This is a genomic window from Rhodanobacteraceae bacterium (assembly GCA_024234055.1).
Classification (GTDB): Bacteria; Pseudomonadota; Gammaproteobacteria; order Xanthomonadales; family SZUA-5; genus JADKFD01.
In genome coordinates this window covers 1-57671 of sequence record JACKOW010000005.1, presented here as the reverse complement: position 1 = coordinate 57671, position 57671 = coordinate 1, and the positions used below count along the sequence as shown (strand labels likewise).

Sequence of the window (57671 nt, the reverse complement as noted above, 5' to 3'; positions counted from 1 at the left end):
ACAGAAACATGAGGAACACATCGTTGACGATGGCAAATCGACGGGTCAGCGGGTTGTCGACAAATCCGGGCTGGCGACGCAAGCGCCAGCGAATGGCGATCACATAGGACAGCAGTGATGCCGCCTTGGCCAGGCCGAACAGACTCGATTCGAGGGGAATCGAATGGGTGCCGAGGACAAAGGCAATCTTGTCTGCACCTGATTGCAGCAAGAACGGCAGGAAATAGGCGAATGCCATCGCCGCCGGCAGATAGTGCAGCGCGTCGGTGGTGCGCCCGCGCGGTCGGCTCAGACTGACGACAAACAGCCATAACCCCGGGCCGAACAGAAACGGCATCCAGACCGTGGCCCGCAGCACATGGGGATACGCGCGCCAGGCGTCGGCGTAGATCACCCATTGTTCCAGCATGACCGCCATGAACGCGGCGAGGGCCAGCAGCAGATGGCTGTAGCCGAAACGATTGCGGTCGCGCAAACGCCACAGCTGAAGCGCCAGAAACAGCCCCTGAGCCAGACCCAGGGCAAACAGGGCATGGATGGCGATGCTGAGGGCGGGCATTTTGCGCGATCTTTGGATAGTGTGAGGATGCTAGCCGCAAATGCGGCCCCGGCAGCCGGGATATCAGAGCCCGATTCAGCGAGCAGTTTCGGGCCATGCTGTCCACGGTGGACGCGCTGCTCAGCCCGGCGGCGGGCGCGCCATTCACGGTGGCGCCGGGTTTGCAGTACGGCTCCATGACCGAGTGGAACCAGGCCAGCAGAGCCAGAAGCCAGGCGCAGGGCCTGACCAAGCCCTACACCGCATTCACCTTTCCCGCTGACCTCGCCGGCATCCCCGCGCTCGCTCTGCCTTGCGGCATTTCCGAGCAGGGCTTGCTCTACACGATGCAACTGGCCGGTAGTCCGTTAACTGAAGCCCTGCTGTGTCGCATCGGCTACGCCTACGAGCAGAGCACGCCCTGGCATGGACACCACCCACCCGTCTGACGATCGAATCTGAGCCGGATTCCGGCCTGCGCGGTGAGCCTGCGCCTGGTTAGCCCGCATTTCTCACACCTGCGCGAGCAGATGCCCCCAATCTTCTAGTGAAAAAAGGGGATTCCGAGGCACGCAGCAGTCACAGAGTGTTTGGCTGCATCTGCCCGCTTTGCGGCCCTCGCTGGTTCTTTGCGACTATCGCTGCGTTGCTCCTCCTCGCCATGGAATCACCATTCCTCGTCGTCGCGCCTTGCGCTAGTCGCAAAGCCCTGCGCGATCTTCCGCAACAGGTGTGAGACATGCGGGCTAGCCTCGATCTCGAGGAGCGGCGGAGTCCGGTCGCTCTTGCCGGCACGCCCTTCCAGCCAGTAGCCCGGGCAAGCGCAGCGCACCCGGGATGACCCGCACCATAAGCCCCGGGTGCGCTGCGCTTGCCCGGGCTACGCTGGCTGTCAATGCTCCTGAGGGCTGCCAGTGGGCGCGGATCAGGACCGCGGCTTGCGCTCCTCGGGCAACATCAGGCGCTCGGAATCGGCTGGCTGCCAATCGGCCGGCGGCTCGGTGGGTGCGCCGAGGAACTTCAGTCGTTCCATCCACGCTTCATATTCGCCCGACTGCTCGATCACCCGCAGAAACTCCGACAGCGGATAGCTGTACTTTAGGGCCAGAGTCTGCCCGCGAAGACTCGCAACGCGGCTCACAGAACTTGTTCAGAGGATCCCTCGAGGCTCCCCCTCAGTCATTTTGACTTGCAATCGTGGTCCGGTCCACCTTCAGGTGATTCGCCAAAGCCTTTCCCACGACCTCGTGCCCTGCTGCCGACCAATGGATGTCTATTGAGAAATAGTGCTCCGGCTTCAACACGGATGACGGGTCAAAATAGTCGATACCACTATTTTCCAAAGCCGCTCGGGTCATTTTCAGTAAGTTATTTCCATTCCTCAATGCCGCTACGGATGGCAGTAGCTCCGGATTCAGGTGAGCAGTGGCTTTGTTGTCACAGAAATAAAAATCCTGCGGAACGATCAAAACCGTCAATTGCCCTCCGCGAGCTTCCACTATCTTTTTTATTTCCCTCAACGCGACCAGGGCCCGATTATTGGTCAGGTCTTCCTCGCCTTTCTCCAGGCTGATCCGATTGAGTCGATTGGTCTCGAGGGCCTTTTCTGCAAACAAGTTGGCGCGCCAGGAGCTATTGTTCAGGCGCAATGCCAACAGCTTCACAAAGTAGCTGTATTCAATGAGCGGGTGTATCGGGAAACGGTAGCTGTCCGGCCGATTTCTCAAATACCCTTCCTCAGACACGACCCGATAAGGTGTTTCCAGTGTCAAGGCCTCCCGATCGTATATGGTTTCGGCCAGGTCGCTGTCCAGGTCATTCCCCAGGTAGAGCCCGACAATGACTTTTTCTGGTTTTAATGTGGGGCTTTTCCGCAGGAAGTACTCATAATGCTCTGGCTGCCAGCCATTTGGGTAAGAAAAATTCACTGCTTTCTTGTTCAAAAAAGCAGCCTCCCGGGAAAATACGTGGCTATAGCGCTGATCGTTTTCGACACCATGTCCGAAGGTAAAGGAATCGCCCAAAAAAGCGATATCCACTGCGGCGTCGACCACTTCGAAAGACTCCCGCAGTCCGCGCCCATTGGTCTTTAGTTTGACTGAAAAATCATTGTAATGCCAATCTACTTCCGAATTTTCCTTGACCGGCATGACCCAGGCTGCCCCCGCATTCCTGATCACGCCATCCCTGGTCATCCTCTTGAAAATCCGTAGATTGGCTACATTGTAAATCTGCTCCTGATAGTAATGCTGGAAAAGAAAAAAGGAACAGATCTCCAGCAGGAGAACAGTGGTCAGGCCGATGATGATGTAGGACTTCAGTTTTGCCCAGGCCCAGTTTTTCATTGTTGTTCTGCTTCTGATGCGATGGTGCTGAATGCCCCGGCCGACCGGGGGCTGTTATGGGTTGCGCGCCAATTCGTGAGGCAATTTCCGGGCACGCTCGGTCGCGCCTGGCCATGCTATCAAGGGATCGGGGGAACAAATTCCGCATCGGCATGGTGAAACAAGATCGTCTGTCGTTCCGTTTCGCGTGTCCGGTGCCTGCTTCACCAGGGCTTTGGGCGGCGCGGAACCAGCAGCGTATCCTGCCGCTTCCGTTCTCATCGCAAGGCGCCGCCAGTGAACCCTCTGACTGTCTTGCTGCTGCTTGCCGGAATGCTCAGTTGCGCGCCAGCGCTGGCGGCAACGCCAGACACGGATGTCGAGACCAGGCCCCTCCCCGCGGTGCTGGTCATCGCCACCGGGGGCACGATCGCGGGGGTTCAGAACGTGGACGATGATCCAGACCACTATCGGGCCGGGAGTCTGACCGCCGAACAGATTGTCGAATCGGTGCCGGAACTCAACCGCTACGCACGGATTGAGTCGATGCAGTTTTCCAATGTGCCGAGTGCGCAGATCACGCCAAAAATGTGGATCGAACTCTCGCGTCTGATCGAGACAGCACTGAACGAGCGGAAAGACCTCGCCGGTATGGTGGTAACGCACGGCACCGACCGCCTCGAAGAGACCGCTTTCTTCCTCTACCTCACCGTACGTTCGGACAAACCCGTGGTGCTGGTCGGCGCGCAGCGACCCGCCACTGGGACCAGTCCGGACGGGCCGCGCAATCTCATCGACGCGGTACGCACCGCGGCATCTCCTCAGGCCATCGGCAAAGGGGTCACGGTTGCGATGGACGGTCGCATTCTGTCCGCCCGGGAAGTCCGCAAGATTTACCAGCGGGTCGGTGGCTTCACCACGGGCGACATGGGCATGCTCGGCGTGGTGAGCCATGCCGGCGCCGAGTTCTTTTTCTCGCCGACACGACTGCACGGGAGCAGCAGCGAATTCGACCTGGCCCATGTAGAGGCTCTGCCCGCGGTTGACTTGCTATTCAGCTACACCGGCGGAACCGGCCCGCATTACGACAGAGCGCCTGCTGGAGTCGTTGTCGCCAACACCAACTTCAACTGCGAGGAACAGGTGGCCTTTCTGGAATTGGCGCGCGCTGGGACAATCGTCGTCTCTGCATTCCCCAGCGGTGACAACGTAGGGCGTCGATGGCTGCCTGAGGAGACGGTGCCCGATGAGGAGACTGAGCATTGTGAGAGCGTCGACAAAGCGGTCTGGAAAGGCCCTTGGATTCCGCCCATCTATGCCCCGCATCTGACGCCGCAGAAAGCGCGCATTCTGCTGATGCTGGCCCTCAGTCGCACTCACGACGACCTCGAGATCCGGCAGATCTTCGAGCGCTATTGAGTCTGTCTGGCGGACCGCTGAAAGGCCGGCCCATGTCCTCAATCTGATCCGTGGGCCGCGTCTGGATAAGTCTTCATTGGCGGCGCAGCCAGGAAATCCACCACCAGACCGGCCATGGCGCGCATGCCCACAGGGATCGCTCCGTCGTCGGCGCGGAAGGTGGGCGTGTGCAGATTGCCGTTGACGGTGCCGGGCTTGGTGGGACCGAGTCGGAAGTAGAAACCGGGCACGCGCTCGGAGAAGAAGGCGAAGTCCTCGGCGCCCATCACCGGCCGCATGGGTTGCACCTTGTCTTCGCCGAGGCGCGCTTTCAGGCGCTCGCCGGCCCAGGCGCTGAGGGTAGCGTCATTGACCAGCGGCGGATTCTCGCGCTGGTATTCGAACTCGACCGTGGCGCCGCCGGCCTGGGCGACGCCGCTGAGGATCTCGCCCATGCGCTTCTCGACCAGGTCCTGCACGGCGCGCTCGTAGGTACGCACGGTACCACGCAGTTCCACCTCGGAGGGAATGATGTTCTCGCGCTGACCGCCGCGGATGATCCCGACGGTAAGCACGGCGGCCTCGGTGGGATCGACGTTGCGTGAGCGGATGGTCTGCAGCGAGAGCACCGCCTCGGCGGCGATCACCACCGGGTCAATCGCCAGTTGCGGCCAGGCGCCGTGCGCCTGCTTGCCGTGAATCACGGCGCGCCAGGTGTCGCTGGCCGCCTGTACCGGCCCGCTTGCGTAGGCCACCGTGCCCACTTCGAATTCCGGGAACACGTGCAAGCCAAAAATGGCAGCCGGCTTGAACTCGTCGAACACGCCTTCCTTCAACATCAGCGCGGCGCCGCCTTCCTCGCCGGCCGGCGGGCCTTCTTCGGCCGGCTGGAACAGCAGCAATACGGTGCCAGCCAGTTCCTCGCGCATGCCGGCGAGCACGCTGGCCAGACCCAGCTGCACGGCCGTGTGGACATCATGGCCACAGGCATGGGCGACGCCGACCTCCTGGCCGTCGTAAGTCGTGCGTTGGGTGCTGGCGAAGGGCAGGTCGGTGTCCTCGACCACCGGCAGCGCGTCCATGTCCGCGCGCACGGCGATGGTCGGCCCCGGTTTGCCGCCGCGCAATACGCCGATCACGCCGGTATGGGCGACGCCGGTACGCACCTCAAAGCCCAGCGATTGCAGGTGCGCGACCACCAGCTTTGCGGTCTCGAACTCGCGATTGCCGAGTTCCGGATACTGGTGGATCTGGTGGCGCAACTCGATGGCGCGCGGCGCCAGTTGCGTCACCAGGCTATCCAGATCCGCGGCCGATGCGAGGACAGGTAACAGCAGGCTGGCGGTGAATCCGGCGATCAGGCAGCGGCGCATGTGAGGTCCATCCAGTGGCGGTCGCACAGCGTAGACCGCGGCACTCAGCGCTGCAATCGGATCCACGGAGCAGCCCGAGGCCTCCGCCGGAAAGGACATGCGCAGATACCGTTGTACGGTCTCCGCCCATATCTACGACCCGGCTGAAGGCGATCCGGCGTCTGGTGTAGCCGCAGGCACGGCGTTTGCTGACCTTCCTGCGGACTGGGTTTGCCCCGATTGCGGAGCATCCAGGTCTGATTCTGAACCGATGGACTGAAGCGAGCTCAGCTCGGGAAGCAGCACTGGTGCGTGTCTTGGTGCATCCAGGGGACCTTTGGCGCGATCCTTCCTTGGTGCCGTAGCGGGCCAAACCCGGTAGATTTCGCCTACCTTCAAAGATGCTCGCCGATGACTCCGCCCACTCCCCGCCCGCTGCGCATTCTTGGAACCGGCCTCTCGGCGCCGACGCATTGGGTCGATAGCCGCGAACTCGATCTTCGACTCGGTCTGGCATCGGGCACGGTGCATGCGCGCACGGGCGTGGCGCGTCGTGGCGTGGAACCCGATCGCAACGCGGCCGAGGTTTCCGCCGAGGCGGCGCACGCGGCGCTCACGCGCGCGGACATCGGTCTGGATACGATCGACGCCGTGGTTTGCGCCAACGCCAGTCACGATCAAGCGATGCCCTGCAACGCCGCCTTGCTGCATCGTGCGCTCGGACTGCGCGGGGTGCCGGCCTTCGATGTCAACGCGAGTTGCATCGGTTTTCTGGTGGCACTGGATCTGATCGCATCGCTGCTGGCCAGCGGGCGATATCGCCGCGTCCTGGTGAGCTCGTGCGACCTCGCCTCGCGCGCACTCGACGCGAAGGATCTGGACACTTACGGTTTGTTCGGCGACGGCGCCGCCGCCGCCGTGTTGGAAGCCGCCAACGACTGCGAATCCGGAACGGCCGGGCCGGCGCTATTGGCGGCGCGCTTCGAGACCTGGTCCGAAGCGGTGCACGCCTGCGAAATACCGGGCGGCGGTTCGCGACTCACGCCCGATCGCTATTCCGGAGATTATCGAGAAGTCTGCACCTTCCGTATGGATGGCAAGCGCCTGTATCGCGCGGTGGCCGATCGCTTCGACCCCTTCGTCACGGCCCTGCTCGCCGATGCCGGCCTCGGACTGGATGCGATCAAACGCGTGATTCCGCATCAGGCCTCCGCGCTCGGCATGGCGCACGTGTTTCGCCGCCTCGCGGTGCCGCGCGATCGCATCGAGGACATTTTCGCCGAACACGGCAATCAGGTCTCTGCGTCGTTGCCGACCGCGCTGCACTGCGCGCTCGACAGCGGCCGGTTGCGCGCAGGCGACACCGCGCTGCTGATCGGCACGGGGGCGGGTGTCACCCTCGGCGGCGCGGTGCTGCGGCTGTGAGCGAAGCGTCGGCAGCAGGCGCCAATGCAAACGCGCACTCCTTTCCGCGCGTGCGCCTGGACGTGCTGCGCGTCGGCTACTGCCGCCATCCCGAATGCATGGCGGTTCGCGGCGGCGCCTGGCGAATCGCGGAATTTCCGAATCTGGTCGGATTGATTCGCCATCCCAGCGCCGGCGTGATCTTGTTCGACACCGGCTACGCCGAGCATTTCCTCCGCGCCACCGACGGCTTTCCCGAACGGCTGTATCGCTGGCTGACGCCAGTTTCGCTGCCGGAGCAAGAATGTCTGCACACCCAGCTCGCGCTGCGCGGCATCGCGATGCATGAAGTGCGCGCGGTATTCGCCTCGCATTTGCACGGCGACCATGTCGCCGGGTTGCGCGACTTGCCGAACGCAGCGGTCTGGTGCGGCGCTGAGGCCTTGCGTCTGCTGCGCGGCGGCGGGCGTGTGCGCCTGTTGCGTCACGCCTACTTGCCGGCACTGCTACCGGAGGATTTCGAACGCCGACATCGCCGTATCGAAGATGCGCCGCGGCGCGCACTGCCAGCCCGTTGGTCAGCGCTGGGCGCGGGTCACGATCTGCTCGGCGACGGCAGCCTCTGGGCGGTGCCCTTGCCGGGGCATGCGCGCGGGCACTACGGCCTGTTGCTGCGTCACGACGACGACCGCGAATGGCTGTTGGTCGGCGACGCCGTCTGGCGACAGGCCGAGATCCGCGAGAATCGCCTGCCGGCGCTTCCGACGCGACTACTGATCGACGATATCGCGGCGCATCTCGACACCCGCGTGCGCCTGCATCGCGTGTTTGTCGATGCGCAGCGCGCTAACGATGATGGCATCGCGCTGCTGCCTTCGCATTGCCCGGACAGCTATCACGCACTGCCCGCGTCAATGCGCGAGACCCACGTCGATGCGCGCGCGGAGCGCCCCGCATGAAAATCCTGATCACCGGCGCATCGGGCTTCATCGGCGGACGATTCCTGCAGCGTTTCCGCGAACGCCAGGGCGTTGAACTGCTCGGCATCGGGCGACGGACGCTCGATCTGCCCGATTATCGGTCGATCGATCTGTCGCAGTCGGGCGCGCTCGACACGACCTTGCGTGCGTTCGCGCCCGATGTCGTGATCCACGCTGCGGCATTGGCGTCGCCCTTCGCGCCGCGACGCGAGTACCTGCGGCATAACGTCGAGGCAACTCGCCACACGCTCGACAGTTGCCGCGCGCAGGGCGCGCCGAAATTCGTCTACATATCGTCGAGTTCGGTGCATTACCGGCCCTGCGATCAACTCGGCATTCGCGAAGACGACCCGATCGGACCCGCGTTCGCGAACACCTACGCCGAAACCAAAGCCGCTGGCGAAACCCTGGTGCGCGCCTACGAGGGCGCCTTTGCGATCCTGCGTCCGCGCGCTGTGTTCGGCCCCGGCGATACCGTGCTGTTCCCGCGCCTGCTCGCCGCGGCAAAGCGCGGCAAACTGCCGCGCATCGTGCGCGACGGCCCGCCGGCGATCGGCGATCTGATTGGTGTGGACGCATTGACCGACTACATGCTGCGCGCCGCGCTGATGCCGGAGGCGATCGGTGCCTTCAATCTCAGTCATGGCGAGCCCGTCGCGATGCAGGATTTTCTCGCCGATGTGTTTCATCGACTGGATTTGCCGCCGCCAGGGCGGCGCATCGGCTATCGCACCGCGCGTACCGCCGCCTTCGTCGCGGAAGCGTTGTGGTCGCTGCTGCCGCTGCGCGGCGAGCCGCCGGTCACGCGCTTCGGCGTGGACGTGCTGTGCTTCAGCAAGACCTTCGACATCGCAAAGGCGCGGTCGGTGTTGGGCGAACCTTCGCAAACGCTGGGGCAGGCGACCGACTCGTTCGTCGCCTGGCAGCGCGCGCAACCGTGAGCACGAGGCACGCGCCGGAATGAGTACGACAGTGATTCAGATGCAATCGCTGTTGCACGACAGCGCGTGGTGGTCGGCGTGTCTGATTGCGCTATGGCCTGCGATGGAACTGTGGCGACAGAGCCTCGCCTGGCGTGCGCTACATGCGATGCCGCCGCCGACCGCGCGCACGCCGCCGGCCACACGCACGGAAAGCGGCGGCGACGCCTCAGCCGAAGCCTCGTGGTTTGCCGGCATCGACGTGCTGCAACCCATCCGCAGCAGCGATGCAGGTTTGGACGATGCGCTGGCGGCATCCTTGCGCGAGCTCGGCGCGCACGGCGCGCGTCTGCACTGGTTGATAGACGAGGACGACATCGTCGCCGGCAATGTCGTGCGCTCGTTGTTCAAGGCGCATCCATCGCTTGCGCCGCAGGTGGCCGTCAGCGTGCACCCTTCATGCCCATCCGGAATCAACCCGAAGCTGTTCAAACTCGATCGTGCGCTCGCGCGTTGCGCGGGTGAATCGGTGCTGGTGCTCGACGACGACGCGAACCTGCCGGCGGCCACGCTCGATGCCCTGCTCGGCGCGCTCGATGGGGACTGCGCCGAATCGCCCGTCGTCGCCACCGCCTTGCCCGCGTACCTGCCTGCGCAGGGTCTCGGTGCGCGTCTGCTCGCGCGCTTCGTCAACGACAATGCCGCGCTGACCTATTTGCCGCCGCGGCTTGGGGGCGGCGCGCCGACGCTCAACGGCATGTGCTGGGCGATGCAGCGCGAGAGTCTGCTTCGCATCGGCGGCTTCGCGCCGAGCTTGCCGCACCTGACCGACGATCTGGCGATGGCGCAGGCTGTGCTGCGCGCGGGTGGCCGCATCGAACAGCGCAGCGAGCCGGTGTGGATGCGCACCGTGTTGCCGGACTTTTCCGCGTATCGACGGCAGATGCATCGCTGGATGCTGTTCGCGCAGTTGCTGCTGAGCAGTCAACCTTGGCGCATGCGCATGCGTATCCTGATCGGACACGCGCTGCCGATGGTGCTGCCGCTGATGGTCCTGGTGGTGTTCGCGTGCGCGCCATCGTGGCCCGGATTCGCAGCGCTCGCGCTCGGCGCAGCGCTGCATGTAGGTGGCCGAAGGCGTCTGCAGCGCGCCTGCGCGGGCGCGGCCATCGCGAAAGCCGAGCCGCTGCTGTCGCTGCTGTCCGCCCTGCTGCTGCCCCTGCATGCGCTGCACGCGCTGATCGATCGCCGCATCCGTTGGCGCACGCGGCGGTATCGGGTCTACGCGAACGACTTCTTTGTGGATTGCGAATGAGTGCAGCCACGGCTATGCCGTTCGCGCATGCCCCGCGGATCGCGTTCCTGACCGGTCGCAGTGATCCCGGCCGTTGCGCGCTTTCGCCTGAACAGCGTGCCGCGCTGGATGGATTGGCGGCGGATGCGGTGGAGATCGGGCTCGATCCGCTGAATTTCCCCTGGTGCGATATCGGTCGCGAGAGCGTCCGGGATGACGATGGTGCATGGCGGGAAACGCCGTTGTTGCGTGCGAGCCTCGCCAACGGCCGCCAATATCTTGCGGCGCGGCGCGGCGGTTTCGCAGACCTGCCACAGGAAGCTGTCGCGCAGGCGCGCGAACGCCTGCGTACGCCGTCTCGCACATTGCTGTTGGTCGGTAGTTGCGGCCTGAGTCTGCTCGATGCACTCATTGCCCCGTTCGGCGACGCGCAGCGCGCACGCCTGCGCATCGTCGCCTACGGCGGCGTCGCGCCGCGGTGGCCGCGCAGTGTTGAGGGCGCGCAACTGCGCGGGCGACGCGACCGCATTGCGGCGTGGTTCGGTCCCGACGACGGTCCTGCGCCGCGCACGATCGACTGCGGCCACATGGACTACCTCGCCCGCTCAACCGCGCTCGATGCAGTGCTCGACGCCGCACGCGCGCAATTTGCGTGGTTGCGAGGCTACCCGTGAACGCGACCGATGCCGCACCTGCGCACAGCGTCAAGCCGCGCATTGATCTGCTGGCTCCGCCGTTGGCCGGGCACTTGCATCCGATCCTGGCCATCGGTCGCGCCCTGCAGGACATCGCCGATGTCGAAGTCGTCAGCACCGAGGCCGCGCAGTCGCGGATCCGCGCCGCAGGCTTGCGCGGCCTTGCGCTTGTGCCCGGCGCCGATGCCGCACTGCGCGCGCTCACCGATCCACCTTACGCCATTGGCGCGCATCCGCTGCGTCTGCACGCGCAATTCCAGCAAGCCTTGCGCCTGCAGGCCGCTTTCGCTGCCGCGCTCGATGCGCGTTACCGCGTAGCGCGCGCGGACTTGCTGATCGCCGATTTCACGCTGTTCGTCGCCGGCCCCGTCAGCGCGCGCCACGGCATGCCGTGGTGGACCAGCCATCCCTCGCCCTGCGTGATCGAAGCGCCCGGTGGGCCGCCGGCGTATATGGGCGGCTGGATGCCGGGCCGCAACGCGTTTGGTCGCGCGCGGGATGCTTGCGCGGCGCAGGCGGTGCAGCTGTTCAAACGCGGCGTGCATCGGCTGCATCGAGGCGCGTTGTCCGAACTCGGGCTGGATCGCGTGTATCGTGACGACGGCAGCGAAGCGGCCTACTCGCCCGACTGCGTGCTGGCGTTGGGGCTGCGCGAACTGGAATTCGAACGGCGCTGGCCGGAATCGGTACGCTTCGTCGGGCCGATGCTCTGGAGCCCGCCAGATCGCGGCGAAGCGCCACCGCCCGTGACCGATCAGCCGCATGTGCTTGCGACCCTCGGCACCCATCTCGGTTGGGCGAAGGACGGCTTGGCGCAGCGTCTGCGCGATATCGCGCAACGCAACCGGCAGTGGCGAATGCATTTCAGCGATGGTCGGCACGAGAGCGAAGCGGCAACCATGCGCGATGCGCTGCATCGTCATGCCTGGGTCGACTATCCGTCATGGATTCCGGCGATGTCGGCCGTGCTGCATCACGGTGGCGCGGGTGTGATGTGGGAATGCCTGCGCGCGGGCGTGCCGGCGCTGGTCTTGCCGCAGGACTACGATCAGTTCGACCATGCCGCGCGCCTGGAAGCGGCCGGCGTGGCGTTGCGCCTGCGCCATCCGCGCGAAATCGAATCGGCATTGCGGCGGGTGCTGCAGGGCGATGCGGGGCTGCAACCGGCGCGCTTCGTCGAAGCCTTGCGCCCCGGCGCGGCCGAAGCGCGCGTGCGGACCTTGGTTCGCGAACGCCTTGGCGTTTGAGATCAAGAACTGTGCGGTTGGGTGCCAGGCGCTTGAACAGTGTTGGCTCCCAGCATGACTGGCGCGCGCTGCGCTGTCGCCGCCGCTTTCATGGTTGTCCGGAATTTCGCGACGCCGTCAGCGTCCGTTGATCGCTCGGCAAGGCCGCGCCTTTCAGGCAGCATTGCTGCCATGCAAATCGACGACATTCGCCTGCGCTTGCGCGCGCTCGGGGCCAGGCCGCTGCACGAACAGACGGTGCTCCGGAACTGGACGCGCGCCTGGCCGCTCGGCACCTGCCGCGGTGACCCGGCACGGTATTTCCCGCAGGCCTTGCGTGTGGCACTGCCGGGGCTGGCCGAGGAACTTGCTGGTCTGGTGCGTCTGCAATCGGAGCACCCCAGCGCGGACGGTTCGAAGCGGCTGCTGGTGCAACTTCGCAGCGGACAGACGGTGGAGAGTGTGCTGCTGCCGCGCGAGGGCGTTTGCGTGTCTTCACAAGTGGGCTGCGCGGTCGGCTGCGTGTTCTGCATGACCGGTCGCGAGGGCCTCAAGCAGCAGGTGGGCAGTGCGGAGATCGTCGCCCAGGTCGCGCTGGCGCGCCAGCAGCGCAGCGTTCGCCGGGTGGTGTTCATGGGCATGGGCGAGCCGGCCCACAATCTCGACAACGTCATGGAGGCCATCGAGTTGCTCGGCACCGTGGGTGATATCGGTCATCGGAATCTGGTGTTTTCCACGGTCGGCGATTCGCGCGTGTTCGAGCGCCTGCCACAGGGCCCGGTCAAGCCGGCGCTGGCGCTGTCGCTGCACACCACACGCGCCGAGCTGCGTGCCAGGCTGCTGCCACGGGCGCCGCGCATCGCCCCCCGCGATCTGGTCGAGGCCGGTGAGCGCTATGCGCGGGCGATCGCCTATCCGATCCAGTACCAGTGGACCTTGCTGGAAGGGATCAACGACAGCGACGAGGAGCTTGACGGCATCGTCGCCCTGCTCTCGGGCAAATACGCGGTGATGAACCTCATCCCCTTCAACGCCGGCGAAGGTATGCCCTTCCGGCGACCGAGCAGCGAACGCGCCAGAGAGATGGCGCGACGTCTGCATCGGCGCGGCATTCTGACCAAGCTGCGGCAATCGGCTGGGCAGGACGTGGATGGCGGCTGCGGGCAGTTGCGCGCGCGGGCGACTGGGGGGCGCGGGTTCTTGTAGCCCGGTGTGGCGCGCAGCGGCTCACCGGGGCTCTTTCGCGTCACCGCCCGGAGAGCGCTGCGCGCACTTCGGGCTACATCGAGCCGCTCAGGCGATGGGTTCATGGGAATATCGATACGCAGGCCGAGCGCTCGCCGGGACGACGTCATCAAGCCCACGTCAGCCCGGTACCAGCATCAGACCGCCGGCCCCGACCCCCGAATGCCATAGCGCCACAGGCCGAGCGTGATCAGCAGGGTGGCGACGACCGAACCCCATGCGACAAACTGGATCAGGCTGCCCCAGTTGTTCCAGGCACCCGAGAATCCGTAACAGGCGAGATAGCCGAAGGCTCCACCGTTGCTGACGATACCCACCCAGATCTGCGCCATGGCCCGTCGTCCCTGCAAGGCATCGCGCAGCGCAAATCCGTAGCCCACGCACAAGGTCAGGTAGGCCCAGCCGAGCATGCGCACGAACATGTAGCTGTCCTGGTGCGGAAATCCAGCGGCCTCGATCAGGTCGGCCGGCAGCAGTATCAGCGGCAGCGACCAGAACAACAGCGTGGCGCTGATCTTGAAGACCAGCACACGGGACAGGGCGTTCATGCCGATGTCTGCAGCCAGAACAGAAAGCCCATGGCGGCGCACATCAGCAGCAGGGCGATGGCGAAGAAGCTGAAGCGCGGAGCCGTGCGAGCGCCTCCGGACTCGCGCAGCCGCAGCTTTCGGGCCAGCAGTCCGAGGGCGAGGAAAATGCCGGAGCCGACGAACCAGCCGATCTTGCCCTCGGCAAAGCCGATGACCAGGCAGGCACCGGCCATCAGGAAAAGGGTGGCGATGAAAGCGATGGGGCGCACGGTTTGCTCCGGGACTGAAAGATGGGCGTCAGCTTTCCCCTGACTCACGAATTGCCCCAGGAGCTGCGGTCTGGTCTGGCGGCCCACTTGCAGAACGCGAGTGGTACTTGAACGTCGCTTCCACTGACCTCGCAGCGACAAAAGAGAGGACGCCGAACAGGAACAGCAGGTAATAGCTGGGCCGTCCAGTGTCGCTCGCCTGCAGGTACCAGCCGAGCCAGTTCAGGCCATTCCCAAGGAGAAGGATGATCGCCGCGATTCGCGATCTGTAGATCCACAAGACTGCCGACAACAAGAACAGGCCGACGGCGGTCCAGACAAAGGGCTGTGGTCGCGTCAGTTCGGACAATCCAACCATCAAGGCAACGCTGGCGAAGAGCGCAGCCGTCTGATTGATGGCGCGCGCCGCATCCCGCCCGTCGTTGATGAGATCGAACACGCCTGAAGAGCGCCGCTTTTCAATGGGAATCCTCGGCATGCACGAAAACTCGTTAGTCCTGCGGAAGTGAGAATATATTCCCTCGCGCGCACTTGTCTGAATGGGGCTGCCCGATGGCACGGCGGCGGCAATTGGGCGGGCGCTGGCGCCGATGGTACAGGGACCAGCGCTTCTGGAGACGACTCGCCGCTTCAGCCCAAGACCACCCGATTTCGCCCCCGCTGCTTGGCGGCATAGAGTGCCTCGTCAGCTCGCTTCAGGGCGCCCTGCAGGGTGTCATTACCGTGCACCCGGGTCACGCCTAGAGAGGCGGTGACCCGGCCGGCCGGTTCGATGGGTGTCGCCTCGATGGCCCGGCGCATGCGCTCGGCCATGGCCGCCGGTTCATTCTCCGCCTCAGCGCAGATTGCGGCGAATTCCTCACCACCCCAGCGGGCAAAGATATCGCCGCGACCGAGCAGGCTGCTGCAGCGGCGACCCACCTCGCGGATCACTTGATCGCCCACCGGATGGCCGTACTTGTCATTGATCGCCTTGAAGTGATCGATGTCGAGCAGAATCAGCTGCTGCGGATGACTGCTCTGGGCAATCACGCCAGCCAGACGATCCTCGAACGCACGGCGATTGAACAGATCGGTCAGCGGATCGCGCAGTGCGCGATTGCGAGCCTGAAGCTCGGCCTGGGTCAGTTCGGTCAGACGGCGATCGTTCTCGAGTTGCAAGGGAATCATGATGGCCATCAGCAAGGACAGCGGCCCCAACATCATCATCAGTTCCAGGCCGCGTGCCGACTCGCGCTCGTCGGGATGCGCAATCATGTAGATCAGCAGCGGCAGGGCCACCAGCAACCAGGCGCCCAGACCCAGGCGCAGGGCGGTCGCCGGCTGGAAGAACACCGTGGTGATGGCCAGCAGCGCCACCAGCATCGGGCTTACCGGCGGCAACATCTCGACCAGCGGCCGGGAACCGGGCTCAAGGGCAGCATGAAGGAACCAGGCCGCGGACACGGCCAACAGGCCGATCATCAGCTGCGCATATACCAGCATTGCCCGTCGCGCGAGGTGCGGTCGGAGCAGGATCACGATCAGTACGGCGAGGGTGACCAAGGTGCCGGTCGGAGGGATGACCAGGTCCGGCGGATAACGGGTGTGCGACAAACCATGCGTGAACCAGGCCAGCCCGCCGCCGGAAGCCGCCAGTGCGAGAACGAACACAGCCATGCGAGCCACAAAGCGCTGGCGCGGGCCCAGCACGCGCGTACCTGAGCCCTCGTCAGCCCAAGCTGTCTCCGTTTGCTGATCCTGGTCTGCGCCCTTGATCATCGATGCTCATTCCGATGCCTGCCACGCTGGAGCAGCATAGCGCCGCCGATTGACATGGGAGAGATGCTCGCCCGCGAAGAGTCGTGTTTCCAGGGGCTCGCGGAGTTTCAACCACCGATGTGGATCCTCACTTCCCGGAGCCGATGGGTTGCCGTGAAAGTCGTTCAGGCGAGCGCTGTTGCTCCCTCCCCGATGTTCGGGGAGGGCTGGGGAGGGGCTAGCCCGCATTTCTCACACCTGCGCGTGCAGATGCCGCGAATTCTTTGTGGCGCGCGTTCGATTCATCGCTTGCGGCAATCGCAGGGTGTACGCCTGCATCCGCCCGCTTTGCGGCCCTCGCTGGTTCTTTGCACCGATGGCTGCGTTGCTCGTCGTCGCAATGGAATAACCATTCCTTCTCCTCGCGCCTCGCCCTCGGTGCAAAGCCCTGCGCGATCTTCCGCAACAGGTGTGAGAAATGCGGGCGTGCGCTCTGCAAGCTGCACGCGATCCGAGTTGGCATGAAGCCGACCCACGAAGCCAATGGCATGGCAGTGGTAACCGAGTCTTGCGTGCGCGACCGGTAACGGCGGGTACGAAGCGTAGACAGGAATACACAGAGGTATGAGGTTGAACCCCGAAAATTTCATCGTCGAAGGTGCCGAGGGCTACGCCCGAGTTCCGCAGGCCACACGATCTGGCGAAATGCCTGACCCAGATCGACCTTCCGGGGGCATGGGCTCGTATCGAGGTGTACAGGATTGGTGTGGAACAGAGGAGATCCCGGTGTCACCACAGGGAAGTGGGCACCCGGCACAAGGCAAGAACCGAGTGCAGGGGGGTCAATGGCATGGGGAAGTCGGATGTCGTCGTAGTAGTGATGAAGCCTGCGAAGTCGCAGTTTGGCGAGTGGGTGGAGCGAAGGGCGGCACCGAGCAGGGATCCTGCGGGAGGGAACGATGGGCCGCACGCTGAGGTGGGAACCCATCTGCCCAAGACTTCGGCGGGTGCAGGAGAGGGCGCGAGCCCATCCGGAGGAACAGTTCACGTCGCTGGCCCACTTGCTCGATGAGGGCTCGTTGTTGCGTGCTTACCGCGGTTTGCGGGCGGACGCGGCAAAGGGCATCGATGGCGAGAGCAAGGCCAGCTATGGAAAAGGATTGGCGGCACGGCTGCAGCAACTGCATGAGCGACTGCGCACGGGTCAGTACCGAGCGCAGCCGGCGAAGCGCGCGACGATCAAGAAAGCGGATGGCAGCGACCGGCCGTTATCGATCTGGTGCGTGGAGGACAAGGTCGTACAAGGCGCGGTGACCGAGGTGCTGAACAGCATTTTCGAAGCCGACTTCCGAGGGCTGAGCTATGGCTTCAGGCCGCAGCGCAGTGCGCATATGGCCTTGCAGGCGGTGCAGACGGTGCTGCAGAAAGGACGCGTGAACTGGGTATTGGACCTGGATCTGAAGCAGTGTTTCGATCGCATCGAGCACGAGGCATTGCGACAGGCAATCAGGCGCAGGGTGACCGATCGCAGTCTGTTGCGACTGATCGACAAATGGCTGACGGTCGGGGTGGTGGAGCAGGATGGCAAGCGGACACGGCAAACGTGCGGCACGCCGCAAGGGGCGCCGATTTCCCCGCTACTGGCGAACATCGTGCTGCATGAGGCGATGGACGAGGTGGTGGTGGAATGGCGTCGGACAGCGGCGCGCGGCGAGGTGTACATGGTGCGCTATGCCGATGACGCAGTCCTGATGTTCGAGCATGAGGAGGATGCGGTAGCGCTGCGAGCGGTACTGGAGACGAGTCTGGCGCGCTACGGGCTGGAGATGAATGTGGCCAAGACCCGCTTGCTGGGTTTCGGCCGCACACCGCCGGGCGGGGGCAAATCCGGGAGTTTCGACTTTCTCGGGTTCACGCACATCGCCGGCCAGGATCGCCAGGGCCGCTATCTGGTGCGACGTCAAACGATGGCGAAGCGCTTCCGGCGCAGCCTGACGCTCGCCCGTGAGTGGTGCCGCGCGCACCTGCACGATCCCTTGCGCACACAGTGGGCTGAACTGAGTGCCAAATTGAAAGGCCACTACGCGTACTACGGCGTGCGCGGCAACATGGATGCGCTCAAGCGTTTCCGAGCCGCGGTGCGAGCGATCTGGATCAGTGTGCTGATGAAGCGCAGTCAGACGTCTCGCCTCCCCGTCGTAGTGGCGCTGGTCGACACTCACTTCGCGCTGCCGACTCCCCGCATCACCCACCCGGATGATTGGCTCCCGGTCTCGCCGGGTTACCTGCTTGGAAGAGCCGGATGCGGGAAATCCGCCCGTCCGGATCTGTGAGGGCGAAAGCCTGTAAAGGCTTAGCTACTCGACTAGGCAGGAAAACCCATGCAACGGTCATGGCGGCAAGGACTTTCATGATTGCGAGTGGCTCGCAGCCATGACCGTTGGGGTGATCTGCCGAAACCGCCAGCTGCAGCGGCTAGACTTGGGACTTGTCGCCTGCATCAGACCCGCCCGTGAACCCATCGCCCTCGACCTCGCTCCTGGCCCGTCTGCGCGAGCGCCACCTGCGCCGGTGCTGACTGGCTGGTTTGGTCTGTGCTGGGCGCTGTTGGAGTTCAGTGGCTTTCTCGTCGAGCGCCATGATCGACGTTGCGCTGAGCGCCAATGCGGCGGACATCGCCGAGCGCTGGTTGGCGCCGTTGCAGCGCTCGCGCCCTGGCAGCCCGGAGATTCGCTGGCGCCAGGTTAGCCTGGCCGAACTGCGTGATGATCGCGAGACCCTCAGACGCGAGCTGCCGCCGCTGCTCGCCGACTGGGCTGAGGCTGATCCTGACTTCGAAGCAGCCCGCGAAGCCCGCGCCCTGGCCGAGCGGCTGGCGGGATGAGCGCTGGCTGATCCGCTCCACGCGTCCGAACCAACTGTCGGTCCCGCCTTCGAGTCGTTTTCACCCGCTACTCAGCCCGTGGCTGGCGCTTCGCCAGTAGACGGCAGGCATCCGAGCAGTATTTGACCTGCTCCCACACCTTTTCCCAACGCTTGCGCCAGGTCATCGGCCGCTGGCAATGGGCGCAGAGTTTGCTGGCTCGCGGTGTGGCCCGGCTTTCGCGTGTCTTGGCGGCCATGCTCAGATCGGATCGCCGAAGAGATCGGGCTGCGGGCTGGGGACGGGCAGGGCGCGCTGTACTCGGCGCTTGCGGCTGCCGTGCTTGTCCATCACCTCGCGGCTTTGCTCGTACATGCCCGGACGCCGGCGCCAGGCGGTGAGTCTGGCCCGGGCTTCCCGCGCCGCCTGTTCGTGATCGACGATGGGCCGCGGGTAATCGCGATCCAGGATCACGCCATGCCGCTGCTGCTCGGTCAGACTCATCTGGAAGGGCGCATGGATCCGCGTTGCCGGCAGCGCGGCCAGTTCCGGCAACCAGTGACGGATGAACCTGCCATCGGGATCCTGATCCTGCGACTGCTTGATCGGATTGTAGATGCGCGGAATGTTGATGCCGGTGACGCCCGATTGCATCTGCGCCTGGCTGTAATGGATGCCGGGTTCATAGTCGACAAAGCGCCGTGCCAGGAACAATGCCGGCTGGCGCCAGTGCAGCCACAGATGGTAGCTGGACACCGCCATCAACATCGCCCGCATGCGGAAGTTGATCCAGCCTTCATGATCGAGCATGCGCAGGCAGGCGTCGACAAAAGGCCAGCCGGTGCGGGCCTCGCAAAGGGCAGCGAAGCGTTGATCGTCGAACTCGCCCTCGCGCATGCCGTCGAAGCCGCGATGGATGTTTCGAAATTCGATCTGCGGCTCGGTCTCCAGCTTCTGCATGAAGTGGCAGTGCCAATGCAGCCGCGACTCGAAAGCCTGCAGCGCCCGTGGCTGCGTGGCCAGTTCCGGCGGCAGTTGCACCTGCGCCCGCAGCTGCGCGCGCTTCGCGCGAACGGCGTGGACGATCTCCCGCAGAGACAGCGTGCCCAGGCTGAGGTGCGCCGACAGCCTGGAGCAGGCCGTGGCCGCGCTGAGCGGCGAGGACATCTGGCGGTGGTAGGCCAGGCCCCGATGACTGAGAAAGCTGTCCAACAGTTGCAGGCCCTCGCTGCGTCCGCCCGTCTGCCGGCCGGCGCAGGAATCCGGCGTCATGCACTGGCGCATCTGCGCAATGCAGGCTTCCAGCTGACCGTTGCCGCGCACCCAGCGGGTGCCGGCCTCTTTCGCCGGGCTGGGGCTGCCGATCAGCGCTTCCCACTGCTGCGCCCAGCCCTGGCGCCGTTGCAGCCCGCGCACCACGCCGAACTGTCGATACTCATGCCAGGGCAGTCCCAGTTCGCGCAGGATCAAAGCGACGCGGCGGTCGCGGGCATAGGTCCAGCCATTGCCGCTTTCCTCGTGCGAACGCACGGCACCGAGCGGATGGCGCGCGTGCAAGCCGCGGAGTACCTCACCCACCTCACCGACGTGCACTTCCAGCGATCCGCCCCGGGCGATCAGTTGACGCTCCAGCTCTCGCAGGGAGTCGCACAGGAACTCGAACTGGCGGGCGCTGGTGTCGGGCGCCTGCCAGTAGCCGGGTTCGAACACGTACAGGCCGAGCACGCCACGCGCGTCCGCGCTGGCGCTTGCGGCGGCATGATCGACCAGCCGCAGATCGCGCTTGAACCAGACCAGGTCGAGCTTGCTCATGAGCACTCCGCGGGGCAGCAAGCGGTAGGCTGCCGCAGGCCGTGTAGACAAAATGCGCGCGTGGCCCGCGCAATCAGGTGAGCACCCGCAATCGGTGGGAGCGGCTTCAGCCGCGATCGGGTTTTCCAGAGGCTCGGTCGCGGATGAATCCGCTCCCACAGGATGGCTTCTCTCGCGTCGGCGAGTCCTCACTGCCGCTTCGGGCAGGCGCCGCTGGCCGGAGCAGCAGTGCATTCGGCATGTCTGATCAGCGTCGCTTGAGCCCACCGCAACGAGTGTCCCCCGTCAAAACGTATGATGACGGTCCTTTTCGACGCCCTCGATCGCGCATGCTGACCCGCTCCCTGTGGATGTGTTTCGCTCTGCTGTTGTGCACGGTGGTCCGAGCCTCCGACTTTGGCTGGAATCCGGATCTGGACGCACACAAGCGCTTTCCCAGCCATGCTGGCTTCATGGCCGTGCATCTGATCGACAATGTCGAAACACGCTGGCCGGAGTTTGCAGGGTGGAGCGGTCTGGTCGTCAGGCGGGTGGACGGGCCCACGCGGCGCTACACGCTTCAGAGCGTCAGGACGGCGTTCAGCAGCGGCCAGATCTTCGTGGGTACCCTGCCGGCGGGTGACTATCTGATCGAACGGATCTGGGGCGGCGATCTCCGCGCAGGTGCATCTTCAAGACGGGAAGCGGAAGCGCCCGAGCCACTGATGGCCTTCCGCATTGAAGCCCGGCGTTTCACCGATGTAGGAACGCTGGTGCTTCATTTCGGACCGGCAAAGAAGCGCAACTTCACGCCTCTGGGTTGGATGACCAGCTTTGACGGCTGGTGGCAGCGCACACCCGCACGCCCCGGGCTGTTGGGGTGGTTTCGGGCCAGCTACCCCAAGCTGGCGACTTTGGCGCCTGCACGTCAGCTCTATGATCCGCAATCGCGGAGCTACGTCAGTGCCGAACAGTGGGCGCAGCTGAAGCCGGTTGCCTTGCCCGACGACGAGGTGCTGCCCAATCACGGGGTCGGCCGTCGCCTGGATGGCGGCAGCCTCGTATTGCCGGGTCAATTCGGACAGATTTCGATGCGTGCTGCCGACGGCCGCTGGTCCACGCTGTACACCGGTTTCAGTGCCGACATCAATGACGTGCTGGAATTGGAGGATGGCTGGCTGATCGCCGGTGATCGCGGTCTGCTGGCGCATTCCGAGCCCGGAGCGAGTGACTGGCAGATGTATGCCGATGTACCGAGCGATCAGGCCTATGACTGGCTCGGCCGTGCTGGCGATCAGCGCATTTACGCGCTCGGCCATTCGCAGCAACGGGCGGTGTTGATGCAACTGTCATCTGACCGGCGACGCTGGACACAAGTCGCCAGTTTCGGCGCGCGACAGGGCTTTCGGGCAGGCGTGGACAAGCGCGCCAGTGTGCTCGGCAGCGATGCGGACGCCCTGCGTATCGCCGTCGGCGCCAAGCGCTGGCGCTATCATTTTGCCGACGGTCAGTTGATGGCAGCAGGCAAGGACCGGTCGGTGGCGGGGGTGCGCGCCCAGCCCAATGGTGCCTTGCTGGCCACCAGCGGCGACGATATCGCCACGCTGGACTACCTCTATTCCACCGATCAGGGCAACAGCTGGACGCCGATCCGACGCCCTAGTGGCCTGGGCAATCTCGCGCCGGCACTGCGCGATTCCTCGCCCTATGTCGATGATCAGCATCGGGTACTGCTCATCGCGCCGAAGGTCTCACGCGACAGCCGCTTGCGTATTGTCGCCAGCAAGGACTTCCATCTGCAGCGTTCGGAGGCACCGCGAGAACGGATGGGCTGGGAGGCCATCGTGCAGATGCCTGCCGGCTGCCATCACTTGCTCGGCAGCGTCTCCAGCGACGCCGAACTGTTCGTGCAATGCCAGGACCTCAGCATCCTGCGCAGCAGCGATGGCGGCAAGACCTGGGGCCTGGAGCGTTCGTCGGCGCCGGCAGCTGCTGATTAGGACCCGCCGAGCCGCTGTTGGCACCCAATCTGGTCGGTGATGACGCCTTGCCGCCCGGCTGGACCGCCGCCGCCCGTCGCCATCTGCTGGCAGGCGATATCGCCCTCGCGCGCGGACTGCAGCCCGAGGCGCTGGACCATTTTCCGCTTGGACTGGCCCGGCTGCTGCAGGCGGGCCTGTCGGATCACCCCCCTGCAGACGCGACTCCAGGCGCGGCTGACACAGGTGGACCCGGCCGATGACAAGTCCCCATGACACTCGCCGTCTCCAGGGTCTGCAGGCCCCGCTGCATTTGACCCAGGACGACACGCCCTAGCGCAATCGCCCGCCCTGTGGGCGGCTGGCGTATTCTTGCCGTCGGCAACGCCTCACCGTTCCTGGGCCATCCTGATGCGACTGTGGCAGATCCTGTTTCTTGTCGTTTGCACGGGTGCGCTCGCTCTGAGCACACCGGCGGCGTTTGGGCAGGCCACCGAACCCATGGCAACGCCGGAGTCGCCGCAGGGACCCACTCCGGACAGGGCGATGGATGGTGCCCTGACGGCACGCATCGCCGAGGCTGAGCGGCTGGCCTCCAGCGGTGATTACGAGATGGCCGAAACTGTCCTGGAGGAGGCGGCGCGTGGTGCCGAAAAGACCGGCCCGGCGGCGCTGGATGCGGTGGACCGGGTACGGGCGCAGATCGAGTTCCGCCGCGGTCGCTACGACGAGGCAATGGCTCTGTTCCAGGGCATTCTGTCACGCGCCGAGCAGCGCCGTGATCTGCCGACATTGGCCCAGGCCGAATCCGACATCGCCTCATTGTGGCGGCGACGCAGCAATCTGGCCGAAGCCATCGAGGGCTATGAGCGCGCTCTGGCACTGTATCGCGGACTGGCGGATCGCGGCGGAGAGGCGCTGGTACTCACCCAGCTGGGCTTGATTCGACTCAATCAGGGCGAGTTCTCGGTTGCGCTTGAGCTGTTGCGAAAAAGTCAGGAGCTGCAGGAAACCGGTGCCAGCGCGGAACTGGATCGCACCTTGCACTATCTTGGCTTGCTGTACGCCGGCATGCGCGAGTACGACACCGCGCTGACCTTTCTGCAACGTGGTTTGGTGGAGGCGCGCAAGACCGCGGAAGCCTCGCGCGAGGCCCCGCTGCTTGGCAGTCTGGCGCGGGTCAGCAACTTTCGCCGCGAATATGCCGAAGCCCTGGAGTTCTCGACCCAGGCTGAACGCCTGGCCGAACGTCTGGACAGTCCGCCAAGTCGGGCCTATTCCAAGCTTGAGCATGGACGTGCCTTGCTGGGCCTGAACCGTATCGAAGAAGCCCGCACGGTGCTCGAAGAGGGCGAGCGCATCGCTGCTGCCATCGGCCAGCAGGGCACCCGCGCCGACTACCTCGGGTTGCTGGCCGAGATCGCGCAACGCCAGGGCCGTTCGGATGAGGCGCTGCAACTGTGGGACACGGCCTTGCCCACCTATCAGCAGGGTCATGACCAACCGCAATTGCTCAGTACCTATCGAGCCATGATTCCGGTGCTGCGCGACCGCGGCCAGCTGGAGCGCGCAGTCGAGATCGGATTGAAGAGCCTGGCGCTGCAGGAACACCTCACCGGGCTGGACATGAACCGTCGATTGGCAGTGCTGGAGTCGCAGCATCGGCAACAGGAAGCCGCGCGCCAGATCGAGTTGCTGCAACGCGATCTCAAGATCCAGGCCCTGGGGCTGAGACAGGAGGAGCTCAAGCGCTGGATTGCCGTGGGCGCGGTGGTCAGTCTGGCCATGATCCTGGGCTTGCTGTGGATGCGCTATCGCGAGAGCCAGCAACTGGGGCGCCGGCTGGAAAGCGCCAATCAGGCGCTGCTCAGCAGTCAGTCCGAATTGAGTCAGGCCCATGCCGAACTCCGGCGCAAGGCCGAGGCCCTGGCCCGTGCCGCGAGCACCGATGTGCTGACCGGGGTTGCCAACCGGCGGGCCTTTCTGGAGGGCTTCAGCCAGTCCTGGGATGAGGCGGTGTCCGATGGCGGCGAGTTGTCGTTGGTGTTGATCGATATCGACGACTTCAAGAAGGTCAACGACACGCTCGGACATGCCGTTGGCGATGCCGCACTCTGCGCCTTGGCCGAGTGTCTGCAATCGCAGTTGCGCCCGGACACGCCGCTCGCCCGCTGGGGTGGGGAAGAATTCGCGGTGCTGGTGCCCGCCAATGCCGATGCGGCCGCCACCCTGAGCGAGCGCCTGCGCGCCGCCGTGGCCAGAATGACGCGGAAGGATATTCCACGACTGACAGTCAGTATCGGCGTGGCCAGCCTCGCCGGCCGACGCCTGGCGCGTCAGGAGGCCCTGTTCGAGGAGGCCGATGGCGCGCTCTACCAGGCGAAGGCGGCCGGGCGTGACCGGGTGCAGGTGGCGCGCGGGGCAGGCCGATAACGCCGGTTGATCCACCCCCCTGGAGGACCAATCCGAGCCGCCCGTGTCGGCCCGGCTATGCCCACGGGGCAAGCGTGCTCTTGCAGGTCCAGACTTGTCTGGACGCTCCTTGCCGGGGCCAGTCTTGGCCCGGCAGATCGCCGCCGCCAGGATCAACTGGCGGCGGCACAAGCCCTGCTAATCGTCGAATGAATCGTCAAACAACGCGCCAGCGGACTCGGGCATCAGGCGGATGGTGATGCCCTGGCTGTCGATGGCATGGTTGGCGTTGATGGTCTCACCCAGATTGATGTCGCAGAGGTTGAAGATCGCTGGTCCCAATGGGCACCGGATGTTGCGGTAGATCTCGTTCACATAGCCGCCGCCGGTGCTGGTCGAAATCTTGAATGTCTGGATGTAATTCTCGTTGATGGCCAGTGCGAATCGGCCATCCGGGCCACTGAGCACGGAACCACTGGGGTAGGACGCGCCATTCAACCAGACATCCAGAATCGCGCCATTGATGGGAAGCCCCGTGCTGGCGTCGACGATTCGGCCTTTCGCTCCGCGGCGCAGACGAAAATCGAAGTCGATGCCGGTCAGGGGCGTTGGCCCCACAACCATGGTCTGGCCCAGCGTCGTCGAGTCGCAGGCGCTGCCCGCACAATCGATGCCCGGATAGATCTGGCCAAAGTGCGCAACCTGCCAGGGCACGGAGGCCCGATAGGTGCCTGGGTCGACATCCGACAGCGAGTAACCGGTGCCCACCCACTCGACGGCGCCGCTGAAGGTTGAACCGTCGGCACGGCGCAGGTTGATCTGCGGATAGTAGTAATTCGGCAACGCACTGCCTTCGATCGTCATGTTTCCGCTGATGCGACCGCTGGGTGTCAGTGCGAAGTCGAAACGATAGGTGGCCTGGCTGGTACCCACGCTCACTGGTGTTGCCGTCGGGCACACGGTCGCGCCGTTGACCACGCTGCAGGGCGCATCGGGAAACGCCACGTCGACATGATTCGGCGAACTGGTGATCACCAGGTAGGTGCCTGGGCGCACGTATGGCAGCAGGTAATCGCCGTCCGTATCCGTGTAGTCAGATCCGCCGTAGCCTATGCCCAGCGACAGCATGGAGGTGAGCGCGCCATCCACCGGTTCGCCACTGACCGCGTCGGTCACGGTGCCGACTACCGAAGGAAACGGTCGCACGTCGACAAAGACCTCCTGGGTGCCCGGCGTGCCAGAGATCGTGATGGTCTGACCCTGGGTCAGCATCGTTGGGCAATTATCCAGACAATCGATGTCGGGATAGATGCGCCAGAAGCTGGCGCCGTTGTATCCGGCCTGCAGATAGAAGCTGCCGACCGGCGGGTCGTTCATCACCACGGTGCGATAGCCAGGCACGCTGCCTTGATAGTAGGAATAGGCCGACGCCGCAATCTGGCTGCTGGCGTACAGCAGTCGGGCTTCGGCACTGGCGCTGGTCTGAGCCAGAATCGGGATATGGATCAGGAGCTTGCGGACGGGCGTCAGATCGGCGGTCAACTCCCGGAAGAACGTGCCTGACGGCGTGAACATGACCGGCGTTCCCAAGGACGGTTCGCAATAACCCTGGCAGGCGATGTTGTCATAGACCTCGGACTGGTAGCCCTCAGCACCGATGGTGACGCGGTAGTCCACGTCCGGCCACAGTCCGGTGAATCGAGCGCGGCCCGTAGCATCGGTGTAGCTGCTGGTCACGGTATTGCCATCTCGGTACAGGACCACCGATGCCGCCAGCGGCCGAGCGTCCACGGCGTCGCGAACCAGAACCTGCAGCGATCGGGCAAGGCCAAGGTCAAAATTGATGTTGGTGGTGGTCTGGCCGTCGACCACGGCAATCTCGGTGAGTGCGCTGGCATTGCAGGCGTACAGATAGTAATAGTCGCTGTTGCTGCACGGGACCTTGTCGTAGGCCTCGTGAAGTACCGAGGTTTGCAAAGAAGAACTCGCCGCCGTGCGTGCGTAGTAATTGCCCGGACTCAGGGCAGTCAGCGCGTAGCTGCCGTTGGCTACGGCTTGGGTCTGTCCCTGGTAGTAGCCACCGGGCGTCGAGAAATAGGACACGATCAGCCCGGCCGGGGAGCCAGTGCCGGCAGGCGTGAGGCTGATCGTCCCGGTGAAGCCGCCGGCCAGAATCGCCTCGATCCGCGCTTCCAGCGGCGCCAGCGCATCCAGATTGCGGACCCGTACGAAGCCTGTCTGCGCCGCCGGCAGCCGCGCCAGTGCCTGCAAGCCATAGTAATCGTCGTTGACGAGCACGGCCTGGTCATCGCCGCACTGCGCAAACACGGCTAGATCCACGTCGCCGGTACTGCCCAGGGTTGATACCGCGACCGATCGGTCCGAGGCCTTGACCTGCAGCCAGAACTGATCGCCCGCCCGTCCAGCCGGCGCCAGATCGGTTGACATGGGCTTGTCGAGTTCGATCGGCCACGCCTGCTCACAACTGGATCCCAGGCTGCCGGCCGATCTGGCCACCACCCGCTGTCCGGCTTCGAGCGTGGTGTAGGGAAGGGGCATGTTCTCGCCGCGCGCGAGCTTGTCGTTGTACAGGCGCGCGTTCTGCAACACGCCGCGCAATTGATCGAGTTTGACGGTGTCGGCGGGCATGGCGTCCTGGCGACTGGCCCATTGCGCTGTACCGTTGCGGATCTCCCTGTCGATCCGGTCCAGCGTGCCGGTGTCCAGCGCCTCAGCCGAGCGCTGGGCGCTGGCGATACTCTGGTTGAGCTCGCGTTCCAGTCGTTGCGCCAGGGCGCTTGGGTGGGCATTTCCATCAAGCGCATACGAGGGTTGCGCAGCCAAGGCCGACAGCAACCAGGGAAGCAGGCAGATCAGACGCATGTGTGGGCGTACCGAAGTCGAGAATCCTTGAGCATACGCGTTAATGGCGACTTGTAAACGATCGTGTCCTGGCATTGGCGAGGCCGGGCCCGATTGTCCTCGGTTTGCCGCGAATCAGCCGTGGTCAAGCGCAGCCCCGGCCACCCGCGGCATGTGGTCAGCCCTTGCCCGTTGCCCGCCGCAGATTGGCGCGCGCCTGAGCATCCCAGCGGGCGTGGCCGTCATCGCTGAGGTAGATGCGCGGGCGCGCCAGCAGGCCGGCCAGGAAGCGACGGCGCTTGAAGCGGTAGACGAATCCGGGCACCACGCCTGCGTATTCCTCGGCGATGGCGGCATCGTAGTGGTCAAAGGCCGCAGCCTCGGTGCCGAGGATGGCCATGTCGCAGTCGAGGAATCGTGCGGCGTCGGCATCGACGTCCTGCGGGCGCAGCGATCCATGACGAGCTGTGAGCGTGATCAGTTCGCAGACGCGATCAAGATCGATGCCCGGCGCGTCGGCCAATTCATGCCGTGCCAACTCGGCGCTGCGGCGCTCATTGTCCGAGCGGCCGGGCTGGTAGATGGCATCGTGGTAAAGCACCGCCAGATAGACCTCGCGCGGCTGTTGCCAGCCCGGACCGGCGGCCAGTTCATGGTAGTGGCGCAGCACCTCGAGCACATGGCCGAAGTGATGGTAGGCGCGTGGCGGGTGCTGGTAGGCGTCGGTCAGCGCCTCCCGGTGCGGCTCGGGCAGCAGCCAGCCGTCGGCGCTGCGCAACAGGGAATCGGGAGAGGTCCAGTCGATCGACATGAGCAAAGCGATGCTGCTACCCGAATGGGCGGTGTGTGTGGCCATTATCGGCCACAATGCTCGCGTTTCCCGCACCGAGTTTCCGGATGCTGCGCATGCTGAGTTTTCTGGTGGCCACGGCCATCGCCCTCTATCTGTTCCTCTGCGCTTTTCTGTGGGCGTCGCAGACACAGATGATCTTCCTGCCGCAAGGTACTCGGGTCAGGCCGCAGACCACCGATTTCGAGTTGTTCAGCGACGGGCTGCGGCTGCGCGGCTGGTGCGTGAACCCTGGCCAGTCGCGTGCGCTGATCTATTTCGGCGGCAATGCCGAGGCCATCAATCATCAGCGCGAGCGCTTTGCCCGTTGGTTTCCGCAGCACACGGTCTACCTGCTGGCCTATCGCGGTTACGGTGCCAGCGAGGGCAGTCCTTCGGAGGTGGGCCTGAAGCAGGACGCGCTGACCCTGTATGACCACATCGCCGGCGACCACACCCGGATTGATGTCATTGGACGCAGTGTCGGCAGCGGCGTTGCCCTGCATCTGGCGGCACGGCGTGCGGTCGGCCGACTGGCGCTGATCACGCCCTATGACAGCCTGGTGGCAGTGGCTGCCAGACACTATCCGTGGTTTCCCGTGCGCTGGCTCTTGCACCAGCGCTTCGAGGCCACTGCCGACGCAGTCCGGGTGCAGGTGCCAACCTTGCTGCTGATTGCGCGCCAGGACGAGATCATTCCGCCGGCCCATGCCGAGGCCCTGACGCGGGCCTTCAGCAACTCGCCCGAGATCCAGTGGCTCGATACCGATCACAACACGGTGGAGAAGGATGCACGATTCGCGCTGGCGCTGCAGCGCTTCTTCCGCGAGTAGCTGTAGCCCGGGTAAGCCGCAGACGCACCCGGGGGTATCGCTGGTATTCCTGGGTGCGCCTGCGGCTTACCCGGGCTACAGACGCGGCATCTGCGGATGATCGCCTTCAGTCGGGGCGCTCAATCGACTGCCGCATCCGCTGCCGGCAATACCCGCACTTCGACACTGCTGGCCTGCTCCGGCGAGCGATGGATCCGGTGGGTGGCGCGCACGAAGTCTTCCGCTTTGGCTTCGAAGATGTTCGGCACAAAGGTCTGCGGGTTGCGGTCGATGAAGGGAAACCAGCTCGATTGCACCTGGATCATGATGCGATGCCCGCGCTGAAAGGTATGGAAGACGTCGTTGATGGCGAAGTTCACCGGGGTGGCGAGGTCTGGCGTGAATGGCAGCGGCCGTTCGTAGGATTCGCGGTAACGGCCGCGGAAGGGTTCGCCGCGCACCAGCGTCTGCTGGCCGCCGCGGTTCTTGCGGCCGGATTCGAAATCGTTCTCGTCCCAGCCACGCGGCTCGCCGGGTGACACATCGATCAACTTGATCACCACGTCCGCGTCGGTGGCGCTGGTGCTGAACCAGAGATCGGCGTGCAGCGGGCCGGCCAGCGTCAGATCCTGTTCCAGCGGCGCGGTCTGGTAGACCAGCACATCGGGACGGCGGGCGGCAAAACGCTGATCCTCGGCCATGTAGTCGCGGCTCCAGCGCTGGCTGATCTCCTGGGTGTAGGGCACCGGTTTGGCCGGGTCGCTGGGGTAGTCATCGGCACCATCGCTGGTGGGCGGATTCCAGTCGAGTCGGCCCTCGGCATGGAAATACAGACGACGCGCTTGCGCTGCGGCCGGGGGCCATTGCTCGAAGCGGCGCCAGCGGTTGGCTCCGGTTTCGAACACCAGCGCCTCGGGCAGTCCAGCGTCCTCGGCGCCCTTGAGATGCTGCTTGAAGAAGGCCAGTGCCAGCGGCTGGAAATACTCAGCGGTGTTGAAGCCGAATTCGGCATCGCCCAGGCGATCGCCCTTGCCACGCGCCCAGCCGCCATGCGGCCAGGGGCCCATCACCAGCGTGTTGCGCGATTTGGGATTCAGACGCTCGATGGCGGCGTAGGTCTGCAGTGGGCCATAGAGATCTTCGGTGTCGTACCAGCCGCCAACTACCAGCGTGGCTGCGCCGACATTTCTCAGATGCGGCAGGATGCTGCGCGCTTTCCAGAATTCATCGTAGTCCGGGTGAGCGACGATATCGCTCCAGAAGGCCACCGGTTGCTTGAACCGTCCGGGGACATTCGACAGCGGTCCAAGCTCAAGGAAGTACTGCCAGGCATCCGGCGTACCGAAATCGAAACGCTCCCAGGATTCATCGTCGGTGGGTGCGGGGCGCGGTTTGCCGAAGCCGGAGAAGAAGGCATAGGCGAGTTGCAGATTGAAGGCGCCGTGGCGATGCATGTCGTCGCCGCGCCACCAGTCGGCGATCGGTGCTTGCGGCGACACGGCTTTCAGCGCCGGATGGCTGTCGATCGCCGCCATCGAGGTGTAGAAGCCGGGATAGGAGATGCCCCACTGGCCGACCTTGCCATTGTGATGGGCCACGTGCTGCAACAACCACTCGATGGTGTCGTAGCTGTCGCTGGATTCATCGGTCTCGGTGCCGGCCTTGTTCGGGCGATGCGGGCGCATGTTGACGAATTCGCCCTCGCTCATGTGCTGGCCACGCACATCCTGGAAGACAAAGATGAAGCCCTCCTTCTCGTAGTCCTCGGTGGGCCCGAGCGTGGCCTTGTAGCGATCAAGCCCGTAGGGTGCCACCGAGTACGGCGTGCGCACCATCAGCAGCGGATAGGTCTTGGCCTTGCTGGCATCGTTGGGCACATAAACCGCAGTGAACAGGCGCACGCCATCGCGCATCGGAATGCGGTACTCATACTTGGTGTAGCCGGCGCGGATGGCCTCGGCGCGATCGCTCGGGGCTTCGAGCGTGACTATGGCGTTCGCCGCGGCGACGTCGGTGAGATCAGGCTCGGTACCGGGTGTCTGCGCACCGGCCATGCCGGCCAGCAGACACAAGCTCCATGCTGCGCGCATCGCTCACTCCAACCCGATTTTGGAGCGTCGAAGATAGCGCAGGCTTGCTGTGCAATCCGGTTTGCTGTGGGTGGTCATCTCGCGACCAGAGCCCCGCTGAGCGGCTTCGCCGCACAACGGGCTACGAAGCAGCGCTTTGGCTTTGTAGCCCGAACTGCGCGCAGCGCTGTCCGGGCGGTGACGCGCCGGAGCACCGCCTGGCGCTGCGCCCTGGTCGGCCAGGGCGCAGCGCATGGACAGCTACTCGAAGCCGTTGGCAAACACCGGATCAGGCAGGGTCAGCACAAAATCGATATTGCCGATCTGGGCCGATGCCGGAACGGCGATCGGCGTGCCGCTCAGCGGATTGCAGCCACTGCCGCAGACGGCGCCACCGAACAGGCGGTCCTGAAGTCCGAGGTTGTTGCGGGTGCGGGCGTAGTAGTTGCCTGCCGGCAGACCCTTGACGGCATACACGCCTTGCGAATTGCTGGTGGCCGTGCCGGCCAGACGCCCGGCGCTGTCGTAGATGTCGACGCCGACCAGTTGCAGCGGCTGGCCGGCGCCATCGCGCACTGTGCCGGTCAGACCCAGTCCGGCGGTGGCCAGGTTGAAGTCGATGCCGGTGACTGGCGCAGTGCTGACATTGATCGCCGTGCCGCTGGTGACATTGCAGGCCAGCAGGCAGTTCTGGCCGTTGTACAGGCGGTTGACGTAGCCGTTGCCGGCGCCGCGACTGACGCCATTGGCAGTGGCCGCGTAATAGGTGCCCGAGGGCAGGCTGCCTTCGCTGAGATATTGGCCGGCGCCGTTGGTGATGGCCTGGCCGACAGCGGCGCCACTGCTGTTGAAGAAGTACACGGTCACACCTGCCAATGGGGCGTTGCTGCCGGCATCGCGCACGGTGCCTGCGATGGTCTGGCCGGTAGGCAGGCGCAGATTGATGTTGGCCGGCCCGGTGTTCACCGCCCCCGGCGTGCGCGTGCTGCTGAGCACGATCGGGGTGCCCAGTGCAGCCACATTGCAGGCGCCGGCCGGGCAGGGCACGTTGGCATAGAGCTGATCGACCAGGCCCGAGCTGTTGCGGATCAGCACGTAGTAAGTGCCATTGGCGACGCCGTTGAACTCCCACACGCCGTTGCTGATCGGCGTGCTCGCGACTTCGGCGCCGGTGGCGTCCAGCAACAAGGCGGTGCCGGTGGGCAGCGGATTGTTGAAGGTGTCGCCGGCGGTGCCGGAGATGGTGCTGCCCGGGGTCAGCGCGAAATTGATGCCGGTGATCGGTGCCGCACCGAGCACGATCGGCGTACCGGACAGCGCCAGGCAGGGCGTGGGGGTGCAGGAAATGCCGCTGTGCACCTGATTGACGAAGCCCGACAGATTGGCCGTGCGCAGGCGGTAGGTGCCCGGCTGCAAGCCGGCGATCGAGTAATCGCCGCTGGCGTTGGTTTGCGTCTGGCCGGCGATGAAGCCGCCGGTATCGAAAGCCACCACCCGCGCCAGCGCGATGCCGGCGCCGCCGACAGCATTGGTCACGCGACCGCTGATCGAACTGCCGCCGGTCAGCGTGAAATCGACCAGACCGGTGCCCAGGCCCGAACTGACCGGGACTGCCGTGCCGCTCAGCACATCGCAATAGCCGCTGCAGGGCAGGGCATTGAAGACCTGGTCGACAAAGCCGAGCGATTGCTGCGTGCGCACGAAGAAGTTGCCGCTGGGCAGCGTATCGATCTGGTAATTGCCGGAGGCGTTGGTGGAGATCTGCCCCACCGGAATGCCGAGGCCGTTGTAGACCTGCACCGTGGCGCCGACGATGGGCGCAACCGGCCCGGACTTGACGGTGCCACTGATCGAGCCGCCGCTGTTGAGCACGAAGTTCTGGCCGCTCAGGGTGGTTCCTGCCGTCAGCGGGATCGCGCTGCCGTTGAGGCCGTTGCAGGCAGCCGGGCAGGGCGTCGACGGAAAGGCCAGATCGATGAAACCGGTCGATCCGCGGGTCACCATGTGGTAGCTGCCCGCTGCCAGGCCATCGAAGCGATAGACACCGGCGCCATTGCTGGTGCTGGTCAGGGCCACGGCACCGCTGGCGGCGAGCAACTGCACCGTGATGCCGGAGATGGGCGCGCCGCCGCTGGCGGCGGTGATGGTGCCGGTGATGGCAGCGGGCGTGGCCAGGGTCAGATCGGCGGTGAACGATGAGGTGGTCGGCGGCGCCAGATCGATGGGAGTGCCCAGGCGCACCTGACAGGCGTTGCCCACGCAGGATTGTGCGCTGAACAGATCATCGGCACGGCCCAGGGTGTCACGGGTGCGCACGTAGTAGCGACCGGCCGGCAAGCCCGAGAAGGTGTACAGGCCAGCGGCGTCGGACGAACTGGTGCGGAGCAGGTTGCCGATGGCGCCGTAGAGTTCGACCGGCACATTGGCGGCGGGCGCTGCACCCAGCCTGACCGTGCCTTGCAGCGTGGCCGAGAGATCCAGCGCGAAGTCGATGTTGGCGGTGGTCGCCGAGCCGGACACTACCACGGCAGTTCCGTCGAGCGGGTTGCAGAAGGGGTCGCAGACGATGTTGTTGTAGGCCTCGTCCAGATAGCCCAGCGCATTGGTGGTGGTGACGAAGTAGCTGCCGGGCGACAGCCCATACACCTGGTAGCTGCCGCCGACCACGCTCTTGGCCACGCCGGAGAGCCGCCCGGCGCTGTCGTAGACCTTGATGTCGACGCCAGCGATGGGAGTCCCGCCGCTGCTGGCCGAGACCTGCCCCGAGATGCTGCCTCCCTTGACCAGCGCGAAGTCGATGCCGGTGGTATCGACGCCGGTCACCGTGAAGCCGGTGCCGGTGGTGATGCCGCAGCTGCCATAGGGGCAGCTCAGGCCGTTGTAAGCCTGATCGACATAGCCAAAGCCGTAGCTGAAGTTGTTGCGCAGCAGGAAGGTGGCCGCATACAGCGTCGTGCCCGCGGTGAAGCCGGTGCGCGAATAGTAGTTGCCGGCGCGATCCACTTGAGCGAAACCGGCATAGTTGTCGAGGGTGTTGTTGAAGCCAATGCCGCCGCAGCCCCCCAGGCCCGTCGCGGGGTCATAGGCGCGGCAATCGGGTGGATTGCCGGCGTCGCTGACCGTACCGCGAACCAGCGCGCCGCGCGGCATGATCACGTCGATCGTGGACAAGGTGCTGCCGGTGGTGGCGAACAGTGGTGGCAACACCGATTGATCGCAGCCGCCGCGCGGACAGGGCGTGCCGCCGAAGGCGGTGTCTACAAAACCGATCGCCGAGGTGCTGGCAAAAACGCCCTTGTAGATACCCGGTGCCAGCCCGGTGGCCGTGTACGAACAGGCGACGGGTGTCGATGTGGTCGGCGGCGTGCAGTTCAGGAAGGCTGCCTGGGCGTAGGTGCTGTTGCCATTGAACAGCTCGATGCGCATGCGATTGCGCAAGGCCGGTGCGCCAGTCAGTCCATCGGTGATGGTGCCGGTGATGCTGCCGCCACGTTGCAGACTGAAATTGACCGTGGCGCTGCTGCCGGGGCCGGCCGCGGTGATCGTGACCGGCGTGCCGAATTCGTCACATCCCAAGCTCGGGCACACCACATTGCCATTGTAGGTGAGCACATAGTTGGCGCTCCGGGCATCGGCGCTGACGTAGTACACACCTGGCGGGATGCCGCGGATCGTGTAGTTGCCGCCGGCGTCGGTGTAGCCCGCGCCCACGCCGCCCAGGGCGCTGTTGTAAACGCCGATGGAGACATCCTGAAGGGGCGTGCCGGTACCGCTTTCCAGCACTTGGCCGCTGATGGTGCCGAGGATCGGCAGCGTAATTTGGGGCAGTGTCTGGGGGGTGCCGGCGACAACGGTGATCGGTGCACTGGCACTCAGGGGCTCGCAGATCGCTCCCGGGCAGTAGCTGCTGGGGAAGGCGACCTGGCCATGCGTGCTGGAGATCGGCAGAAAGCTCACCGGATCGGTGCTGGCCGGCCCAGCCAGCAGACGGTAGGTGCCGGCGCGGAGCGCGGGGAAGCTGAAGTTGCCGCTGGCATCGGCCTGGGCGTAGGTGATCGTGTAGCGATCGTCCGAATACAGTGCGATCTGGGCAAAGGGCACCACAGCGCTGGCGCTGTCGTTGACATTGCCACTCAGCGAGGCGGCAGTTTCCAGTGCCAGATTGGTGGCACCGACACTGGCTCCTGCTGCGACGGTCACCAGGGTGGACGGAACAAAGGGGCAGTCATCCGCGTTGCAGGGCACGTTCCCCAGCGCCGCACCGATCAGGCCAGTGGGCGCGTAGGCTTCGGCATAGACCCGGTAGGTGCCGGGCGGAAGGCCGGTGATCGCATAGCTGCCATCCACGGCAATGACGGAAGTGCCACTGGTGTTGCCATCCAGGCGCACGGCGCGGACGTAGCCGTCAGTGACCGGCGTGCTGTCGCTGGCTCGCCGAACCACGCCACTGATGCCCGCTCCGACGGACAACTGGAAATCGATGCCGGTCACCGGCGTGCCGGTCAACAGCGGAATCACAGTGCCGAAATAGCCTGGACAATCGAAGCCGTTGTCGCAATCCAGTCCGTCGTAGACCTTGATCCTGTAGCCAGTGCCGGAGGCCGGCAGGGTGGCGCTCGACCCCTGCGCGCGAACCACGTAGTTCCCGGGCGGCAAGGTCAGTGTGTAGTTGCCACTGGCATCGGTATTGGCTGCAGACACCACACCAGAACCGCCCACCGAGATACCCAGGCTGAATTCGAAGGCGCGCACCAGCACATTCTGCAGCGGTGCGCCGCCGGCCGCTGCCGTGACCGTCCCCGAAATCGTGGTTAGCGCCGAGGGCGCGCGCGGGTCCACCGTCACCGCCGCCGGGACCGCTTCCAGCATCTCGGTGGCCATCTGCAGGCGCTGCTGACTGACCGGGTTGAGCTTGATCTCGCCACGCTCGGCCGCCAATTGCAGCCTGGCAATTTCGGTCAGCTGACGATCGATCTCGGCTTTCGTTCCGGGGCGGTCGGCACCACGTTCGGCAATCTGCTCTGCCTGCCGTAGCAGACGCGAAGCGCTGGCATCGGTGAGAGTCTGGGCGGACAGCTGCGCACAGGCGCAAGCCAGCCCGATCAGCAAGCTGATGGACTTGAGAAATCTGGGCATTGGAGGTCCTCTGTCTACAGGCCAAAGATCACCACAAGCTCGCACGCGGCAAGCCATCCGCGGGCATCGTGCAGCGTCATCGTGGCGTCAGTCTACGCGCACAGTGACTAACGGATGTGAGGCCAATCTGAGGCCATCAGCGAGCCAGGATTCTCGGGCACTGCAACGCCGACCCCAACCCAAGGCCCTGGATCAGGATGCAGTCATCGTTCTGTTAGCCCTCAGCGGGCCCATAATGCCGGCGCGCAAAGGCCTGGGCGAAGCCGAGCAGATCGGGGAGCGTCGCTACCGGGCTGATCAGCCAGCCCTGTTCCTCGCGGGCGCGGGCCAGCCAGCCGAAGGCGCCAGCTTGCCAGTTGTTGCGGGTCTTGGCGCGATCCCAGTCGGCGGGGATGTTCAGCGCCAGTGTGCCGCCGCCGGCTGCCTGCTTCAGCGCCCTGGCACAGACTTCGATACCCGGCGTGCCGCGTTCGTCGGGCGAATCGAACATGGTCGAGGCACCGTCGTCGGAGACCACCAGGATGTGCGTGGGATGTCTCAGTTTCACCCGGCCAGCATGGGTCTCGCGCAACGTCGGCAGCGGGAACTGGGTGCCGCCGCCGTAATAACCGGTGAGCACCCGCAGGCAGTCCTCGGCCGAACGCACAAAGCCCTTGGTGCTGGTGACTTCGCGGCGGCTGGCCCAGAGCGTGACCTGCACCGCCGCACCGGCGCGCAGGGCTGACAGACAGATCACGGCGCCGGCCAGCGCAGGCCAGGACAACTGCCGACGCGGATCGGGCATCGATCCGGAACTGTCGACATAGACGTCCAGATCGAGTGGCCGCGTGGCGCTGTCGAATCCCGGTTGGGTGCCATAGCGGCGCTGCACCGTGGTCAGCCCCGGGATCGGTACCGGACTCAGTACCAGGCTCTCGCGCCAGTCGATCTGATCAATGGGATCGCCTGCTTCCCAGGGGTCCAGGCCCTCGGGCAGGGGATCCTCGCTGTGCTGCGCCGGCAGGCTGGGGAAGGGCACCAGATAAGGCCGAGCGCGTTCGCCGTAATAGCGAATGGCGGCATCCTGGGCGTCCAGGGTCAGGCCGGCGAGTCGCAGCAGTTCGCCGTACTGGAAGGGATCGCGGGCCTGCCCGGTGCCGGACTTGGCTTTGCTCTGGCCGGGCTTGCCGGTCTTGCCGGGGTCGTCCTCGACCGGGGCATCGTCGGCCAGCGCGTCGTCGGCGCCCGGGTGCCGGATGTCCTCGAATTCTTCAGGGTCCATGTCAGTCATGCCCTCTGGCTGACCGCCGCGACCGGCGTCCTTGGTGTCCATCAGCGTCTGCAGGCGCTCGCCGGCCTTGGCATCCTCGATCAGATAGGGCAGCACCAGCACGGCGAAACGACCCACGCCGGCCAGCCAGTGGCGGGCGTGGTGACGCACCAGACGCGAAGCCAGACGGGCATCGACTTCGATGTCGAGCGTGTCCGCGCTGGCTGCGTCGGCGGCGTTGTCCTGGGCAATCCTGGCCGAAGCCTGGCCGCTGTGGGATCCGGCAACGGCAGCCGGGCGGCGCGGCTCCCGCGGCGGCAGCGCCTTGCCGCAGAGGCTGCCGCGCTCCATGCCCCAGAGCAGCTCATAGATGCGCAGATACAGGATCCAGAGCTTGCTGGGTTCTCCGCGCTGATTGCCCCGCACCACAGCCTGCATCAGCTCGGGCATGCGCAGCCCGGCGCTGCGCATCAACCGATCGTTGATCAGCAGATCGGTGTAGAGATTGGCGATCATCGGCGCGTGCTGGGTCACCGTCGGCAGCGCCGGCAACATCCGCGCCAGCGAGCGGGTGTGATCGGTGATCGAGGCCGGCGCGTAGACGTGATGACCGATCTCGTGCGCCAGCACCTCGACTGCATAGTTCTCGATGCCGAGCTCACGCACCTGCTGCAGATCGATGACCACGGTCTGGTCCACCAGCCGGATCATCGCAAAGCTGCCGGTCAGACCCTCGGCGGCCGCAGCCTTGGAGGTGTCCAGCAGCAGTGGCGCCTTCAGCCGGGTGTAAGGGCTCCAGGCCGCCAGCGCGTCGGGGAAGGCGGCAGACCAGCGTTCGGCCAGTGGCCGGGTCTCAGGCTTGGACACGGGAAAGTCGCGACTGCAAGGCGAAATGCCGGGCGGGATTCTCTGTGGGAGCGGGCTTCGCCCGCGATCGCTCCCTTTCGCAATGACGCCAGGTCATGGCTGGAAGGCGAGGCCGGACCGATAAAGATGACTCACAACAAGACCCGGCCAGAGAGCCGTCCAGCACGAAGCGTGTTCGACCAGACCGAGAGCGATCGCGGGCAGAGCCCGCTCCCACAGTGAGGCGCGTTGCTGCTTGACGCGCCGCGTTCCTGCTCCTCCCTTTTCCTTTTTCCATTTCCCCTTTCCCCGCTCCACTCACGCCAAGGCGATCAAGGTCGCCGCATGCGACCAGGCATGGGTGACCACCAGCGTGTCGGCGGTATGGGCGGCGCTGGTGATGGCGCCGCGCTCTTCGAAGGCGAAGGCGCAGTCGGGGCCGGTCAGCGTGCCGCCGTCGATACGCCAGCCTTTGGGCAAGCGCTGTGCCGCGAGCAATTGACCGTCGCCGTGGGCCTGGACATTGGCGCCGTAGGCATCGGCGTAAAGACTGAAGCGGGCGCTGCCCGAATCGAGCAGCAGTTCGCCACCAATTTCGCCGGCCAGCGGCGGTTCTTCAAAGCGTCCGCCGAAGCCGACGAAGGCGCCGACCTGGCCGACGACTCTGGGCGCAGCGCCGACATCCGGTCGGTCCGGCCGATACCAGCGTTCGGCATGCAGCCGCACCAGCATGCTTTCATGCCAGTTCTCCGGCACCACGCCCAGGGCCAGGGCGAGCAACTCGCGATCCAGACTGCGCGCCCGCTCCAGCGCACTCGATCGATAGTGCGCCAGACCATGGCGCCAGGCAGCCACCTGTCCGGCGCGCAGCAGATCGTCAGGGTTGCGGGCGCGGCTTGCCAGTTCGGCCAGTGTCAGCAGCCAGTCATCGCCGCCGCCGTGCGCCGACCAGTGGCTCAGCGCATTGGCGGTCGAGATGATCAGCGCCTGCGGCTGTTGCGCCAGCAGGGCCGGTGCATGTTCGGCCAGCAGTTCCCAGCCACTGACCACGCTCGGCGCCCGCCCGCCGGGGCCGATCCAGCGCTGGCCCAGCAGCGCCAGCGAAGTGTCGTAGAGGGTGTCTACCAGAGCCGGAACCGCGCCGGTATCGATACGCACGACACGCTCGACAATGGCATTCACCGAACCCTCGAGCAGCGCCGAAAACGCGGCTGCGTCCAGCCCCGGATAGCGCTGTTGCGCCAGCGCAAAGCGCCGGTTGAACTCGGAGCGACCGCCGCGCAGGACGTCGGTGAAGGCGGGGGTCAGGGGCATGGCTGCCGCCGAGGGCACATCCTGCGAGGGCACGAGGGCGAGAGGGCACGAGGGCACGCGAACAGCCAAAGCGAAGCGCGCTCCGCTCTCGCGTGCCCTCGTGCCCTCGCGCCCTCGTGCCCTCGCATGCCTTTCATCCCTGCACCAACCAATGCAGATAGTTCGTGTATCGCTGGTGCAGGGATTTCAGCAGCAGCAGATCATCGTGCAGTGGTCCATAGATCTTGCCGCCCTTGGCAATCTGGGCAATCTGGCGCTCGATGCGGGCCAGGCGCTTGCGCACCTCGGGCTCTTCCACGCCTTCCAGGCCGCGCTGCAGTTCGGCGGCGAGATCGGCCACCGGATCTTTCGCATCCAGTTCCAGGCGGTCGTATTCCTGGCAGCTGGCATCGAAGAGATGGCGCAGCCAGCCGATGCGGTCGCTGCGGAAGCCGGTATTGCTGGCGGCCTGGAAGAAGGGCGAATCCAGATCGGGCTTGAGCTTGTCGTTGAGCACGAAAGGCAGGACCTGGCGCAGATCGTCGAGCTCCACCTCCTCGTTGCCGCGAAACCAGGCCATGGCCTTGGCGTAGCTGATCAGGGTCATCAGATTGCGCACCGACAGGCCGTTGCGGGTGTGGCAGCCCAGGTCCTTCAGCCGGTCACGACCATCGTCCTGCGCGGTCAGCCAGTTCCAGTCGGTGCCGGCCAGTCGCGCCGTGTCCTTGCTCTTGTACTCGAACTGGTCGCCGGCTACATCCATGTATTCGAACTGGCTGGCAAAGAACTCCAGCCGCCGGCGCACCGGGGCCGACATCGGCACGGCGCGCACCTCCTTGCCCATGCGCCGCATCTCGTCCTCGTTGAAGATGATCTCGCGCGGGACGAACTCCTCTGGTCGAGCGTCCTCCTCGATCCGGGTCAGCAATTCGCCGAGGAAGCGCGGGTTGAAAGCCAGCGCCTGCACGATCACATCGATACGATCACGCAGCGCCTCGATCACCTGGTAGGTGCCGCCACCCTGATCGTCATTGGCGGTCAGATACCAGGCCGCTGGCGGGCACTCGTAGATCTGGTCGAACTGCTCGGCGTAGTTGTCGCCCATCAGCGTCAACAGCGCACTCTGGGTGCGCGTGGGGATGCGGTTGTATTCGTCGATGATCTTCACCCGCATCGCCAGCCACGAGCGCCAGGCCACCCGCACCTTGGCAATGCTGTCGGCGTTGATCAGATCGGAGGGCAGTGGTTGCCCAAGCAGATCGGCCACGGTCATCTGCGGCTGGCCGCGCTGCATGCCGCGGCGCACCTCGCGCACCGGATAGCCGGCGAGTACTCCCATCAGCACCGCGCTGGCAGTCTTGCCGCGACCGGGTCCGCCGATGAACAGGCATTTGCGCTGGGTCGCAAAGGTCAGCAAGGGCAGCAGCACGAAGCTGGAATAGCTCTGCGCGCTGGGCAGTGTCAGCCGTGCCTTGCGATCACCCAGCAGGTACTCCTGCGGCGGGCCATCCAGATACTCGATGTCGTAGTGCGGCGAAATGATCGCGGTGTTGACGATCCAGAAGTAGGCCTGGCGCAGCTTCTCGTCCAGCGGCAGCGCCTGCGCCTCGGTCTCGGCCACCACATCGGCCGGGCCGCGATACAGATCAGCCACATCGAAATGCCGCGGCGCCTGCGTGGGCTTGGGGTTGGTCGGCGCCGCCGACAGCCGCTGGAACAGTTTGAGCACCGGTGATTACCCCTCAGGACTGCTGCTGCAATATGCCATGGGCAGGGGGCAGGGGGCAGGGGGCAGGGGGCCAACCTCGACGCATGATCTGACCGTGCCGCGACGTGGGTCCCCTGCCCCCCGCCCCCTGTTTGATGCGCGAATAAGCGCACCGCCAGGGGCGACCGGGTCTCTTATCTAAACAACTTCGCCGGCAAGCCCAGCCTGCCGGCGGCCTCCCGCATGTGGGCATGGGTGATGGCCACGGCCAGGGCATCGGCGGCGTCGGATTGCAATTGGCCCTGCAGCGTCAGCAGGATGCCGACCATGTATTGCACCTGGGCCTTGTCGGCGCCGCCCGATCCGACCACCGAGTTCTTGATGTGGCGCGGCGCGTACTCGCTGACGGGCAGGCCGGCATTGACGCAGGCGCAGATAGCGGCGCCGCGGGCCTGGCCGAGCTTCAGTGCCGATTGCGGATTCTTAGACAGGAACACGGTTTCCACGGCCGCCTCGTCGGGCCGGAACTCGGCGATGACTGCGCTGACGCCATCGAAGATGTCCTTCAGGCGCAGCGGGAAATCCTCGTCGGAGGTCTGCACGAAGCCGTGGTGCAGGTGCTTGAGCTGGCCGCGGCTGACCGTGATCAGGCCGATGCCGGTGCGGCGTGATCCGGGGTCGATGCCAAGAATGCGAGTGGGCAAGGGCAGGGTTCCGATGGGGCGTGCTGCACTCTACGGCATGCCGGGGACGGCGATCACTGCCAGGCCTCGGCCGGCAGGTCGGCATTGCTGTAGACGTTCTGCACATCGTCCAGCTCTTCCAGCCATTCCAGCAGCCTGGCGACGGCTACCGCCGTCTCACCTTCCACGCTGACATCAATTGCGGCACGCATGCGCACCTCGGCCTGATCCGGGGCGGCGCCATGTTCGCGCAGGAAGCGGACGGCCGCCTCGAAGACGTCTGGGCTGGTCAGCACATCAATCGACCCGTCTTCTGGATAGACCACGACATCGTCGGCACCGGCCTCGATGGCAAGATCCGTGATCCGCGCCTCATCGGCGCCTGGGGCAAAGGACAACACGCCCTGCTTGGAGAACAGATAGGCCACCGAACCATCGGTGCCGAGATTGCCGCCGAACTTGCTGAAGGCATGCCGCACATCGGCCACGGTGCGCTGCTTGTTGTCGGTCATGCAGTCGACCAGCACCGCCACGCCGCCCGGCGCGTAGCCCTCGTAGCGCAGTTCCTCGTAGTTGACGCCTTCCAGCTCGCCGCTGGCCTTCTTGATGGCGCGCTCGATGTTGTCCTTGGGCATGGAGTTGGCAAAAGCCTTGTCCATGGCCGCGCGCAGGCGTGGATTGCCGGCCGGATCGGCGCCGCCGGTGCGTACCGCGACATGAATCTCGCGCACGAGCTTGGTGAAGATCTTGCCGCGAACCGCATCCTGCTTGCCCTTGCGGTGCTGGATGTTGGCCCATTTGCTGTGGCCGGCCATGGCGTGTAGCTCCGGGGATGAAATGAGGGGGCAACATTATACGGGGCGGGGGAACGGGACAGGGGTGCTTCGCCTGTGGGAGCGGCTTCAGCCGCGATCCGCCGTTGCCAACGCGGTGGGCGCGTCTAGAGCCGTCGCGGCTGAAGCCGCTCCCACAGTTACGGCGGCAGACCTGGGATGTATCAACCGACAACCGACAACCGACAATCAGACCCAAGCCCTTATCATCCAGGCTCCCGCACCTGCCCCCGAGTAACCCATGACCGAAGTCGCCGGACAGCGTTTCCGCCTTTACAACGCCGCCGACCTGGAGGCCGTGATGACGCGCATGGCGCGGCAGACACTGATGCTGCTGGATCCGGAGCAGCCGACGGTGGTCGTGGGTGTGTTGCGTCGTGGTGCACCACTGGCGGATCGGCTGGTGGCGGCGATCGCCGCGCTGAACCCGGGATTCCAGGTGGAACGACTGGATCTCAAGGTCAAACGCTATTCCGATGATCTGCGCCTGTTGCATCCGGAAACCCGCCTGGACGCGCCAGAAGCCGGCTCACCTAGCGTCAGGGATCGTCAGGTGCTGGTGATCGACGATGTGCTCTACCAGGGCTATTCGCTGTTCCGGGTGCTCGAATTCCTGCGTGCCGAGGGCGCCAGCACCATCCGTTCGGCGGTGCTGGCTGACCGCTGCGTGGCCCGGGTGCCGGTCATTGCCGACGTCATCGGCGTGCGCCTGCAGATTGCGCCTGGGGACGTCGTGGAATGCAGCGTGCCGCCCTACGAGGCCGAGTTTGCCGTGGATGTGCTTCGGCCGGATTGAGGCGGGAACTGCAGCGGGGCAGCAAGAGCGTGCCTGGGAGCTAGGCCGCGGTGATCGGTACCTGATGCTGCGGCAACGAAGCCTCCGTAGGTCACGTTGGCCGCGCAACGGCCAACGTGACGCGGTGAAGCGGCAAGACCAGCGATAGTCGCTTTGATCGGGTAGCCTCGCGTCGCCATGTCACGTAGTCGCGCGAGCAACGTGACCTACGATTTCCCGCGCTCACTTTCCCGTCTTCCAGAGTTGAGCTGCGGTTTCACGGGAAAGCGATCGCGGGCAGAGCCCGCTCCCACCGGAAAAGCGACGCAGCCACCAGTTTGCGCCGGAGCCAGCTCTTCCCTTTTCCTTTTCCCCTTTTCCTTTTTCCCGCTCCTGACCTATTCCGCCTGCGCCAGCAGCGTGGCGTTGCCGCCCACGGCTGCGGTGTTGATGGTCAGCGTGCGCTCGGTGGTGAAGCGGTGCAGATAGTGCGGGCCGCCGGCCTTGGGGCCGGTGCCGGACAGGCCTTCGCCGCCGAAGGGCTGCACGCCGACCACGGCGCCGATCATGTTGCGGTTGACGTAGCAATTGCCGGCCCGGATCTTCTGCTGGATCTGCTCGACGGTGCCGTCGATGCGGCTGTGGATGCCCAGGGTCAGGCCGTAGCCGGTCGCGTTGATCTCGTCGAGGATGCGGTCCAGATCGCGCGACTTGTAGCGGATCACGTGCAGCACCGGGCCGAAGATCTCGCGCGGCAGGCGCTTGAGGGAATCGATCTCGAAGGCATGTGGGGCAAAGTAGCAGCCATGGGCGTGGGCCTCGCCCAGCTCCAGCCTCTTGATCAGCTTGCCTTCGGTCTTCATGCGTTCGGCGTGGTCGAGCAGGATCTTGCGGGCGTCCTCATCGATGACCGGACCGATGTCGGTGGACAGCAGACCCGGATCGCCGAGCTGGAGTTCATCCATTGCACCCGCCAGCAGTTTCAGCGTGCGCTCGGCCACGTCTTCCTGCAGGAACAGGATGCGGGTGGCGGAACAGCGCTGGCCGGCCGAGCCAAAGGCGCCGGAAATGGCGTCCTTGACCAGTTGCTCCGGCAGCGCCGAGGAATCCGCAATCAGCGCGTTCTGGCCGCCGGTCTCGGCAATCAGCGTGGCGATGGCGGCATCGCGTCCGGCCAGCGCCCGGTTGATCAGCCGCGCGGTTTCGGTCGAGCCGGTGAAGGCGACGCCGGCGACACGCGGATCGGCGGTCAGGCGGGCACCCACGGTGGCGCCATCGCCGGGCAGCAACTGCAGCACTTCGGTCGGAATGCCGGCTTCGTGCAGCAGCTGGGTAGCGCGATGGGCGACCAGATTGGTCTGCTCGGCCGGCTTGGCGATCACGGTGTTGCCGGCCACCAGGGCTGCGGCCACTTGCCCCGCAAAGATCGCCAGCGGGAAGTTCCATGGGCTGATGCAGACGAAGATGCCGCGGCCGTGCAGGAACAGCTGGTTGGACTCGCCGGTCGGGCCGGGCAGGGTTTTCGGGGCAAATTCGCGGCGCGCGCACTGTGCGTAGTAACGACAGAAATCGATGGCTTCGCGGACTTCGGCAATGCCGTCGGGAATGGTCTTGCCAGCTTCGCGCGTGCACAGCGCGATCAGCTCGGCGCGGTGGGTCTCCATCAGATCGGCGGCGCGTTCCAGCATCAGCGCCCGGCGTTCCACCGGCGTGGCATCCCATCCGGGCTGGGCCTTGTGGGCGATGTCCAGAGCCTTTTCCACCAATGCGGCATCGGCCGGCACCCATTGGCCGATCACCCGGCGGCGATCAGCTGGATCGGTGATGGGCAGGGGCGCGGCGGCGCTTGACGAGCCCGGCACCAGCGGCTCTGCGCGCAACTGGCCGAAACGAACGCCCGCGGCCTCGTCGATCAGGGCGCGCAACTCGCGCTCCTGTGCCAGATTGATGCCGCGCGAATTCTGGCGGTCGCTGCCGTACAGGTTGAGTGGCAGCGGTATCCGCGGATGGGCCTTGGGCTCGGTGGCGGCAACCACATCGTTGGGATGCTGGATCAGATCGTCCACGGCCACATCTTCATCGACGATGCGGTTGACGAAGGAACTGTTGGCGCCGTTCTCCAGCAGCCGCCGCACCAGATAGGGCAGCAGATCCTCGTGCGAACCCACCGGCGCGTAGATGCGGCAGGCGGCGTTCAGGCGCTCGGCCGGAATCACCTCGGCATAGAGGTCTGCCGCCATGCCGTGCAGGCGCTGATATTCGAAGGGTTGGCCCTGAGCCAGATGGTGGATGGCGGCAATGGTGTGGGCGTTGTGGGTGGCGAACTGCGGATAGAGCACGCCGCCATGCGCCAGGATGCGCTTGGCGCAGGCCAGATAGGACAGATCGGTGTTGGGTTTGCGCGTGTACACCGGGTAGCCGGAATAGCCATCGATCTGGGCGCGCTTGATCTCGCTGTCCCAATAGGCGCCCTTGACCAGGCGCACATTCAGCAGCCGGCCGCTGCCGCGGGCCATGTCCGCCAGCCAGTCGACAGCGCCGATGGCGCGCTTCTGATAGGACTGCAGTGCCAGTCCGAAGCCGTTCCAGCCCTCCAGTGAGGGATCGCAATGTACCTTGGCGATCAGTTCCAGCGACAACTCCAGTCGATCGGCCTCTTCGGCGTCGATGGTCATGGGGATGCCCTGGGCCTTGGCCAGTTGAGCCAGCTCCAGGATGCGCGGAGTCAGCTCGGCCAGTACGCGGGCGCGCTTGGCGCGCTCGTAACGCGGGTGCAGCGCCGACAGCTTGACCGAAATGCTGGGTGCCGCGATCACATCCGGGAAGGGGCCGCGCTTGCCGATGGCAAGAATGGCGGCACGGTAGCTCTGCATGTAGCGCTCGGCATCAGCGCCAGTCAGCGCCGACTCGCCGAGCATGTCGAAGGAATGCCGATAGCCGCGCTGATCCTTGTCCTCGGCGCGCTTGAGGGCTTCGTCGATGCTGCGGCCCATGACGAACTGGTGCCCCATGATGCGCATGGCCTGGCGGGTGGCCAGGCGCACCACCGGTTCGCCGGAGCGGCTGATCAGGCGCTTGAAGGCGCCGAAGAAATTGCGCTTGGTGTCCTCGCCGATGCGCACCAGCTTGCCGGTGAGCATCAGTCCCCAGGTGCCGGCGTTGACCAGCAGGCTGTCGCTCTTGCCGGCATGAGCCTCGAAATTGGCCTCGCCGAGCTTGTCGGAGATCAGCTTGTCGGCGGTGTCGGCATCCGGAATGCGCAGCAGCGCTTCAGCCACGCACATCAACAGCACGCCTTCCTCGCTGGACAGGTCGTACTGACGCATGAAGGACTCGACCGGGCTCTGATCAGCCTTGCGTGCACGCACCCGCCGTACCAGATCTGCGGCGGTGTCGTGGATACGGGACTTCAGATCGGCGTCCATCTCTGCCACCCGCAGCAGATCGGCCACGGCTTCGGCCTCTTCGCGGGCATAGTGTTCCGCCAGTCTCAGCAGGGCTGGATCGGCATCGGAGGGCGCATCGCGGAGCAGGGCGAGTTCTGGGTTCATGGCAGGGTCGGGCACCCGCTCGGGGCGGCGGGATATCCGGGGCGCAGTCTACGACCAGAAGGGCGCGGTTGTTTGCGCAAAAGCGACGTTCATGGTCGCCAATTCAGCTGGCGCAGGGGCTGCGGGCCGGGGGTCAAGGCCATCGCGAGTCGAAGGAATCGGCCAGACAATGCCCGCGGCCCATGATCCGTCGACCGCAGGAGCGCCCTCGTGGCGCGACCGGCGACGCGGCGATCCTGTCCTGAGGCAGGTCCTGGCCGGGAGCTGGACGCGGAGTACGCAAAGGAAAAGCAGAGAGAACGCGAAGAAGAGCGTCCAGATCCTCATGACGCATCAACGACGTGGGGCATCGCCACAAGCCGAGAGCCGCTCCCTACCGCCACACAAGGCGAGATTCGCGGCTCGATTCGGTGCCCCAGCCCTATTCCGCCGAGCCCGGCCGCCTTCACCTCCCGCATTTTTCGCAACTTCGACAGCTCTGACGTTAGAGTCTCGTTGCCCCCCAACATCGCCGGCGGGTAAACTCCACGGGTTTTCAGATGCACAAGGCAACCCCAACCAGCGTGAACGAGCCGCTCAGCGAGAAGCAGCTGGACGGAGTGGTGGAGATCATCGCCAGGCCAAACCGCTCGGCGTCTCCGGCCACCATGTTGGGTGTGTTTGCAGCACTGGCATTTTCGGTGCTGATGGTGTCCTTGTTCAGCTATCTGCAGGGTAATGTCTGGGCGCCGCTGTTTGCGCTGGCCGATCTGGCCCTGGTGGCGGTCTGTTTCAGGTGGGTGTGGCGCCGGGGTGAGGACTACGACTGCATCCGGATGGATTCGGAGCAGATCGCGATCGAATCGCGCCGCGGGCCCCAGGCACGTACGGTCAGTTACCAGACCGGATGGGCCAGGGTCTGGTCGGAGCTCAATCGACGCGGCGATGGCAGCAATGTCTTTGTCGGTTCACACGGCAGGCGCACGGAAGTGGGAAGCTTTCTGATCGATGCGCAACGGGCGCACCTGGAAGCGCTGATCAAGATGAGGCTGGGGCGGGCTCGATTGGGCCCCGGTCATGAAGGATTCGAAAACGTGGCAAGAGGACATACGGCATGAAGCGGCAACTTGGGCAAATCGCCGGCACCGGGCTGGCGCTGCTGGTGACGACGGCAGCAATGGCCAATCCGGAACCCTGGCAGCTCAACATGACACCGGGCGTGACGTCCAGCAGTCAGGATGTCTATCACCTGCACATGCTGATTCTGGGCATCTGCGTCGTCATCGGCATCGTGGTCTTCGGTGCCATGTTCTACGCCATGTTCAAATTCCGGAAATCCAAGGGTGCGGTCCCGGCCAAATTCAGCCACAACACCACGGCCGAGGTGATCTGGACGGTGATTCCCGTGGCCATCCTGCTGGTCATGGCCTGGCCGGCGACCCATACGCTGGTCAAGATGGCTGACACCGGCGACGCCGAGTTCACGGTCAAGGTCACCGGTTACCAATGGAAATGGCGCTATGAGTACCTCGGTGAAGACGTCAACTTCATGAGTTCGCTGACGCGCGCCGCCGACGAAGCGCGGCAGCTGGGTTCGGGCATCGACCCGAATACCGTCGACAACTATCTGCTCGACGTCGACAACCCGCTGGTGATCCCGACCGGTGCCAAGGTGCGCTTCGTGATCACCGCCGACGACGTCATCCACTCGTGGTGGGTGCCGGCCCTCGGCTGGAAGCAGGACGCCATCCCCGGTTTCATCAACGAGGCCTGGACCCAGGTCGATCAGCCCGGTGTCTATCGTGGCCAATGCGCTGAACTGTGTGGCAAGGACCACGGCTTCATGCCCATCGTGGTGATCGCCAAACCGCGCGCCGAGTTTGACGCTTGGCTGGCCGAGCAGAAATCGGCCAAGGCACCCGCCGCGGGCACTGTGGCCCAAAGCGAACCCGTGCCGCCGATCACCAAGAGCTGATTGATCGACCTCGTCCCCCATTTGATTTAGCGGAGTACAGCCATGGCTCACCACGGCGAACACACACACGATACGCACGACGGTCACGACGATCATGACCACAAGCCCAGCGGCTTCTTCGAGCGCTGGTTCTGCGGCACCAATCACAAGGACATCGGTACGCTGTACCTGATCTTCTCGCTGGTGATGTTCCTCATCGGCGGGTCGATGGCGCTGGTGATCCGCGCCGAGCTGTTCCAGCCCGGATTGCAGCTGGTGCAGCCTGATTTCTTCAACTCGATGACCACCATGCACGCGCTGGTGATGATCTTCGGTGCCGTCATGCCGGCCTTCGTCGGTCTGGCCAACTGGATGATCCCGATGATGATCGGCGCGCCGGACATGGCGCTGCCGCGCATGAACAACTGGTCCTTCTGGATCATGCCCTTCGCCTTCACGCTGCTGCTGTCGACGCTGTTCATGCAAGGCGGCGGTCCGGCCGGCGGCTGGACGCTGTATCCGCCGCTCTCGCTGCAGGGCGGCAACAACGTGGCTTTCGTGATCTTCGCCGTGCACATGATGGGTATCAGCTCGATCATGGGTGCCATCAACATCATCGCCACCATCCTCAACATGCGTGCGCCGGGCATGGATCTGCTGAAGATGCCGGTGTTCGTCTGGACCTGGCTGATCACCGCCTTCCTGCTGATTGCGGTGATGCCGGTGTTGGCGGGCTCCGTGACCATGCTGCTGACCGACAAGTATTTCGGCACCAGCTTCTTCAACGCTGCCGGCGGCGGTGATCCGGTGATGTTCCAGCACATCTTCTGGTTCTTCGGTCACCCCGAGGTCTACATCATGATCCTGCCGGCCTTCGGCGTGGCGTCGGAGATCATTCCCACCTTCGCCCGCAAGCCGCTGTTCGGCTACCAGGCCATGGTCTACGCAACGGCCTCGATCGCCTTCCTGTCCTTCATCGTCTGGGCCCACCACATGTTCACCGTGGGCATGCCGCTCGGAGGCCAGCTGTTCTTCATGTATGCCACCATGCTGATCGCCGTGCCCACCGGCGTGAAGGTCTTCAACTGGGTGGCGACGATGTGGCGGGGGTCGATGACCTTCGAGACGCCCATGCTGTTCGCGGTGGCCTTCGTGGTGCTGTTCACCATCGGTGGCTTCTCCGGGCTGATGCTGGCCATGGTGCCAGCTGACTTCCAGTATCACGACACCTATTTCGTGGTGGCCCACTTCCACTACGTGCTGGTGACCGGCGCGATCTTCTCGATCATGGCCGCGGTCTATTACTGGCTGCCGAAGTGGACTGGCCGCATGTACAACGAAACCCTGGGCAAGTGGCATTTCTGGACCTCGACGATCTTCGTCAATGTGCTGTTCTTCCCGCAGCACTTCCTGGGTCTGGCCGGCATGCCGCGGCGTATTCCGGACTACAACGTGGCCTTCACCGACTTCAACATGATCTCGTCCATCGGCGGCTTCGCCTTCGGCCTGTCGCAGCTGCTGTTCGTCTGGCTGCTGATCGATACCTGCGTGCTCAAGCGCGGCGTCAAGGCCACCGGCGGCGTGTGGGACAGCGCCCGCGGTCTGGAATGGACGCTGCCTTCGCCGGCGCCTTACCACTCCTTCAGCACGCCGCCGAAGATCGATGACAAGATGCTGGCGCATGGCGACGTGACGCATTGATGGCTGCTGATCTCAACCGCGATGCCCGCCGTCCGGCTGTACGCCGGACGGTGATTGTGCTCAGCGTCATTGCCTTCGGCCTGTATGCGCTGTTTTTCGTGCGGGCCCTGCTGCTGTCATGAGCGCAAGGACGGCCTCCAGCCATTCCGGCGTGATCCGGCGCATCCTGTGGGTCTGCGCCGCTTCCTTCGCCTTCTGCTTTGCCCTGATCCCGGTGTATTCGATCTTCTGCGAGATTACCGGGATCAACGGCAAGACCGGTCAGGTCAGCGCGGCAACGGCCACGCAGATGGCAATCGACGAGTCGCGAAGCATCACCATCCAGTTCGATACCTCGGTGAACGCGGGTCTGCCCTGGGCCTTCAAGCCCAAACAGAGTTCGATCAAGGTGCATCCGGGCGAAGTCACCGAAATGCTGTTCGAGGCGACCAATCTCAGCGATGCCGATCTCGTCGGTCAGGCGGTGCCCAGTGTGGCCCCGAATCGGGCGTCGATCTACTTCAGCAAGACCGAGTGTTTCTGCTTTACCGAGCAGCGCCTGGCGGCGGGCGAGACCCGCGACATGCCGGTTCGTTTCGTGGTCGATCCGGCCCTGCCGAAGAATGTCTCGGTGATGACACTGTCCTATACCTTCTATCTCAACGATCTGGCGACGACACGTCTGGCGCAGCACGGCGGCCTGACCGATAATCCTGGATTCTGAATCGGGCTTTCACGCCCACTTTGCTTTGTATTGACGGGGATTGCACATGGCTCAAGGCTCCGGTGCCTATTACGTACCTCACGGCAGCAAGTGGCCGATCATCGGATCGGTTGCGCTGTTCCTGTTCCTGGGCGGCGCTGCCTCGCTGGTCAACGAAGATCATGTCTTCGGCATGGTCAAGTTCTATCTGGGCCTGGCCCTGCTGTTGTTCATGCTCTTTGGCTGGTTTGGCGAGGTCATCAAGGAGAGCCTGGCTGGTTACTACAACTCGCAGGTGGACGTGTCCTTCCGCATGGGCATGGTCTGGTTCATCTTCTCCGAAGTGATGTTCTTCGCCGCCTTCTTTGGCGCCCTGTTCTACGCCCGCATCTTTGCCGTGCCATGGCTGGGCGGTGAGGGCGATGGATTTGCGACCAACCAGCTGCTGTACCCGGCGTTCGAGGCGGTTTGGCCGACCAATGGTCCAGGTGAAGTCGGTGGCAAGTTCGAGACCATTCCGGCCTGGGGCCTGCCGCTGCTGAACACGCTGATCCTGCTCACCTCCGGTGCCACCATCACCATGGCGCACTGGGCACTCAAGGTGGGCAAGCGCCGTGCCCTGGTCTGGTGGATGGCGGCTACGGTGGCGCTGGGCTGCCTGTTCCTGTACTTCCAGGCGGTTGAATACATCCACGCCTACCATGAGCTGGGCCTGACGCTGGGCTCGGGCGTCTATGGCAGCACCTTCTTCATGCTGACCGGTTTCCACGGCATGCACGTCACGCTGGGCACGATCATGTTGCTGGTGATCATGTTCCGCTGCATGGCCGGCCATTTCACCAAGGACAATCACTTCGCTTTCGAAGCGGTGGCCTGGTACTGGCACTTCGTGGACGTGGTCTGGCTGGGACTGTTCGTCTTCGTCTACGTGCTCTGACGAACGCGTCGACGCAACAACCTCGGGCCGCCTCAGGGGGGCCCGATCGTTCTCCGGATTGCAGTTCTTGTTGCCCGGGTAAGCCGCAGGCGCACCCGGGACCAGAGTCCGATCGTGCACAGCCCCAGGTGCGCTGCGCTTACCTGGGATACGTACAAAAGCCTCGTACACCGATGCCGTCGTAGAGCGGAGCTTGCTCCGCTGCTTCGGCTGGGCTTTGGCTCTTCACCTGATCGCTGACCTGAATGCCGGCACATCCTGCCGAGCAAGCTCGGCACTACAAAAGCCCTCGTACACCGATGCTGTCGTAGAGCGGAGCTTGCTCCGCTGCTTCGGCTGGGCTTGTGCGTTTCACCTGATCGCTCACCTGATCGCCCGCACATCCTGCCGAGCAAGCTCGGCACTACAAGAGCCTCGTACACCGATGCTGTCGTAGAGCGGAGCTTGCTCCGCTGCTTCGGCTGGGCTTGTGCGTTTCACCTGATCGCTGACCTGAATGCCGGCACATCCTGCCGAGCAAGCTCGGCACTACAAGAGCCTCGTACACCGATGCCGTCGTAGAGCGGAGCTTGCTCCGCTGCTTCGGCTGGGCTTGTGCGTTTCACCTGATCGCTGACCTGAATGCCGGCACATTCTGCCGAGCAAGCTCGTACAAGAGCCTCGTACATCGATGCCGTCCGAGCGGAGCTTGCTCGAGCTTGAGGCGCAGTGCCCTAGGCCGCTGACGCCCCTTCGGTGTGCCTTGTCCGCAGTCCGACAATGACATCGCGCTGCATCCAGCCGGTCAGCAGTGCTCTGGCGGGTTCGATCAGGGATTCGGGATCGGGATGGCTGATTTCAGCACCCAGGCGCATGACCAGTTCGCGGCCCGTGCAGCCTTCCACCTCCTGTACCAGCGCCAGCAGCCGCGCAGCCAGCGGTTCCAGTGACTGGAACTGCACCTTGTCGCCACGATTGCGATAGATCAGCAGCCAGGTCGGTTGCGCGGGAGGCTCGGTCGGCTGGAAATCGTCGCGGATCAGTTGCACCGGGAACTGGTAACCCAGCACCCAGGCCACCGGTGAGGACACGGGAATCAGCTCGATCGGATCCCCATCGCGGTGGTCGATCCTGACCTGAGCCAGATCGTCGCCATCCAGATCCAGCGCCAGTTCCACCCACTCCCAATGTGCAAGCTCATGCAGGAAGGGTCGCTGCGCCTGCCAGTGTTCGGGATGCTCGCCGAGAAAGCGCACGAACTCGCTGCCCAGTTCGTGGAACAGTGGCGTATGCGCGCCATGCTCGACATAGAAGCTGCGAACCAGACGGGGCCATTCCGGCCCGTCGAGTAGCCGCCGGATCACCGGGAAATTCCCCGCCAGCAGGCCCTGCAGGTTGTTGAACAGCAATTCGCGATAGATCTCTACCCGCCGGTCTTCGAGATCGGCCGGCGCCGGTTCTACCGCGGGATTGCGCAGATGCCGCGCAAAGGCCAGTTGAATCTGGTCAAACTGCGGCATGACGCGGGCGCGCACGCTGGGTCTGCATCGGCGCATTTTCATCCTGCACCTGGCGAACCTTGCCCAGTTCCACCAAGAGTTCCGGCAGGGGAGGAATATTGAAATCGCGCTCCAGCAAGGTTGCTCGACGGCCCAGGCGTTGATAGGTGTACGCCAGGAGCTCCCAGACCGGGTCAACGATGTCGGCACCATGGGTGTCAACGATCAGATCCGGCGCCTCGTTGTGGTGCCCGGCCACGTGCAGATAGGCCACCCGCTCTGCCGGAATCTGATCGATGAACTGGCGCGCATCGTAGCGGTGATTGACACTGTTCACGTAGACGTTGTTGACGTCCAGCAGCAGATCACAGTCGGCTTCGCGCACCACTCCAAGCAGGAATTCGGGTTCGCTGATCTCGCTGGCCAGCGGTGTGTAGAAAGAAGCGTTCTCCACCGCAATGCGGCGGCCGAGGATGTCCTGGGTGCGGCGCACGCGGGCGGCTACGTGCCGGAGCGCATCTTCGGTAAAGGGAATCGGCAGCAGATCGTAGAGATGGGCGCCGTCGCTGCACCAGCTCAAGTGCTCGCTGTAGAGCAGAATGCCGTGCTCGTCGAGAAAGCCCTTGAGGCGCTGCAGGAAGATTTCGTCCAGCGGATCCGGACCACCCAACGAGAGCGACAGACCGTGGGCGATGAAGGGATAGGCCTCGGTGTAGCGGCGGAAGGCCTTGCCCAGCCTTCCGCCGATACCCAACCAGTTTTCCGGAGCGATCTCGAAGAAATCGATGGCGGCCCGCAAATCGCCAGCCGCATCCAGTTCGGGCATCAGGCTGCGCCTGAGACCCAATCCAGCTGACAGCTGCTGCAGTTTCCGCATGATGCGCTCCTTCAGATCTCAGCTCAGGCGGCGCCGCCGCACTTGCCTTCGGCCTTGGCCTTGTCGCCACCGCACTTGCCTTCGCCGCACTTGCCTTCGGCCTTGGCCTTGTCGCCGCCGCACTTGCCTTCGCCGCACTTGCCCTCGGCCTTGGTCTTGTCAGCGCCGCACTTGCCCTCGCCGCACTTGCCCTCGGCCTTGGCCTTGTCGCCGCCGCACTTGCCTTCTTCGCCCTTGGCCTTGTCGGCACCGCACTTGCCTTCGCCGCACTTGCCTTCCGCTGCCTTCTCATCGCCCACCAGCATGTAGCCCTGGGCCAGGTCAGTGGCCTGCATGCCATTGCTGGTGCCGTTTCCGGCATAGGCGCCAAAGGCCAGAGTGCCCAGGAATGCCGCGCCCACTGCCAAGGAAACCGGCTTGATCATCTTGTTGCTCATGAGTTGAATCTCCGATCACATGATTGAATGCCCCGGTTGGGGGCGAGCTTGAAGCTGCCGCAGCAGCTCTCCCGCAGCCGATGGGATATCGGCGATGCAGACACTAAGCCTGCACCAGCCCGATGACAACCGCCTAACGGTTCTGCGTCAGCGTAGAAGACCGATGAAGGCAGCAGAATCTTTCAGCGCTTGCGCGCACGATTCCCTCGCGGCTTGCGCGAGCCTGGTGCTGGCGATTTCGCGCCCGGGGTTGATGGCCTGGCGCCTGCAGGCGCAGGCTTGCGGCCACTGGCTGCCCTGCCGGAGCGTTGTCCAGCCTTCTGTGGCGCGGCGTCGGCCGCTGTCTTGCGTGAGCCCTTGGCGGGTCTTGTCGGCGCTGCCGGCGACGGTTGCGAGCGGTTTGCTCGATTGGAATGATGGCTGCCGGCCGCTTCGCGCAGTTTCGGCAGCTGTACCCTGGCGCCGGGAATCACGGCCACGGTCAGCTCTTCACGGTCATGGTAGAGCTGACGGGCCCGCACCGAAAAACCCATGCCATGCAGTGGCTGCAGCACTGCCCTTGCCTTGTTCCAGGCGTCAAAGCGCTTCTTCATCGGCAGCTTGAGATTGAAGACCGCTGCCTTGCACCAACCCGATTGCAACCAGCGGACCATGAGTTCGGCCACCTTGCCCGGTTTCTCGACCATGTCGCAGACCAGCCAGTCGACCGGGCGCGGCGGGCGATAGCGAAAGCCGTCCTCGCGCAGATGCTGCACCAGACCGCTGTGAATCAGTGTCGGCGCCATGGGTCCATTGTCGATGGCGGTCACCCGAATCCGGCGCGCCACCAACTGGTAGGTCCATCCGCCTGGCGCCGCGCCCAGATCGACAGCGCCGCCGCCGGCGCCCAGCAAGTCGGCGCGTTCCTCCGCACTCATCAGCACCTGGAAGGCTTCTTCCAGTTTCAATGTGGATCTGGACGGCGCCTCTCGCGGAAATTTCAGGCGCGGAATCCCGCCGGCAAAGGCCGCTGCACCATCTGGCGGTGAACTGCCGACCAGCGCGTGGGTACCCGCCAACATCCATACCTGCGCCTGTGCCACTCCCGACGGATGGATCAGCTCGCCGAGGCGCGCCTGGAGAGCGCCTACCAGCGGCGCCAGTGGCTTGGTGGTTTCGCTGTCAGGGGTCAGCACCGTCAGCGCCGAGTAGGGCGACAGCGACCGCAGAGCAGCAGAGATCGGACTGACCCGATCCTTGACGCTCAGATCCCTGAGCTCGGCGGTCACCCGCATCAGATCCCGGGCAAACACCAGATCCGGCAGTCTCGGATGACCGCCGGCGGCGCGCACTCGCACCACCGCAGACTGTTCCGACCACACGCTGGCTGCCATCCCCTGTGCAGCGAACCAGGCCACCAGCTCATCCATCAGGTCAGGCTCAAAGCCGACCCGGCAGAGCAGAGCCAGTTCCGGCAGAGCAGTCGTGTCAGTCATCGCCATCATGCCTACGCTGGGAGCCGCAGCGTCGCTGCAACAGCCTTGATATTGCCCGAGCATCGGCCAGAAAGGGGCCAACCCGAATCAGCCGTTGCAGGTTGCGGGAAGCGGAAGAGCCTGTGCGGCGGTCTGCGGTAGCGACCATCCCTGTGGGACTTCGTCCGCGATGGCTCTTTGCTTGACTCCCGCCAATTCCGCGGCATCGCGGACAGAGTCCGCTCCCACAGCGGCTCAGCGACTGTAGGAGCGACCTCGCGTCGCGACCAGGCCCTCAGGCCAGCGCAGCCTCGACGCTGGTGGTCAGCGACTCGGCGCCCGCGCGCACGCCGGCGGCGTGGGTCAGGGTGCGTGGCAGCAGGCGGTCGAAGTAGAAGCGCACCGTCGCCAGCTTGGCTTCCTTGAACTCGGCGGTGCCGGCATAGCCGGCGCGAGTCGCGGCTTCAGCCTCGCGGGCCATGAAATAGGCCATGGTGACGTAGCCCGAATAGAACAGGTAGTCGACCGCCGCGGCGCCGATCTCCTCGGCATTCTGCGCGGCCTTC

At 64.8% G+C, this 57671-nt stretch carries 47 protein-coding genes (1 of these 47 running past the window's edge); 22 read left to right on the top strand and 25 right to left on the bottom strand.

Annotated features, from left to right (window positions below; all coding sequences use genetic code 11):
* Positions 1–559: the 5' portion of an AraC family transcriptional regulator gene (locus H7A19_10845; GenBank protein MCP5475321.1), read on the bottom strand. The gene continues 593 nt to the left of window position 1, outside the view; 559 of the gene's 1152 nt are visible here — the first part of the coding sequence; it begins with the start codon at positions 557–559; the stop codon falls past the left edge of the window.
* A 95-nt stretch (positions 560–654) separates the two neighbouring features.
* On the opposite strand from H7A19_10845, the gene H7A19_10840 reads away from it, so the two are divergent.
* Positions 655–987, top strand: coding sequence for a hypothetical protein (locus H7A19_10840; protein MCP5475320.1), 333 nt, complete (start codon positions 655–657; stop codon positions 985–987).
* A 476-nt stretch (positions 988–1463) separates the two neighbouring features.
* Here H7A19_10840 and H7A19_10835 read toward each other — a convergent pair whose 3' ends face one another.
* Both H7A19_10835 and H7A19_10830 read right to left on the bottom strand, forming a co-directional pair.
* On the bottom strand, positions 1464–1679 hold the full coding sequence (locus H7A19_10835; GenBank protein MCP5475319.1) for a hypothetical protein: 216 nt from the start codon (positions 1677–1679) through the stop codon (positions 1464–1466).
* Between the two features lie 34 nt (positions 1680–1713).
* A complete protein-coding gene (locus H7A19_10830) occupies positions 1714–2883 on the bottom strand; it encodes a hypothetical protein (GenBank protein MCP5475318.1) in 1170 nt (389 codons plus the stop codon).
* Between the two features lie 276 nt (positions 2884–3159).
* Here H7A19_10830 and H7A19_10825 point away from each other — a divergent pair, with 276 nt between their 5' ends.
* Positions 3160–4281, top strand: coding sequence for an asparaginase (locus tag H7A19_10825; protein MCP5475317.1), 1122 nt, complete (start codon positions 3160–3162; stop codon positions 4279–4281).
* Between the two features lie 38 nt (positions 4282–4319).
* Here H7A19_10825 and H7A19_10820 read toward each other — a convergent pair whose 3' ends face one another.
* Positions 4320–5732: an amidohydrolase gene (locus H7A19_10820; protein MCP5475316.1), complete on the bottom strand. Its 1413-nt coding sequence runs from the start codon at positions 5730–5732 to the stop codon at positions 4320–4322.
* Between H7A19_10820 and H7A19_10815 the strand changes: the two genes are divergently transcribed.
* From H7A19_10815 to H7A19_10780, 8 genes are all read left to right on the top strand, one after another.
* Positions 5731–5892 carry a rubredoxin gene (locus H7A19_10815; GenBank protein ID MCP5475315.1) on the top strand — a complete coding sequence of 54 codons (162 nt, stop codon included), beginning with the start codon at positions 5731–5733 and terminating at the stop codon, positions 5890–5892. The two genes, H7A19_10820 and H7A19_10815, sit on opposite strands and share 2 nt — an antisense overlap.
* Positions 5893–6023: 131 nt before the next feature.
* Entirely contained in the window at positions 6024–7037 is a 1014-nt protein-coding gene (locus H7A19_10810; GenBank protein ID MCP5475314.1) for a 3-oxoacyl-ACP synthase, read from the top strand.
* 98 nt (positions 7038–7135) lie between these two features.
* On the top strand, positions 7136–7975 hold the full coding sequence (locus H7A19_10805; protein ID MCP5475313.1) for an MBL fold metallo-hydrolase: 840 nt from the start codon (positions 7136–7138) through the stop codon (positions 7973–7975).
* Positions 7972–8937, top strand: a complete 966-nt coding sequence (locus tag H7A19_10800; protein ID MCP5475312.1) for an NAD(P)-dependent oxidoreductase — start codon at positions 7972–7974, stop codon at positions 8935–8937. Before H7A19_10805 ends, H7A19_10800 begins: the two co-directional genes overlap by 4 nt.
* Positions 8938–8968: 31 nt before the next feature.
* The gene (locus tag H7A19_10795) at positions 8969–10231 is read left to right on the top strand and encodes a glycosyltransferase (GenBank protein MCP5475311.1); all 1263 of its coding nucleotides are present in this window, start codon (positions 8969–8971) and stop codon (positions 10229–10231) included.
* A complete protein-coding gene (locus H7A19_10790; GenBank protein ID MCP5475310.1) occupies positions 10228–10884 on the top strand; it encodes a hypothetical protein in 657 nt (218 codons plus the stop codon). Before H7A19_10795 ends, H7A19_10790 begins: the two co-directional genes overlap by 4 nt.
* Positions 10881–12152 carry a glycosyl transferase gene (locus H7A19_10785; GenBank protein ID MCP5475309.1) on the top strand — a complete coding sequence of 424 codons (1272 nt, stop codon included), beginning with the start codon at positions 10881–10883 and terminating at the stop codon, positions 12150–12152. Before H7A19_10790 ends, H7A19_10785 begins: the two co-directional genes overlap by 4 nt.
* A gap of 171 nt (positions 12153–12323) precedes the next feature.
* Positions 12324–13337, top strand: coding sequence for an RNA methyltransferase (locus tag H7A19_10780; protein MCP5475308.1), 1014 nt, complete (start codon positions 12324–12326; stop codon positions 13335–13337).
* A gap of 176 nt (positions 13338–13513) precedes the next feature.
* Here H7A19_10780 and H7A19_10775 read toward each other — a convergent pair whose 3' ends face one another.
* From H7A19_10775 to H7A19_10760, 4 genes are all read right to left on the bottom strand, one after another.
* Positions 13514–13924 carry a hypothetical protein gene (locus tag H7A19_10775; GenBank protein ID MCP5475307.1) on the bottom strand — a complete coding sequence of 137 codons (411 nt, stop codon included), beginning with the start codon at positions 13922–13924 and terminating at the stop codon, positions 13514–13516.
* Positions 13921–14175 carry a hypothetical protein gene (locus tag H7A19_10770; protein ID MCP5475306.1) on the bottom strand — a complete coding sequence of 85 codons (255 nt, stop codon included), beginning with the start codon at positions 14173–14175 and terminating at the stop codon, positions 13921–13923. Before H7A19_10770 ends, H7A19_10775 begins: the two co-directional genes overlap by 4 nt.
* A gap of 28 nt (positions 14176–14203) precedes the next feature.
* Positions 14204–14653: a hypothetical protein gene (locus tag H7A19_10765; protein ID MCP5475305.1), complete on the bottom strand. Its 450-nt coding sequence runs from the start codon at positions 14651–14653 to the stop codon at positions 14204–14206.
* A 152-nt stretch (positions 14654–14805) separates the two neighbouring features.
* A complete protein-coding gene (locus tag H7A19_10760) occupies positions 14806–15936 on the bottom strand; it encodes a GGDEF domain-containing protein (protein MCP5475304.1) in 1131 nt (376 codons plus the stop codon).
* A gap of 986 nt (positions 15937–16922) precedes the next feature.
* Here H7A19_10760 and ltrA point away from each other — a divergent pair.
* Both ltrA and H7A19_10750 read left to right on the top strand, forming a co-directional pair.
* Positions 16923–18248: a group II intron reverse transcriptase/maturase gene (ltrA, locus tag H7A19_10755; protein MCP5475303.1), complete on the top strand. Its 1326-nt coding sequence runs from the start codon at positions 16923–16925 to the stop codon at positions 18246–18248.
* A 305-nt stretch (positions 18249–18553) separates the two neighbouring features.
* Positions 18554–18799, top strand: coding sequence for a hypothetical protein (locus tag H7A19_10750; protein ID MCP5475302.1), 246 nt, complete (start codon positions 18554–18556; stop codon positions 18797–18799).
* A 67-nt stretch (positions 18800–18866) separates the two neighbouring features.
* Here H7A19_10750 and H7A19_10745 read toward each other — a convergent pair whose 3' ends face one another.
* Together H7A19_10745 and H7A19_10740 are read right to left on the bottom strand one after the other, a co-directional pair.
* Positions 18867–19037, bottom strand: a complete 171-nt coding sequence (locus H7A19_10745) for a DUF2256 domain-containing protein (GenBank protein ID MCP5475301.1) — start codon at positions 19035–19037, stop codon at positions 18867–18869.
* 2 nt (positions 19038–19039) lie between these two features.
* The gene (locus H7A19_10740; GenBank protein ID MCP5475300.1) at positions 19040–20590 is read right to left on the bottom strand and encodes a deoxyribodipyrimidine photo-lyase/cryptochrome family protein; all 1551 of its coding nucleotides are present in this window, start codon (positions 20588–20590) and stop codon (positions 19040–19042) included.
* A 329-nt stretch (positions 20591–20919) separates the two neighbouring features.
* Here H7A19_10740 and H7A19_10735 point away from each other — a divergent pair, with 329 nt between their 5' ends.
* From H7A19_10735 to H7A19_10725, 3 genes are all read left to right on the top strand, one after another.
* On the top strand, positions 20920–22569 hold the full coding sequence (locus H7A19_10735) for a hypothetical protein (GenBank protein ID MCP5475299.1): 1650 nt from the start codon (positions 20920–20922) through the stop codon (positions 22567–22569).
* Positions 22570–22586: 17 nt separating this feature from the next.
* A complete protein-coding gene (locus H7A19_10730) occupies positions 22587–22811 on the top strand; it encodes a hypothetical protein (GenBank protein ID MCP5475298.1) in 225 nt (74 codons plus the stop codon).
* Between the two features lie 283 nt (positions 22812–23094).
* A complete protein-coding gene (locus tag H7A19_10725) occupies positions 23095–24981 on the top strand; it encodes a diguanylate cyclase (protein ID MCP5475297.1) in 1887 nt (628 codons plus the stop codon).
* A 177-nt stretch (positions 24982–25158) separates the two neighbouring features.
* Here the strand turns inward: H7A19_10725 and H7A19_10720 are convergent, their stop codons facing one another.
* Together H7A19_10720 and H7A19_10715 are read right to left on the bottom strand one after the other, a co-directional pair.
* On the bottom strand, positions 25159–27843 hold the full coding sequence (locus H7A19_10720; protein MCP5475296.1) for a carboxypeptidase regulatory-like domain-containing protein: 2685 nt from the start codon (positions 27841–27843) through the stop codon (positions 25159–25161).
* A gap of 157 nt (positions 27844–28000) precedes the next feature.
* Positions 28001–28579: a hypothetical protein gene (locus tag H7A19_10715; GenBank protein MCP5475295.1), complete on the bottom strand. Its 579-nt coding sequence runs from the start codon at positions 28577–28579 to the stop codon at positions 28001–28003.
* A 140-nt stretch (positions 28580–28719) separates the two neighbouring features.
* Between H7A19_10715 and H7A19_10710 the strand changes: the two genes are divergently transcribed.
* Positions 28720–29484: an alpha/beta hydrolase gene (locus H7A19_10710; protein MCP5475294.1), complete on the top strand. Its 765-nt coding sequence runs from the start codon at positions 28720–28722 to the stop codon at positions 29482–29484.
* Positions 29485–29603: 119 nt separating this feature from the next.
* On the opposite strand, the gene H7A19_10705 is transcribed toward H7A19_10710, so the two are convergent.
* The 7 genes from H7A19_10705 to H7A19_10675 form a co-directional block, all read right to left on the bottom strand.
* On the bottom strand, positions 29604–31517 hold the full coding sequence (locus H7A19_10705) for a CocE/NonD family hydrolase (protein ID MCP5475293.1): 1914 nt from the start codon (positions 31515–31517) through the stop codon (positions 29604–29606).
* 276 nt (positions 31518–31793) lie between these two features.
* Entirely contained in the window at positions 31794–36668 is a 4875-nt protein-coding gene (locus tag H7A19_10700; GenBank protein ID MCP5475292.1) for a carboxypeptidase regulatory-like domain-containing protein, read from the bottom strand.
* Between the two features lie 214 nt (positions 36669–36882).
* Positions 36883–38784: a VWA domain-containing protein gene (locus H7A19_10695; GenBank protein ID MCP5475291.1), complete on the bottom strand. Its 1902-nt coding sequence runs from the start codon at positions 38782–38784 to the stop codon at positions 36883–36885.
* A gap of 297 nt (positions 38785–39081) precedes the next feature.
* Positions 39082–40077 (bottom strand): hypothetical protein, encoded by a 996-nt coding sequence (locus H7A19_10690; protein ID MCP5475290.1) that lies wholly within the window; start codon positions 40075–40077, stop codon positions 39082–39084.
* Positions 40078–40210: 133 nt separating this feature from the next.
* Positions 40211–41785 (bottom strand): AAA family ATPase, encoded by a 1575-nt coding sequence (locus H7A19_10685; protein ID MCP5475289.1) that lies wholly within the window; start codon positions 41783–41785, stop codon positions 40211–40213.
* A 173-nt stretch (positions 41786–41958) separates the two neighbouring features.
* A complete protein-coding gene (gene ruvC, locus H7A19_10680; protein ID MCP5475288.1) occupies positions 41959–42474 on the bottom strand; it encodes a crossover junction endodeoxyribonuclease RuvC in 516 nt (171 codons plus the stop codon).
* A gap of 47 nt (positions 42475–42521) precedes the next feature.
* Positions 42522–43262 carry a YebC/PmpR family DNA-binding transcriptional regulator gene (locus tag H7A19_10675; GenBank protein MCP5475287.1) on the bottom strand — a complete coding sequence of 247 codons (741 nt, stop codon included), beginning with the start codon at positions 43260–43262 and terminating at the stop codon, positions 42522–42524.
* Between the two features lie 259 nt (positions 43263–43521).
* Here H7A19_10675 and H7A19_10670 point away from each other — a divergent pair, with 259 nt between their 5' ends.
* Entirely contained in the window at positions 43522–44076 is a 555-nt protein-coding gene (locus H7A19_10670) for a phosphoribosyltransferase (GenBank protein MCP5475286.1), read from the top strand.
* A 377-nt stretch (positions 44077–44453) separates the two neighbouring features.
* On the opposite strand, the gene putA is transcribed toward H7A19_10670, so the two are convergent.
* Positions 44454–47606 carry a bifunctional proline dehydrogenase/L-glutamate gamma-semialdehyde dehydrogenase PutA gene (putA, locus tag H7A19_10665; GenBank protein ID MCP5475285.1) on the bottom strand — a complete coding sequence of 1051 codons (3153 nt, stop codon included), beginning with the start codon at positions 47604–47606 and terminating at the stop codon, positions 44454–44456.
* A 539-nt stretch (positions 47607–48145) separates the two neighbouring features.
* On the opposite strand from putA, the gene H7A19_10660 reads away from it, so the two are divergent.
* From H7A19_10660 to H7A19_10640, 5 genes are all read left to right on the top strand, one after another.
* Positions 48146–48703 carry a DUF2244 domain-containing protein gene (locus H7A19_10660; protein ID MCP5475284.1) on the top strand — a complete coding sequence of 186 codons (558 nt, stop codon included), beginning with the start codon at positions 48146–48148 and terminating at the stop codon, positions 48701–48703.
* Complete coding sequence (gene coxB / locus H7A19_10655; protein ID MCP5475283.1) at positions 48700–49560, top strand: cytochrome c oxidase subunit II; 861 nt, start codon at positions 48700–48702, stop codon at positions 49558–49560. Before H7A19_10660 ends, coxB begins: the two co-directional genes overlap by 4 nt.
* A 42-nt stretch (positions 49561–49602) precedes the next feature.
* The gene (ctaD, locus tag H7A19_10650) at positions 49603–51240 is read left to right on the top strand and encodes a cytochrome c oxidase subunit I (protein ID MCP5475282.1); all 1638 of its coding nucleotides are present in this window, start codon (positions 49603–49605) and stop codon (positions 51238–51240) included.
* A 118-nt stretch (positions 51241–51358) separates the two neighbouring features.
* Complete coding sequence (locus H7A19_10645; protein ID MCP5475281.1) at positions 51359–51943, top strand: cytochrome c oxidase assembly protein; 585 nt, start codon at positions 51359–51361, stop codon at positions 51941–51943.
* Between the two features lie 46 nt (positions 51944–51989).
* Positions 51990–52859 carry a cytochrome c oxidase subunit 3 gene (locus H7A19_10640; GenBank protein ID MCP5475280.1) on the top strand — a complete coding sequence of 290 codons (870 nt, stop codon included), beginning with the start codon at positions 51990–51992 and terminating at the stop codon, positions 52857–52859.
* A 713-nt stretch (positions 52860–53572) separates the two neighbouring features.
* Here H7A19_10640 and H7A19_10635 read toward each other — a convergent pair.
* The 5 genes from H7A19_10635 to H7A19_10615 form a co-directional block, all read right to left on the bottom strand.
* Positions 53573–54373 carry a putative DNA-binding domain-containing protein gene (locus H7A19_10635; protein MCP5475279.1) on the bottom strand — a complete coding sequence of 267 codons (801 nt, stop codon included), beginning with the start codon at positions 54371–54373 and terminating at the stop codon, positions 53573–53575.
* Positions 54345–55214, bottom strand: coding sequence for a DUF692 domain-containing protein (locus H7A19_10630; GenBank protein MCP5475278.1), 870 nt, complete (start codon positions 55212–55214; stop codon positions 54345–54347). The genes H7A19_10635 and H7A19_10630 overlap by 29 nt, the downstream gene beginning before the upstream one ends.
* 23 nt (positions 55215–55237) lie before the next feature.
* Positions 55238–55651: a hypothetical protein gene (locus H7A19_10625; GenBank protein MCP5475277.1), complete on the bottom strand. Its 414-nt coding sequence runs from the start codon at positions 55649–55651 to the stop codon at positions 55238–55240.
* A gap of 182 nt (positions 55652–55833) precedes the next feature.
* On the bottom strand, positions 55834–57126 hold the full coding sequence (gene rlmM / locus H7A19_10620) for a 23S rRNA (cytidine(2498)-2'-O)-methyltransferase RlmM (protein MCP5475276.1): 1293 nt from the start codon (positions 57124–57126) through the stop codon (positions 55834–55836).
* Positions 57127–57400: 274 nt separating this feature from the next.
* Positions 57401–57671, bottom strand: a 271-nt coding sequence (locus H7A19_10615) for an acyl-CoA dehydrogenase C-terminal domain-containing protein (protein MCP5475275.1), incomplete at its 5' end; no start/stop codon positions are given.

Bases quoted from the DNA above. Each gene is read 5' to 3' on its own strand.
- H7A19_10725 (MCP5475297.1), top strand. From the start codon at position 23,095: ATGGATGGTGCCCTGACGGCACGCATCGCCGAGGCTGAGCGGCTGGCC.
- H7A19_10745 (MCP5475301.1), bottom strand. From the start codon at position 19,037: ATGGCCGCCAAGACACGCGAAAGCCGGGCCACACCGCGAGCCAGCAAA.
- H7A19_10710 (MCP5475294.1), top strand. From the start codon at position 28,720: ATGCTGCGCATGCTGAGTTTTCTGGTGGCCACGGCCATCGCCCTCTAT.
- H7A19_10820 (MCP5475316.1), bottom strand. From the start codon at position 5,732: ATGTCCTTTCCGGCGGAGGCCTCGGGCTGCTCCGTGGATCCGATTGCA.
- H7A19_10660 (MCP5475284.1), top strand. From the start codon at position 48,146: ATGCACAAGGCAACCCCAACCAGCGTGAACGAGCCGCTCAGCGAGAAG.
- H7A19_10800 (MCP5475312.1), top strand. From the start codon at position 7,972: ATGAAAATCCTGATCACCGGCGCATCGGGCTTCATCGGCGGACGATTC.
- H7A19_10810 (MCP5475314.1), top strand. From the start codon at position 6,024: ATGACTCCGCCCACTCCCCGCCCGCTGCGCATTCTTGGAACCGGCCTC.
- H7A19_10760 (MCP5475304.1), bottom strand. From the start codon at position 15,936: ATGATCAAGGGCGCAGACCAGGATCAGCAAACGGAGACAGCTTGGGCT.
- H7A19_10625 (MCP5475277.1), bottom strand. From the start codon at position 55,651: ATGAGCAACAAGATGATCAAGCCGGTTTCCTTGGCAGTGGGCGCGGCA.
- H7A19_10750 (MCP5475302.1), top strand. From the start codon at position 18,554: ATGATCGACGTTGCGCTGAGCGCCAATGCGGCGGACATCGCCGAGCGC.
- putA (MCP5475285.1), bottom strand. From the start codon at position 47,606: ATGAACCCAGAACTCGCCCTGCTCCGCGATGCGCCCTCCGATGCCGAT.
- H7A19_10630 (MCP5475278.1), bottom strand. From the start codon at position 55,214: ATGCGGAAACTGCAGCAGCTGTCAGCTGGATTGGGTCTCAGGCGCAGC.
- H7A19_10700 (MCP5475292.1), bottom strand. From the start codon at position 36,668: ATGCCCAGATTTCTCAAGTCCATCAGCTTGCTGATCGGGCTGGCTTGC.
- H7A19_10765 (MCP5475305.1), bottom strand. From the start codon at position 14,653: ATGCCGAGGATTCCCATTGAAAAGCGGCGCTCTTCAGGCGTGTTCGAT.
- H7A19_10775 (MCP5475307.1), bottom strand. From the start codon at position 13,924: ATGAACGCCCTGTCCCGTGTGCTGGTCTTCAAGATCAGCGCCACGCTG.
- H7A19_10640 (MCP5475280.1), top strand. From the start codon at position 51,990: ATGGCTCAAGGCTCCGGTGCCTATTACGTACCTCACGGCAGCAAGTGG.
- H7A19_10645 (MCP5475281.1), top strand. From the start codon at position 51,359: ATGAGCGCAAGGACGGCCTCCAGCCATTCCGGCGTGATCCGGCGCATC.
- coxB (MCP5475283.1), top strand. From the start codon at position 48,700: ATGAAGCGGCAACTTGGGCAAATCGCCGGCACCGGGCTGGCGCTGCTG.
- ctaD (MCP5475282.1), top strand. From the start codon at position 49,603: ATGGCTCACCACGGCGAACACACACACGATACGCACGACGGTCACGAC.
- rlmM (MCP5475276.1), bottom strand. From the start codon at position 57,126: ATGACTGACACGACTGCTCTGCCGGAACTGGCTCTGCTCTGCCGGGTC.
- H7A19_10780 (MCP5475308.1), top strand. From the start codon at position 12,324: ATGCAAATCGACGACATTCGCCTGCGCTTGCGCGCGCTCGGGGCCAGG.
- H7A19_10690 (MCP5475290.1), bottom strand. From the start codon at position 40,077: ATGCCCCTGACCCCCGCCTTCACCGACGTCCTGCGCGGCGGTCGCTCC.
- H7A19_10815 (MCP5475315.1), top strand. From the start codon at position 5,731: ATGCGCAGATACCGTTGTACGGTCTCCGCCCATATCTACGACCCGGCT.
- H7A19_10790 (MCP5475310.1), top strand. From the start codon at position 10,228: ATGAGTGCAGCCACGGCTATGCCGTTCGCGCATGCCCCGCGGATCGCG.
- H7A19_10840 (MCP5475320.1), top strand. From the start codon at position 655: ATGCTGTCCACGGTGGACGCGCTGCTCAGCCCGGCGGCGGGCGCGCCA.
- H7A19_10805 (MCP5475313.1), top strand. From the start codon at position 7,136: ATGGCGGTTCGCGGCGGCGCCTGGCGAATCGCGGAATTTCCGAATCTG.
- H7A19_10735 (MCP5475299.1), top strand. From the start codon at position 20,920: ATGCTGACCCGCTCCCTGTGGATGTGTTTCGCTCTGCTGTTGTGCACG.
- H7A19_10670 (MCP5475286.1), top strand. From the start codon at position 43,522: ATGACCGAAGTCGCCGGACAGCGTTTCCGCCTTTACAACGCCGCCGAC.
- H7A19_10720 (MCP5475296.1), bottom strand. From the start codon at position 27,843: ATGCGTCTGATCTGCCTGCTTCCCTGGTTGCTGTCGGCCTTGGCTGCG.
- H7A19_10830 (MCP5475318.1), bottom strand. From the start codon at position 2,883: ATGAAAAACTGGGCCTGGGCAAAACTGAAGTCCTACATCATCATCGGC.
- H7A19_10705 (MCP5475293.1), bottom strand. From the start codon at position 31,517: ATGGCCGGTGCGCAGACACCCGGTACCGAGCCTGATCTCACCGACGTC.
- H7A19_10740 (MCP5475300.1), bottom strand. From the start codon at position 20,590: ATGAGCAAGCTCGACCTGGTCTGGTTCAAGCGCGATCTGCGGCTGGTC.
- H7A19_10675 (MCP5475287.1), bottom strand. From the start codon at position 43,262: ATGGCCGGCCACAGCAAATGGGCCAACATCCAGCACCGCAAGGGCAAG.